This is a genomic window from Aerosakkonema sp. BLCC-F183, assembly GCF_041929145.1.
Taxonomy (GTDB): domain Bacteria; phylum Cyanobacteriota; class Cyanobacteriia; order Cyanobacteriales; family Aerosakkonemataceae; genus Aerosakkonema.
This window is the reverse complement of record NZ_JBHFNU010000107.1, coordinates 1-50820: the sequence shown is the minus strand read 5'-3', so window position 1 is coordinate 50820 and position 50820 is coordinate 1. Positions and strand designations below refer to the sequence as shown.

General features: G+C 43.2%; 47 protein-coding genes. 10 read left to right on the top strand and 37 right to left on the bottom strand.

Features of this window, described 5'->3' with window-relative positions; all coding sequences use genetic code 11:
* Positions 1–345 precede the first annotated feature (345 nt).
* From ACE1CD_RS31580 to ACE1CD_RS31570, 3 genes are all read right to left on the bottom strand, one after another.
* Positions 346–870 carry a hypothetical protein gene (locus tag ACE1CD_RS31580; protein WP_374791505.1) on the bottom strand — a complete coding sequence of 175 codons (525 nt, stop codon included), beginning with the start codon at positions 868–870 and terminating at the stop codon, positions 346–348.
* Between the two features lie 43 nt (positions 871–913).
* Positions 914–1345 carry a hypothetical protein gene (locus tag ACE1CD_RS31575; RefSeq protein WP_374827307.1) on the bottom strand — a complete coding sequence of 144 codons (432 nt, stop codon included), beginning with the start codon at positions 1343–1345 and terminating at the stop codon, positions 914–916.
* Positions 1346–1471: 126 nt separating this feature from the next.
* Positions 1472–1660, bottom strand: a complete 189-nt coding sequence (locus ACE1CD_RS31570) for a CsbD family protein (protein ID WP_190464141.1) — start codon at positions 1658–1660, stop codon at positions 1472–1474.
* 345 nt (positions 1661–2005) lie between these two features.
* On the opposite strand from ACE1CD_RS31570, the gene uvrB reads away from it, so the two are divergent.
* Positions 2006–4003 (top strand): excinuclease ABC subunit UvrB, encoded by a 1998-nt coding sequence (gene uvrB / locus ACE1CD_RS31565; protein WP_374827306.1) that lies wholly within the window; start codon positions 2006–2008, stop codon positions 4001–4003.
* A 210-nt stretch (positions 4004–4213) separates the two neighbouring features.
* On the opposite strand, the gene ACE1CD_RS31560 is transcribed toward uvrB, so the two are convergent.
* The 4 genes from ACE1CD_RS31560 to ACE1CD_RS31545 form a co-directional block, all read right to left on the bottom strand.
* Entirely contained in the window at positions 4214–6238 is a 2025-nt protein-coding gene (locus ACE1CD_RS31560) for a DUF1036 domain-containing protein (RefSeq protein ID WP_374827305.1), read from the bottom strand.
* A 9-nt stretch (positions 6239–6247) separates the two neighbouring features.
* A complete protein-coding gene (locus ACE1CD_RS31555; RefSeq protein WP_374827304.1) occupies positions 6248–7411 on the bottom strand; it encodes a hypothetical protein in 1164 nt (387 codons plus the stop codon).
* Positions 7332–8147: a VWA domain-containing protein gene (locus ACE1CD_RS31550; RefSeq protein WP_374827303.1), complete on the bottom strand. Its 816-nt coding sequence runs from the start codon at positions 8145–8147 to the stop codon at positions 7332–7334. Before ACE1CD_RS31550 ends, ACE1CD_RS31555 begins: the two co-directional genes overlap by 80 nt.
* An 88-nt stretch (positions 8148–8235) precedes the next feature.
* Positions 8236–8904, bottom strand: coding sequence for a CFI-box-CTERM domain-containing protein (locus ACE1CD_RS31545; RefSeq protein ID WP_374791518.1), 669 nt, complete (start codon positions 8902–8904; stop codon positions 8236–8238).
* 231 nt (positions 8905–9135) lie between these two features.
* On the opposite strand from ACE1CD_RS31545, the gene ACE1CD_RS31540 reads away from it, so the two are divergent.
* Positions 9136–9621 carry a helix-turn-helix transcriptional regulator gene (locus ACE1CD_RS31540; protein WP_374791520.1) on the top strand — a complete coding sequence of 162 codons (486 nt, stop codon included), beginning with the start codon at positions 9136–9138 and terminating at the stop codon, positions 9619–9621.
* Between the two features lie 310 nt (positions 9622–9931).
* On the opposite strand, the gene ACE1CD_RS31535 is transcribed toward ACE1CD_RS31540, so the two are convergent.
* Both ACE1CD_RS31535 and ACE1CD_RS31530 read right to left on the bottom strand, forming a co-directional pair.
* The gene (locus tag ACE1CD_RS31535; RefSeq protein WP_374827302.1) at positions 9932–10711 is read right to left on the bottom strand and encodes an RDD family protein; all 780 of its coding nucleotides are present in this window, start codon (positions 10709–10711) and stop codon (positions 9932–9934) included.
* Positions 10712–10804: 93 nt separating this feature from the next.
* Positions 10805–11686 carry a hypothetical protein gene (locus ACE1CD_RS31530; protein WP_374827300.1) on the bottom strand — a complete coding sequence of 294 codons (882 nt, stop codon included), beginning with the start codon at positions 11684–11686 and terminating at the stop codon, positions 10805–10807.
* A gap of 75 nt (positions 11687–11761) precedes the next feature.
* Here ACE1CD_RS31530 and ACE1CD_RS31525 point away from each other — a divergent pair, with 75 nt between their 5' ends.
* Positions 11762–12718 (top strand): stage II sporulation protein M, encoded by a 957-nt coding sequence (locus tag ACE1CD_RS31525; RefSeq protein WP_374827299.1) that lies wholly within the window; start codon positions 11762–11764, stop codon positions 12716–12718.
* Here ACE1CD_RS31525 and ACE1CD_RS31520 read toward each other — a convergent pair.
* The 5 genes from ACE1CD_RS31520 to ACE1CD_RS31500 form a co-directional block, all read right to left on the bottom strand.
* Positions 12715–13587, bottom strand: coding sequence for a hypothetical protein (locus ACE1CD_RS31520; RefSeq protein ID WP_374827298.1), 873 nt, complete (start codon positions 13585–13587; stop codon positions 12715–12717). The two genes, ACE1CD_RS31525 and ACE1CD_RS31520, sit on opposite strands and share 4 nt — an antisense overlap.
* A 16-nt stretch (positions 13588–13603) precedes the next feature.
* Positions 13604–14929 carry a DUF58 domain-containing protein gene (locus ACE1CD_RS31515; RefSeq protein ID WP_374791529.1) on the bottom strand — a complete coding sequence of 442 codons (1326 nt, stop codon included), beginning with the start codon at positions 14927–14929 and terminating at the stop codon, positions 13604–13606.
* A gap of 40 nt (positions 14930–14969) precedes the next feature.
* Positions 14970–15980, bottom strand: coding sequence for an ABC transporter permease (locus tag ACE1CD_RS31510; protein ID WP_374827297.1), 1011 nt, complete (start codon positions 15978–15980; stop codon positions 14970–14972).
* A gap of 593 nt (positions 15981–16573) precedes the next feature.
* The gene (locus ACE1CD_RS31505; protein ID WP_374791533.1) at positions 16574–18223 is read right to left on the bottom strand and encodes an ABC transporter substrate-binding protein; all 1650 of its coding nucleotides are present in this window, start codon (positions 18221–18223) and stop codon (positions 16574–16576) included.
* Between the two features lie 24 nt (positions 18224–18247).
* Positions 18248–19168 carry a hypothetical protein gene (locus ACE1CD_RS31500; RefSeq protein ID WP_374827296.1) on the bottom strand — a complete coding sequence of 307 codons (921 nt, stop codon included), beginning with the start codon at positions 19166–19168 and terminating at the stop codon, positions 18248–18250.
* 269 nt (positions 19169–19437) lie between these two features.
* On the opposite strand from ACE1CD_RS31500, the gene ACE1CD_RS31495 reads away from it, so the two are divergent.
* From ACE1CD_RS31495 to ACE1CD_RS31485, 3 genes are read left to right on the top strand one after another with little or no spacing between them, the layout of a single operon-like run.
* Complete coding sequence (locus ACE1CD_RS31495; protein WP_374827295.1) at positions 19438–19827, top strand: response regulator; 390 nt, start codon at positions 19438–19440, stop codon at positions 19825–19827.
* Positions 19811–20461, top strand: coding sequence for a chemotaxis protein CheC (locus ACE1CD_RS31490; protein WP_374827294.1), 651 nt, complete (start codon positions 19811–19813; stop codon positions 20459–20461). Before ACE1CD_RS31495 ends, ACE1CD_RS31490 begins: the two co-directional genes overlap by 17 nt.
* The gene (locus ACE1CD_RS31485; RefSeq protein WP_374827293.1) at positions 20418–22634 is read left to right on the top strand and encodes a diguanylate cyclase domain-containing protein; all 2217 of its coding nucleotides are present in this window, start codon (positions 20418–20420) and stop codon (positions 22632–22634) included. The genes ACE1CD_RS31490 and ACE1CD_RS31485 overlap by 44 nt, the downstream gene beginning before the upstream one ends.
* A 114-nt stretch (positions 22635–22748) precedes the next feature.
* Here the strand turns inward: ACE1CD_RS31485 and ACE1CD_RS31480 are convergent, their stop codons facing one another.
* The 16 genes from ACE1CD_RS31480 to ACE1CD_RS31405 form a co-directional block, all read right to left on the bottom strand.
* On the bottom strand, positions 22749–25484 hold the full coding sequence (locus tag ACE1CD_RS31480; RefSeq protein ID WP_374827292.1) for an HAD-IC family P-type ATPase: 2736 nt from the start codon (positions 25482–25484) through the stop codon (positions 22749–22751).
* 264 nt (positions 25485–25748) lie between these two features.
* Positions 25749–26408 (bottom strand): Na(+)/H(+) antiporter subunit B, encoded by a 660-nt coding sequence (locus tag ACE1CD_RS31475; protein WP_374791545.1) that lies wholly within the window; start codon positions 26406–26408, stop codon positions 25749–25751.
* The gene (locus ACE1CD_RS31470; protein ID WP_374791547.1) at positions 26408–26977 is read right to left on the bottom strand and encodes a DUF4040 domain-containing protein; all 570 of its coding nucleotides are present in this window, start codon (positions 26975–26977) and stop codon (positions 26408–26410) included. Before ACE1CD_RS31470 ends, ACE1CD_RS31475 begins: the two co-directional genes overlap by 1 nt.
* Positions 26970–27248 (bottom strand): monovalent cation/H(+) antiporter subunit G, encoded by a 279-nt coding sequence (locus ACE1CD_RS31465; protein WP_374791549.1) that lies wholly within the window; start codon positions 27246–27248, stop codon positions 26970–26972. Before ACE1CD_RS31465 ends, ACE1CD_RS31470 begins: the two co-directional genes overlap by 8 nt.
* Positions 27245–27496, bottom strand: coding sequence for a hypothetical protein (locus ACE1CD_RS31460; RefSeq protein ID WP_374791595.1), 252 nt, complete (start codon positions 27494–27496; stop codon positions 27245–27247). Before ACE1CD_RS31460 ends, ACE1CD_RS31465 begins: the two co-directional genes overlap by 4 nt.
* Positions 27496–27879: a cation:proton antiporter gene (locus ACE1CD_RS31455; protein ID WP_374827291.1), complete on the bottom strand. Its 384-nt coding sequence runs from the start codon at positions 27877–27879 to the stop codon at positions 27496–27498. The genes ACE1CD_RS31460 and ACE1CD_RS31455 overlap by 1 nt, the downstream gene beginning before the upstream one ends.
* Positions 27864–29312 (bottom strand): cation:proton antiporter, encoded by a 1449-nt coding sequence (locus tag ACE1CD_RS31450; protein WP_374827289.1) that lies wholly within the window; start codon positions 29310–29312, stop codon positions 27864–27866. The genes ACE1CD_RS31455 and ACE1CD_RS31450 overlap by 16 nt, the downstream gene beginning before the upstream one ends.
* Positions 29309–29644, bottom strand: a complete 336-nt coding sequence (locus tag ACE1CD_RS31445) for an NADH-quinone oxidoreductase subunit K (protein WP_374791555.1) — start codon at positions 29642–29644, stop codon at positions 29309–29311. Before ACE1CD_RS31445 ends, ACE1CD_RS31450 begins: the two co-directional genes overlap by 4 nt.
* Entirely contained in the window at positions 29638–29820 is a 183-nt protein-coding gene (locus tag ACE1CD_RS31440) for a hypothetical protein (RefSeq protein ID WP_374827288.1), read from the bottom strand. Before ACE1CD_RS31440 ends, ACE1CD_RS31445 begins: the two co-directional genes overlap by 7 nt.
* Before the next feature lie 232 nt (positions 29821–30052).
* On the bottom strand, positions 30053–30292 hold the full coding sequence (locus tag ACE1CD_RS31435; protein WP_374827287.1) for a hypothetical protein: 240 nt from the start codon (positions 30290–30292) through the stop codon (positions 30053–30055).
* A 97-nt stretch (positions 30293–30389) separates the two neighbouring features.
* On the bottom strand, positions 30390–31061 hold the full coding sequence (locus ACE1CD_RS31430; protein ID WP_374827286.1) for a response regulator transcription factor: 672 nt from the start codon (positions 31059–31061) through the stop codon (positions 30390–30392).
* A gap of 253 nt (positions 31062–31314) precedes the next feature.
* A complete protein-coding gene (gene rnc / locus ACE1CD_RS31425) occupies positions 31315–32517 on the bottom strand; it encodes a ribonuclease III (protein ID WP_374791563.1) in 1203 nt (400 codons plus the stop codon).
* Between the two features lie 159 nt (positions 32518–32676).
* Complete coding sequence (locus ACE1CD_RS31420) at positions 32677–33270, bottom strand: Uma2 family endonuclease (RefSeq protein ID WP_374791565.1); 594 nt, start codon at positions 33268–33270, stop codon at positions 32677–32679.
* A 50-nt stretch (positions 33271–33320) separates the two neighbouring features.
* A complete protein-coding gene (locus ACE1CD_RS31415; RefSeq protein ID WP_374791567.1) occupies positions 33321–34733 on the bottom strand; it encodes a sensor histidine kinase in 1413 nt (470 codons plus the stop codon).
* A gap of 42 nt (positions 34734–34775) precedes the next feature.
* Entirely contained in the window at positions 34776–35228 is a 453-nt protein-coding gene (locus ACE1CD_RS31410) for an ABA4-like family protein (RefSeq protein ID WP_374791569.1), read from the bottom strand.
* Positions 35229–35368: 140 nt separating this feature from the next.
* The gene (locus ACE1CD_RS31405) at positions 35369–35527 is read right to left on the bottom strand and encodes a hypothetical protein (protein ID WP_374791571.1); all 159 of its coding nucleotides are present in this window, start codon (positions 35525–35527) and stop codon (positions 35369–35371) included.
* 26 nt (positions 35528–35553) lie between these two features.
* Here ACE1CD_RS31405 and ACE1CD_RS31400 point away from each other — a divergent pair, with 26 nt between their 5' ends.
* A complete protein-coding gene (locus ACE1CD_RS31400) occupies positions 35554–35766 on the top strand; it encodes a hypothetical protein (RefSeq protein WP_374791573.1) in 213 nt (70 codons plus the stop codon).
* Positions 35767–35858: 92 nt separating this feature from the next.
* Here the strand turns inward: ACE1CD_RS31400 and ACE1CD_RS31395 are convergent, their stop codons facing one another.
* The 4 genes from ACE1CD_RS31395 to ACE1CD_RS31380 all read right to left on the bottom strand — a co-directional run bounded on the left by ACE1CD_RS31395 (position 35859) and on the right by ACE1CD_RS31380 (position 37956).
* Entirely contained in the window at positions 35859–36296 is a 438-nt protein-coding gene (locus ACE1CD_RS31395) for a DUF4112 domain-containing protein (protein WP_374791575.1), read from the bottom strand.
* Between the two features lie 57 nt (positions 36297–36353).
* Complete coding sequence (locus ACE1CD_RS31390; protein WP_374791577.1) at positions 36354–36575, bottom strand: hypothetical protein; 222 nt, start codon at positions 36573–36575, stop codon at positions 36354–36356.
* An 82-nt stretch (positions 36576–36657) separates the two neighbouring features.
* Positions 36658–37110 (bottom strand): acyl-CoA thioesterase, encoded by a 453-nt coding sequence (locus ACE1CD_RS31385; protein WP_374791579.1) that lies wholly within the window; start codon positions 37108–37110, stop codon positions 36658–36660.
* A gap of 51 nt (positions 37111–37161) precedes the next feature.
* Positions 37162–37956, bottom strand: a complete 795-nt coding sequence (locus ACE1CD_RS31380) for an inositol monophosphatase family protein (RefSeq protein ID WP_374827285.1) — start codon at positions 37954–37956, stop codon at positions 37162–37164.
* A 185-nt stretch (positions 37957–38141) separates the two neighbouring features.
* Here ACE1CD_RS31380 and ACE1CD_RS31375 point away from each other — a divergent pair, with 185 nt between their 5' ends.
* From ACE1CD_RS31375 to ACE1CD_RS31365, 3 genes are all read left to right on the top strand, one after another.
* Positions 38142–38957: an SDR family oxidoreductase gene (locus tag ACE1CD_RS31375; RefSeq protein WP_374827284.1), complete on the top strand. Its 816-nt coding sequence runs from the start codon at positions 38142–38144 to the stop codon at positions 38955–38957.
* Between the two features lie 542 nt (positions 38958–39499).
* Positions 39500–41347, top strand: a complete 1848-nt coding sequence (locus ACE1CD_RS31370; RefSeq protein WP_374791585.1) for an ABC transporter ATP-binding protein — start codon at positions 39500–39502, stop codon at positions 41345–41347.
* 18 nt (positions 41348–41365) lie between these two features.
* Positions 41366–41992: a hypothetical protein gene (locus ACE1CD_RS31365; protein ID WP_374827283.1), complete on the top strand. Its 627-nt coding sequence runs from the start codon at positions 41366–41368 to the stop codon at positions 41990–41992.
* Here the strand turns inward: ACE1CD_RS31365 and ACE1CD_RS31360 are convergent.
* From ACE1CD_RS31360 to ACE1CD_RS31350, 3 genes are all read right to left on the bottom strand, one after another.
* Complete coding sequence (locus tag ACE1CD_RS31360; protein WP_374827282.1) at positions 41940–44747, bottom strand: filamentous hemagglutinin N-terminal domain-containing protein; 2808 nt, start codon at positions 44745–44747, stop codon at positions 41940–41942. The genes ACE1CD_RS31365 and ACE1CD_RS31360 overlap by 53 nt on opposite strands.
* Before the next feature lie 149 nt (positions 44748–44896).
* Positions 44897–47719 carry a filamentous hemagglutinin N-terminal domain-containing protein gene (locus tag ACE1CD_RS31355; protein ID WP_374827281.1) on the bottom strand — a complete coding sequence of 941 codons (2823 nt, stop codon included), beginning with the start codon at positions 47717–47719 and terminating at the stop codon, positions 44897–44899.
* 145 nt (positions 47720–47864) lie between these two features.
* Positions 47865–50657 carry a filamentous hemagglutinin N-terminal domain-containing protein gene (locus tag ACE1CD_RS31350; protein WP_374827280.1) on the bottom strand — a complete coding sequence of 931 codons (2793 nt, stop codon included), beginning with the start codon at positions 50655–50657 and terminating at the stop codon, positions 47865–47867.
* Between the last annotated feature and the right edge of the window lie 163 nt (positions 50658–50820).

The following is a 50820-nucleotide window of genomic DNA, read 5'->3' as shown; positions in this document are numbered from 1 at the left end:
TTTGCAGTAATTTGTCAACAATTTGACCACTCCTCAAGCACCCCACTCCCCCATCAACCTAATGGTTGATTTTGGTCGGAGATGCTTTCTTCGTCGTCCGGCTTATATCCCCACTTAACATTCGTATCGGTGGGGACTTACACCGATTTTGTTAAAAAATATTATATAGGTATAGATATCTTTAACATCCAAATATAACCAAAAATATATATATTAATTTATATTAACTTATATTGCATTATATGACGGAATGGGATGTGTTTGCGGGCGCAAAAAAGAAAAAAACGATCTGGGCAGTACCAGATCGATCCCTTTGTCACAAACTTGCAATGGGAATAATAATTTTTACGATCGACGACCGCTGAGCCACTTGGCAGCCATGATACCGACAACAGCTGCAACGAGCGGATTGCTGAGAAACTTCATGATGGCGGGTTTTTCAGCCAGAACGTCTTGGAAAATGTCTGGGTGAGAGTGATAGGTATAGGAAGCCAATTTGCTTACATCGTCGGCGCTCATACGGCTGGCGTGGTGGGTAGAGAGTCCCAACTGCTGCTCTAGCTGGCGATCGTTCGATCCGCGTTCCTTCAAGCGCTTCAAGAATTCACGCGCAACGTCATCGCGTTCGTTTGGCTGAATCTTGGCGATCGCGCTTTTGAGTTCCGGTTCCATTTCGCTGGGAGGAATGCGATCGGGATGCAGGTTGCGACCGAACATTTGACGACGTTCGTCTACGGTAGAACGCTGTGCAAAATCATCAAAGTTATCGTATTCTCTGGAGGGGTCAACTTGCACGTCATTCATGGATTCAACCTTACCACTAGCCAAATCGTTCATGATTTGCCGTCTGTATTCTTCGCTGCTAGGCATTTCCTTATCTCCTGTTTCCTAAAAATTGTACTTGCTGTCAAAGTTATTGATACTGAATCTGTTTCGATTGGTCATCGTATCGAGCCGTCAAAATCAGTTTTTTATCAGGCGCGTACATCAGAACAGACACATCTTGATTGGGGAAGTTTTTATGAAAACCTTGCAGGAGCGATCGCGCTAAATTTTGTACTTCATTCGGCTTTACTTGCTGCGAAATCACAACACCCAATTTGTTGTTATCGCGCACGTAAGCGTCCTGGATTATTCCCTTAGCTGTTTGAACTACCCAATCGCCAAACTTCTGACCTGCCGAGGTACTACCGCGTTCTAGTTGAGTATAAGTTTGGCTACTGGCGACAGGCAGTTGCGGTCTTTGAGTAGCTTGAGAAACTCCACCACAAGCAGTAGTTACTGTCAAGACTAAAACTAGAACTAAGGCTGTCAAAATTTTGCGACTTTGCTGTATAAAACTCACCTCAATTTCCTCCAACACGACAGATGGTTGGTTAACCGATTATCTCTTTATCAGTACAATGGGTTAAATCTTTTCCAAAGGTCTAGATAACTGTTGAGCTACCTAGACCTTGGCCCTGACAAAGGTTTAGGCGCGATCGACTATTTCCTTAGCTTTGTCTTTGATATCTTCTTTGGTGTGCCGCGCTTCTGATTCCGCTTGTTTCATTTTTCCTTCAGCCCGATCTTCTGGATCGCCAGTGACGTTTCCCAATGCTTCTTGAGCTTTGCCTTCAATGTTTTTAGCGGTTGCTTTGGCTCTTTCTTCTAAGTTCATTTTCTTTCTCCTTTTTATGCGGTTTTCAACAGTCAACTGTAAAGGTAAACTGTTCTGTTCAATACATATTCACTTTATTAACAATTTTTGCCTTTAAGCTTCTCCCACAAGGTACATTGTTGGGCTTGTGGCTTGAGCCCAGCGGCCTATGCTCCAAGACAGATTGGATGGTAAAATAGGGGAATAAATGTTATTATATAAAAGTAGGTTCTATTTTCAAAAGCAATGTAAAACTTGATTGGAACGAGTTGATTTTAGAATCACAAAAAATATTTGTGAAGTTGGCAATCAAACCGCTAATTCTAGATGTCGTTATCATAATTAAGGTATCGTTGAAGAATGGTTATGGGGCAATTTAGTCTGCAAGCGCCGTTTAAGCCGACGGGCGACCAACCGCAAGCGATCGATCGTCTGGTCGAACATATCCAAGCAGGTCATCGCTGCCAAACTCTGCTAGGTGCAACGGGAACGGGAAAAACATTTACCGTTGGTGCTGTAATTGAAAAAGTGGGCAAACCTACATTAGTTTTGGCACACAACAAAACTTTAGCCGCGCAGTTATGTAACGAGTTGCGGGAGTTTTTTCCCAATAATGCCGTTGAATACTTTGTCAGTTATTACGATTACTATCAACCGGAAGCATATCTGCCAGTCACCGATACTTACATCGAAAAAACAGCAGCAATTAACGATGAAATTGATATGCTGCGACACTCGGCGACTCGATCGCTATTTGAACGGCGTGATGTAATTGTAGTCGCTTCGATTAGCTGCATTTACGGATTGGGTATTCCCTCGGAATATCTGAAAGCGGCGATTCCTTTGCAAGTGGGAAAAGAAGTCAATCAGCGACAGATATTGCGCGATTTAGCAACTGTTCAGTACAACCGCAACAATACAGAAATTGGTCGAGGAAAGTTTCGCTTGCGCGGCGATGTGTTGGAAATTGGCCCCGCTTACGAAGATAGAATTGTCCGCGTAGAATTCTTTGGAGATGAAATTGATGCCATTCGCTACGTTGACCCGGTAACGGGAGAAATTATTCAGAGTTTGGATGCGATCAATATTTATCCAGCGCGTCACTTTGTCACGCCAGACGAAAAATTGGAAGCTGCTTGCAATGATATTCAGCAGGAACTCAAAGAGCGCTTGGCAGAATTACAAAAAGATGGTAAACTGCTGGAAGCGCAAAGGTTAGATCAGCGCACGCGGTACGATTTGGAAATGTTGCGGGAAGTCGGTTACTGCAATGGTGTAGAAAATTATTCTCGTCATTTAGCAGGTCGTCGTGCGGGAGAACCGCCAGAATGTTTGATTGATTATTTCCCGAAAGATTGGCTTTTGGTGATTGATGAATCTCACGTTACTGTTCCGCAAATCCGAGGGATGTATAATGGCGACCAAGCTCGCAAAAAAGTGCTGATCGAGCATGGATTTCGTCTTCCCAGCGCCGCAGATAATCGTCCTTTGAAATCAGAGGAATTCTGGACAAAGGTGAATCAGTGCATATTCGTTTCGGCTACACCGGGAAATTGGGAAATAGAAATATCAGAAGATCGAGTTGTAGAACAAGTGATTCGACCGACTGGTGTGGTAGATCCAGAAATTTTTGTGCGTCCGACAGAGGGACAAGTTGATGATTTGTTGGGCGAAATTAAAGATAGGGTAAAGCGACAAGAACGGGTGCTGATTACAACTTTAACGAAGCGGATGGCGGAGGATTTGACGGAGTATTTGCAAGACCGAGGTATTCGGGTAAGATATTTGCATTCGGAAATTCAATCGATCGAGCGGATTGAGATTTTGCAAGATTTGCGATCGGGCAGTTTTGATGTGCTGATTGGGGTGAATTTGTTGCGAGAAGGTTTGGATTTACCAGAGGTTTCTTTGGTGGCAATTTTGGATGCAGATAAAGAAGGATTTTTGCGTGCGGAACGTTCTTTAATTCAAACGATCGGTCGTGCGGCGCGTCACGTTCAAGGACAAGCTATTTTGTATGCGGATAATCTGACAGATAGTATGATTAAAGCGATTGATGAAACGGAACGTCGGCGCAACATCCAAATAGCATACAACCGAATGCACGGGATTACACCTCAGCCAATTGTGAAAAAGTCCAGAAATTCGATTTTGGATTTTCTGGAAGTTTCGCGACGCCTGAATTCGCAGGAGTTGGAGAAAGCTTACGAACAGGCGGATGAACTGACTTTAGATGAAGTTCCGGAGTTGATTTCTCAGTTGGAAGCGCAGATGAAGGAAGCAGCGAAAAAGTTGGAGTTTGAGGAGGCGGCGAAATTGCGCGATCGCATCAAGCATTTGCGCGATAAACTGTTGGGACATTAAAAAAGGTATGTTGTTGCGCTTTAGCGCTAGATTCGATAGACCTCTCCAAAAAAGAATCTCAAAAGGCAGGCAGGATGCCTACCCCACAAGAATTTTTGGAGATGTCTAATATAGCATCACAACAACATACCTAGAAAATCGTTTATGTATTGTGACATAAGGCTGGGAAGTTGTGATGAGTTTTGTGAAAAAGGTGATAGTTGGTATGTGCTAATCATTAAAACTCCAAGTATTTGTTCCTGGAGAAACAGAAAACTTACTCATCGTTACACTTCTTTGGCTATTTCCACTACAACTATATTTGTCGCTATTCGGAATATCAAAAGCATTAATAATGTCTACACAAAATGGTGAATATCCTGCTCCCCAACTGCGCTCTCCTCTATTGTATGTCCCATGAATATATACATTGCCACGATAGCTTGTCCCAACAATAACTTCCGTACATTTATCAGGTTCAACTATCCACCAGCCTTTGGAACGTAATCCTTCACCATCCCAGAATACAAAGGCAGCAGCTATTGTTTTTTTTGCCGTTTTATTGCAAAAGTTTACATAAGTAGATTTCGTAAATTCATTAATTCTGGTTTGCAACTTATCATTTTGATTACTCAAAGAGATATTTTTAGTTTCAAGTTCTTTAATTCTACCTTGTAGTTGAGCAATATTTGTCTTAATCGAGTTTTCATTATCTTTTAGTCGATCGATTACCTTCTCCACATCGAGGTATAGCAATGAATCCTCTCCTTTGATGACATTAAGCAAATCTTGTATATAAATAGACAAAGATGGCTTATCTCTCCTTGGAACTAGCAAATTTTTCTCAATTATAATTCGTTCAATTTTCTTCCTAACTTGGTTTATTTGCTGATACTGGTAGTAAGAGAATCCGCCAAGACCAGTTGCAACAACTGTAGAAACTACAGCAATCGCTTTTACCCAAAAAGGAGAACTAGCTTTCTGAGTTTTTTTAGTCAGTGAAGTTGGTGAACCACTCATAAGTTGACTTGTACTTGAGGTAGAACCTCCAGGTTTCCATATTTGAGGTGGAGGATTTTGAGGTTGATTGGTGCTTGTAGTTCCACCTGTAGGATTCCAAGTCTGAGGTGAAGGATTTTGGGGTTGACTGGTAGTTGTAGTTCCACCTGTAGGATTCCATGTTTGAGGTGGAGGATTTTGAGGTTGACTGGTAGTTGTGTTTGTACCTCCGGGATTCCATGTTTGAGGTGAAGGATTTTGGGGTTGGCTGGTAGTTGTGGTTGTACCTCCGGGATTCCAAATTGTGACTGGGGGTGTTAATACAGCATCCAGAGAAGGTATTTTGCTGAAGTCTGTTAGCTTACAAAGTTTTTTAAGCTCATCAGCAATACGTGAAATGTTTGAAGATAGCTGAGAAAAGGTATTAAAAACTTGCGCTGTGTCGGGATTCTTAAAATCGACAGCAGAAAATAACAATCGTTCTGTATTGTCTAGGTTGTAAGCATTCCATAGCTGGGGTTTTTCAGCAATTGCTAGCATCGAGAGATAAATAACCAGTTGAGGAAAAAAGTCTATTTCAATACATTGCTTTGCTAGTGCAGATCTCAAGGGATGCTGATAATCAGGTATACCTTTAATTTCGTCATCAACACTGTTACCATCTACGGAAAAGTAAATGCTATCGTAGTCAATCAATTTTAAATTAACACCGCTACTGTCATTAACTAATATGTTGCCATGTTGTAAATCGCCATGAGCTATACCAGCCTGAACCAAATCTTTGGATAAATTAACCCAGGCTTGAGCTAATAAATCTAGTTTACTCTTATTATTAAGATTATCTCGAATAAAAGTTCTTAAATCCTTCCCCTCAGCCCATTCCATTTTGACAATTGGGTACAGGTTACCATCAACTCTAATTCCTTGGGCTTGAAAGTCACATTCAACAAAGTAAGAGGAACAAGAAACATTTTTGAGACGGTTTGAAACTTTGCTATAATGACTGGCAACGCTGGATGTGCTTTGCAGAAAACATCTGACAGCCCACAGCTTATTGGGATTAAAAGTTTGATATTTAAAAACACAGGCAAAACCACCTGCGGCAGTCCATAAATTTTTGATACCTTGAGTGTTTTGTATTTCTACAGGTTTACCAGAAGCTAATAAAGGGTCGATGTTTTTGAATGCAATTTGAGGATGGCGAATAGAACTGTAGTATTTACTTATGGTGGGATAGAGAGTGTGAGTTGCGTTCAAAGTATTACCTCATTTTGCTAACTTAACCTGAATTTTTACCCATTGACCATCCTTGAATGTACTTGACTCTTTAGTCTCTAAGGCTAAGTAGTTTCCGGGTAGCAAGTAACCCAAAAAATCTTGTGGCAAAAGTTCTTGTAGTTGAGGTTTATACATGAAGATTGGAACTGGTTGTTTTGCAGAAATATTTAATTTTTTATCTTGAGTATTAATGTACGATCGCGGTGTGAGAACCAACAATTGCAAACTTTCTGAACCTGATGGTTTTTTCAGCAAATAACCTATAGGCTGATTGCTGTCAGCGGAGTAAATAGGTACTGCTGGGGTAGTAGCTGTGTTACTCTTATTAGAAGTTGGTAGTTTGCTAATAGAAACATCAGAAGCTTGAGATGTAGGTCTGCTAGTATCTGAATTTTTATAATAAGGTTCGATAACCAGATAAAAAATATTAACCAGTAAATTTATTATTCCAAGTAATACTGTAATCTGAATACCAGTCCATATACGTTTACTTATATTTAAATTCTCTTTCAGCGTAACTTTATGACGACTTGGAGATGATTGAGAATTAGATTGCATAGTTTCTACATTAACATCTGTGCTTGCAGATTCTGAAGAACCTACTTTGTTTTGTGGAATTTCAGCAATTTTGATTCGGCAAATTGTTGTGTCATCATTTTTAATTAGTCTGTCTCCTCTTAGCTGTTCAATAAAATTTTTAAATTCCTCTAGCGTTGAAATAGAAATCAGCTTTGTCCATCTGTCGCTTTTACTTTCCAAGTCTTTGAGAACCCATTCTGCTAACGCATCAGTAGCTAGTAAAAATACGTCACCTTCTTCGTAAGAACCATGCTGGTACTTTGGCGGGGAAGACTTTTGTTCAGGTACACTATGAAAGCAGTCTGTTACTGTTTTAAAATTTTCGGATTTATTAATAGGAAACGCTATAAACTTATTCACTCTGGTTTTGATATGAAATAAGCAACTATCCCCAACTGCTATGGCTTCCCAGATTTTTTCCCCAGTTTCACTTAGCGGTCGAAATTTTATACCTACAAAAGTAGCCGAGCCATAATTTTCTTTTCTGATTGCTTTAACGTTCCAGGGAGCGTTTTTCTTTTGTATTTCTGCAAGCCAAAACTTTCTCCATTCTTCTTGTGCAGGTCGCTGCACGTTCCAGCATCACAGGCGGTAACTCGCTAGAGATGTCAAACAAGAACTTAGCATTACCTTCTCCCTGTGGTAGTTCACTATGCGAAGACGGTAGTTCTACTCTGGCGGCTCTGCCTTCCGAAATGTGAATATTTATAATTAAAGTAGTGCCATCACTCGTTCCTAATTTAGACAGTTTTGAAGCAGCATTTTGGGCATCTGGTTGACTATCAGGCGCACCATCAGTGATGTTAATTACAATCGGTGGAAAACTTTCCTGATGGTTTTTTGTCCAGTTATCAACTAAATTATAAGCCATCTCAAAAGCCGCTGCCATTGGTGTTCCACCACTGGCAATTGGCTCGATCCAAATAGGAAATTGATCGTCAACTTCCACCAATCCACCAGCACCATCAGATATTTTCCTCTTTACGGTATCGACTCGGAGGCAGTTTTGTGCTAACTCTTGCATCGTCACAATTTGTTTAGAAGCCAAGTTACCGGAAAAAGCGTTTGTTGCTGCATTTCCAGACGCACCGTAACTCAAAACTGAAATATCGCATCTGTTCTTGATAACAGAACCTGCGGTGCAAGTTAGACCTATTTCCCGCAACACATTATTGACAGCTTTGGCGCATTCTTGTGCTTTAGTTCCTCCTGACGAACCGCCAAAGGCAGATGACATAGAACCGGATTGGTCGAGCAAAAGTAGAATGTAACCTGGATTTTCGCTACTGAGCGATTGAGTGTATGGCATAGCAGTACCAATCTTTCCTAAACTAAAACGAACAGATAGTTTCGTGGCATTATTGGATATACTCACGATGGACAATACCAATCATTAATCAGCTTCGCATCCGCCTAGCTAGATGCTCCAAATAATGACGGATAAATACTTTGAGCGCTGGCTTGTTGCTAATATATGTAGCTATCGTAGGGCTAACTTTGTAATAGAATATCACCAGTTGTTTACCAAAACGATTGCTTAACAATTTGCGGTCTCGAAATTCTCTGAATGTGTCTAAGTCAGGATGTGTGGAAGTTGAGTAAGCTGCTGTGGCAATAAAACAAGAAGAACTACTACTTTCAGTATCTTGAGCTAAGCTATCAATCACTTCGTCAAAAGTAATTGCTAATCTGACAGCTAAGTATTGTGCGAACTCTCTAGCTTTTCTAATTTCGCGTTTTGCTTTGAAAGCTGCATACAGTTCTTCTAATGAATCATAGGAATCACTATGTTTTCTATCTCCACCCTTCCAACCATAGCCTTCGTCAATCCAGTACTCCTTACGCCACTTTCCTTGCCTATCTTGAGTAATATAGGCTATTCCAATTGCATTGTCTGTTTTGCTATCAAAATATAGATGATGATGTAATTTCCTCTTTTGCGGGTCTGAATCGTTATAAAAGGGAATCAGTAGCTGACTTCCATCTTTTAAGTTTTCTACTCTTATATCCCTGATGCGACCGTGAGGCCCATCAAAGTAGGATAAATATTTATCTCCTTTTGCCATAGTCTTTTTGAAAGGCTCCTAGCTATTGAAGAATTGCCGGTAAGCATTGCCAGTCATTATCAGCTTGAACGTTTGCCCTCACTACCTGTTGAACTGCACATCGCTGCGTTGTAACTTTCATAACCTTGCTTTTCTTTGATAATAAGCTAGCTCAAGCTCAGCCTTTACTAAGCCAAGACTGCTATTTAAGCTAGGATCTGGCTAGGAAAAATTTTATGAAGAACCCTTGCTATGCCATCTACCAACGAACAATTTACCGAAGCGGCTAACCACTGGGACTTGGAAACGCTGTATACAGACTTAGCTTCGGCTAAGGGAAAGCGTCTGACACCCGTTGAGAAGCTACATTTGCGGGGCTTGCTTTGCGGTTACAGTCCCGCTGAAATAGCTCAAATACTTCATAAAAGTATTAAGGGTGTTGAAAGCGAAGTATGTACTACTTTGTATCCTTATGTTAAAAATCTTTTAGGTAAATGTAATGAAAAAGTGGAGAACTGGCGAAATATTTGCGAATGGCTTGAGGAAGCTGGTTATAAATGTAATTTGTATCCTCAACAATTGAATAATTCCATACCTGTTGATATTTTAGGAAAAATTGCTAATATAAAAATCGAGAAAGATAAAATAACAATTGAAATCGATCTGAGGCAAACAAACGAGCAATCCTCAGAACTTCCGAAACAGAATTTAAACTTCGATGATAATAATACTAATTAGGTTGCGCGATCGCATCAAGCATTTGCGCGATAAACTGTTGGGTCATTAACAGTAGGGTGGTCATTGCCCACCTTACTTAAAAGCCTCAATTAATCATTTTAATGTCGGCTCTTTCGGATTTATGGGTAAAAATGTGCGTTAATGTTACAGTTGATTGTGATGGTGGGTGACGGCACGGGAACTAAATTATCGATCGAAAGTGTTGAAATTATCGCCCGTGCCTAACCCACCCTACGATTAGATAAGTTTTTGTTAAAATCACAAAAACTGGAATATTTAGGATAGAAACTTTCATGGGTAAGGTATAAATTTAATAAGAAGATGATTGCTGCTGGTAAGCGAGATACACCGCTTCTAAAAATACATCTGCTGTCAATCCTTCCGGCAAGTTTTCTAACTCAATTACGTTTCTCACTTGACGAGCCATTTGTAAGCTCAAATCTGCTCTTGCATTGGCTGTCATTGCGCTACGCCGCTGCAAATACTCGCGAATGGTGGCAAAGTCATCGGGTAATAACTGGGAGATATTTGCCATTCGCGGTAGTTGTTTGGATAGCTGTTGAGCTTGTTCGGAAATGGGAAAGTTTATTGTGGCGACCAGATATTCTTCTTGAATGACCAGCGTTCCGGCTACCATGTCTCCCAGTCGCTTTTCTCGTTTTCCCAAAATGATTAAAAAGGCTCCTATAAATAAGGTATCATCTATCGATCGCAATAACGCTCTCAATGTAGCTTGTTGGATACCGACTCGACGACCGTCGTCCCGAATTACGCGAATTTTGGCGTAGCGTTTTCCGGGTGTTTGTCCCTGCCAAAATACCTCGAAAAATACGAAGTAACCTACGTAAATAATGAAGTTGAGCAGGAATGCGATCGCAAGCAGCCAGATTCCCAGTTTCTGTATATTTCTGAACGCTTCTACTACCTGTATGGCAAATGCAATCCAGGTAATCCAGAACAAAAACAAGGTTAAGAATAAGACAATATAGTCAAGCAAGAGGGCAAAAGCACGATTGCCAATTCCGGCTAAAGTGAATTCCAGTTCTACACTTTCTGGTGTTTGCAGTGTGATTCGATTAAAAAAGCGCATGACCGATAGGAAGTTTTGAGTTTTGAGTTTTGAGTTTTAAGTTATTAGGCAAGTTTAAATTGTTTCCAATCACTTAAAACTCGCTCAATAAATTTACATTTCAACATTGCGATCGCGTATTTGTAAATCCATCCCCTCGCGACGACTCCGCAGGTCGTAGTAGATTACGGCTTTGATGGTTTGCCAGAAGGGGATTGTTAATACTCCAGCAACTATCAATAGAACTATAAATGCCAAGATCGAACCGATTAATACTAAGCCTGCTTCAGGAGACGCAGATGCACTGCTGCTTTGGACTCCCAGAAAAATCAAAGAACCGAGGGCAAAAAACAGAGGAATTGCTGCAATAAGTGCGATTGGTGCGGTAATTAGATAGGCCACAAGTAGTATTAATTGAATTCTTACGCCCGAACCTTTGGTTAACTCCCTGCTACGGCTAACTGTTCCCGTTGCATCGACATTACTTTCTACTGCTAGGGGTAATTCGGGAATCAAAAAGCGTGCTTGAAACCAAAGTTGTACCGCCCAACTAACCAAATTTACCACAACTTGTAGCAAAGTAAAAATAGGGCTGCCTGCTGCGCTATCCCTAGAACTAGCAAGAATTAGTGTGGCGGGGATAAAAATTATAATGGTTGCCACTAAGGATATCCCCATATTGACACCAAAAATTATCAGCCCGACTAAAATCCCTGCCAGTAAAAAGCTCCACATCTTGGGAGTGACACGATCTTCCGCACTGGATGCGCTTTCTGGTTTATCGATTAATTCGCAAAATGCCAGACGTGAAATCTGAGCGTTGATCGTCGCAGCTTTCGCCCAACCATAGATAGGAATAATCGACCACAATATAGATTTGAAAGCCAGACCCAGAAATAACTTAAGATGAGAGCGGTACAGCACAAGTGCGCTACTGACCACATTCCCAACACTCAGAGGGCGGATGGGATTTGGAGGGTTAAAGTTTGATGACATAGATTTTCCTCTGCTTTGAGAGTATAGTTTTGAGGCTATCTTAAGTTACGCTGGGCATAGTCTTGGGGAAATTTTATGAATATTCAACGATGGATCGCACGACGGGAACCTGACTGGAAGCGTCTCGATGCCTTGTTGAAAAAAGTGGAGAAAAAAGGACTAAAGTCGTTACAGGCGGTGCAAATCAAGGAATTAGCGAGTTTATATCGCTCTGTGTCGGCGGATTTGGCGCGATCGCGTACCCACCAAGTCGGCAATACCCTAGTACAAGATTTGCAAATTCTCACATCCAGGGCATACAACCTAATTTACCAGGGTTCGCGACGGCAGGAATGGCAGGCATTGGTGGAATTCTATCGATGGGGTTTCCCCGCTACAGTGCAGCAAACATCCGGTTACATCGCCGCTGCTACCGCTGTTTTCCTGCTGGGTGGGTTAATTGCCTGGTGGTTTACCTGGCAAGATCCAGTTTTTCTATCTATTATGATACCCCAATATTTGATTGAAAAGGTACGAGATAAACATGAATTATGGATGGGGTCAATAGTGGGAATTGAACCCTTAGCTTCTAGCAGTATCACGATCAATAATATTAAAGTATCTTTTGCTGCTGTTGCTGGCGGAATTACAGCGGGTGCATTCACTGTTTATCTTTTATTCATGAATGGACTGCATATCGGTGCTGTTGCTACTCTAGTTGGACAAAATAATTTAGCTTATCCTTTTTGGGCGTTTGTATTTCCCCACGGTTCTTTAGAATTACCTGCTATATTTTTGGCTGGGGGTGCAGGTTTACTGATTGGCAGAGCTATTTTATTTCCGGGTAAATATAAGCGGGGCGATGCGCTCAAATTTTATGGCGGACAAGCAGCGCAGCTAGTATTCGGTATTATACCGATGTTGATTGTTGCTGGTACAATTGAGGGTTTTTTCTCTCCTAGCCCTATTGTTCCAGAACCGTTTAAGTACGTTGTCGGTATCGGTCTTTTTGCGCTGTTGATAATTTATTTTAACCGCAAGCGATCGAATTAATCTGAATCGTTTAATCCCAAACCCAAACCTTCTCGGCGATTGCGAATATCGTAGTACAAAACTGCTTTAATTGCTTGCCAAAATGGCATAATTATGGCATTGTTTAGGAACAACAATCCAATCGTAATACTCGTTTCTAAAAAGGAGTTATTGTATTTAAAATAAGCGAATGACCAATCAAAAATTTCGATAACAATTTGGTCAATTATTTGGATTGGCAAAGTGATTAAGAATGCGATCGCCAGTATCCATTGCACGCTAAATTCAAACCCATTTGTGAGATTCCAAGTGCGATTTAGCGCTTTACAGGGACTCATATTATCTTCGATTGCCAAGGGCAAGTCAACAATAAAAAAACGCGCATATACCAGGCTAATAAGCAATAAAAAAATCAACAAAATCGCAAATGTAACCAATAATACACTTATAATTGCCACAAAAGTTAAGCTTTTATTAAACCTATCCATAACTGATGGTTCTAATAATCTGCTACTTGCTTGCAGAAAAATTACCAAGATTGTAATAGTTAACAAAAATAAGCAAAAGCTCACAAAAATTATGGTGGCTATAAGCAAAAAGTTAGCAAACAAAAATTTTCCCAATCGTTGATTTATTTTTTGTTTACCCAAGAGAGACTTTTCTGTTGTTTCGCCAATCAATTCACCGAACGCCAAGCGCGATATCAGCGCTGAAAGAGCTAAAAATTTAGCCCACCCATAAACAGGAATGATTAACCAAATATGAGCTATTAAAGATAAACTTAAGTAAGACTTTAGTTTGTTGAGATAGATTTGGATAGCAATAGTGATGATATCACCAACGCTAAGCAAACGCAAATAATTTTGATGGCTGAATCGGTTATATTTCATAAGTGCTGAAAGCTAATTAAAGCTGATTTCGCGCTTTCAGTTGCAGATATCGGTCTACTAATAGATCGCTAATTTTATCTGCTGGCGCATCCAGTACCAAAACGCCTTTTTGTTTCAATTGTGCAAAGGCAACCTGACGCTGGGATAATAAATCTAAGGCGACAGCACGGCTGTAAGCACCTTCAATATTGGCGTTGGAAGTGTGCGCCAACTTGTCAACTAGGGGGTCGCGCAAGGTAACGCAAAAAGGTAAATAGCGGGGTGTCAGGCGTCCCAATGCACCCAGCAGTTCCGCTGAGGCGGTGGTATCGACGATATCTGTAATTAGGACAACTAAAGCGCGACGAGTTTGTTGATTCACGAGTTTTGTGACAGCGCCAACGTAGTCGGGTTCTAGGAGTACTGGTTGAATTGGTGTGAGTCGATCGACTAACTTAGATAATTGATGTTGACCGCGTTCTGGGGGTATCCAGGTGGTCACTTCGCGATCGAACACACCTACACCCACTTTATCTCCCCTATTCAAACCAGCTAACGCCAAGCATAGGGTAGCATTCAATCCCCAATCAAACCGCTTTAAACCCTGCACTCGCGCCGTCATCAAACGTCCGCGATCGAGTAAAATAATCAAAGTTTGCTCTTGTTCCGGTTCTAGGACGCGCACTTGCAGGGATGCTGCTGGTGTGGCTCCCAATCTCCGCGCTGTCGCTTTCCAATCCACAAAACGCGGGTCATCTCCCATCCGATATTCTCGCAGCTCCGCAAATTCCGTACCAATTCCCATCCGTCTCGCTTGGCGCATCGTACCTGTGTTTTGTAGAGTCAGGCGAATGGATAATTGTCGCAATCCGATCAAATCCGGATAAACGGCGACTTTGGTACTTTGGGGAATCTTCCAATCATCCCAAGCTAATCCCAAAACACCGAGTTGTCGAACTTGAATATCTCCCCAAGAATACTCGCCTCGGTGTGTCGGATGAACTGTGTAGCTGAGTTCCTGACTGCTGTTTTTGGGTAAGGATATTTGCAGCAATGGGGTGGAAACACCAAACTCCATCGGGTAATAGTCGCGAATTACCAGTTTTGCTGGACTCTTCCCCGTTTTTACTGATAGCGCAATTGGGTTATCGCGTCCGATCGATAATCTTCCCAGTGGATGACGGGTGATTTCCACGCGCCTTGTCCACATCGAAACTCCGTCTGCGATCGTCAATCCCAGTACAATGACATCAAATAGTAGCGTTCCCAGGATACCAGTTGACACGCTGTAAACTGAGGAGAGGAATAGGGCGATCGCTATTCCCAAGATCGATAATAAATAGACTCGTCCTGAAGGAATCATAATCTCTTAAGAATCCCCGTCGATCAGAGAGCGGGGAGTGTCAATTGTACTCGATTCTGGGATCGAAAAAGACATAGGAGAGATCGACTAACAGGTTGATTAGCACAAATGCGATCGAAACGAAGACTACTCCACCTTGGACAACTGGATAGTCTCGCGCTAAAATGCCTTCGTATATCCAGAAGCCGATTCCCGGCCAGGAGAAAATGGTTTCGGTGAGGATTGCGCCGCCGAGAAGGGAACCGAATTGCAATCCAATTGTTGTAGCGATCGGCAAAAAGGCATTTTTGAGTGCGTGTTGCCAAATGACTGAGTGTTGGGGAACGCCTTTTGCTCGCGCTGTGCGAATGTAATCTTGGGATAAAGTTTCCAGCATGGCGCTGCGGGTAATCCTGGCGATGATGGCTAGGGGTATTGTACCTAAAGTTAGTGCCGGTAAAATTAGATGCGATAGTACGTCTTTCAACAAGATTATGTCTAATTTGAGCAAACTATCCAACACGTAAAAACCTGTGATGGGTTGGAAGTTGAAAGTGGCGGCTATGCTAATTCTACCGCTGGGTGGAAGTATTTGTAGGTTGACAGCAAATAGGTAAATTAATAGCAAGCCTAACCAGTATACTGGCAGGGAAATACCAATCAAAGAACCGCTCATTAATAAATTGTCTAACCAGCTATGCTTGCGAACTGCGGCGAAAATTCCGGCGGGAATTCCCAGAATAAGCGCTACCAACATGGCGGCTAGAGATAATTCAAATGTGGCAGGCCAACGATTTCGGATTTCGTCGGCGATGGGAATGCCGCTGATAATACTTGTGCCGAAGTCGCAGCGAATTAGCTTGAGGAGAAAGGCAAAATATTGTATCGGTAAAGGTCGATCTAAACCTAATTGTTCTCTGAGTGCTGCCACCTGTTCCGGTGTGGCCCGTTCTCCCGATAATATTGTGGCTGGATCGCCCGGTATGAGTTGCAGCAAGGCAAATACTAATAGGGTGATTCCTAATAATACTGGTAGCAAGCCCAGGATGCGTTTGGCAATATATTTACCCATGTTTTTTACTGTACACCCAGCGGTAACTTTTGGTCGATATATAAGTATATTAATAATATTCCGTGACTTAATTTGTAATTTTGTATTTGACAAGCTTGTTAAGAAAAATCAATATCGCTAAATATTCTCAATTATTTTACCTATTTACGTTGTTTGAGAGATGTGGTACAGTTTAATAATCGGAGGCATCATATGACCGATTTGGATATTTTTAATTTCTTCCCGCCTCAAACCTTGATTCTCTCGTTGTGATTGCTATCCGATCGAGTGCGATCGCCCGCCTTTTCCTCCCGATCGAATCACGAGTTTTTCTGGCCAAAGTGAAGTAGATTTGGGAGTGATTTGACAAAACTAAAATTTTATGGTAATGAAATCGCTTCCAGTCACTCTTCAGATCGGATCGGGTTGCATCGATTGCTCAAAAAATCTCTTTCTTATCTGTGTTCATCTGTGTTCATCTGTGTTCATCTGTGTTCATCTGCATTCATCTGTGGTAAAAATTTAGCACTTGCTTCCCACAGACAAATTCCCGTATCAATAAAGTACAGATGCGATCGCAAAAGTTTGAGACAATCAAGCATACACCAAATATATCAATTTTTGGTAATCGTCTCAAAAGACTCAGAACCCAAAGGACTGGGAACCCAACCTTGAATATTCTTGCGTCTGGCTAAAAGCGGCTGAGAATGGACGATCGGCAAACGCACAGCTTCCTGATGCAAGATTTCATCGACCTGGGCATAGATTTTGCCTCTAGCGGTGCGATCGACCGTGGCTCTAGCTTTGTTTAAAAGTTGGAGAACGCGATCGTTTTTCCAATTGCCCAAGTCGGTAGTCGCTCCCGGCCCAAAGTGGGGATAGTAGAAACTATCGGGGTCAGCGTAATCAGCAGTCCAGCCGAGCATAAAAGCTTGAAAGCCAGGTGCTTTGCGGCGATCTTCCAAGTAAGCTGCCCAATCTTTAGTATTGAGTTTAACGCGAATGCCGATCGCATTCAAGTCGGCAGCGAAAGCTTCTCCAATCGGTTTGGGAGTCGGGAAATAAGGACGGGAAACGGGCATATACCAAAGTTCTAAATTAAAACCATTGGGATAGCCAGCTTGAGCGAGCAATTGCTTGGCTGTTTGCGGGTTAAATTTGTAGTCGGTAATTTTGGTTGATTGCGCCCACTTTAAAGATGGGGCGGTGAAGTGAGGGTCGCTTGTACCCAGGTTACCCCAAAAAGCTGGCACGATTTGCTCTTTATTGATGGCAGATGCGATCGCCTGTCTGACCCTGACATCCGCCAGCGGCTTGTAACTGGGATTGAGTGCCAAATAACCGACATTAAAAGAAGGACGAGGAACGGCGACTAAGTTGGCATCTTTTGCGATTTCTTTGCTTTGATCTGGCGCTAAATCGACAGTAAAATCGATTTGTCCGGCTCTGAGTTGGGCTAATCTAGCCGCTGGGTCGTTGATAAACCGAATTACTACTTGGTTGACTTTGGGAAAACCTTTTTGCCAGTAGTTGGGATTTTTCTGTAAAATGATGCGATCGCCCGTGCGCCATTCCTTAAAAATAAACGGCCCGGTTCCCACTGCCAACCCACTGGGAGTGCCGTAACTGGCAGCGGCTTTTTTAACGGCGGTGGGACTGGCAATGCCGAAGTAGCCAGAACCGATGGCGGCAGGAAAAACAGCGAAAGGTTGCTTGAGCTTAAACTGAATCGTAGAGTTATCGACAACTACGATATCTTGTAGCAGCGAGTTAGGTTCTCCCTTAAAACCGCCAAAAAGTTGTTGCCAAATTTCATAAGATTTACCGACATTGCGATAACCGTTGGGGTGTTTGGCATCCCACCATCTTTCCACATTAAATTTCACGGCTGCGGCATTAAAATCGGTGCCGTCGTGAAACTTAACTCCCGAACGCAGCTTAAAAGTCCAAACTTTGCCATCTCCAGAAACAGACCAAGAAGTAGCTAGGTCGGGTTGCAGTTCGCTAGATCCCGGTTTAGCTTCCAGCAAGCGATCGTAAATTTGGTAATGGACGACGATCGAATTGCCGTCGGTAATATTCCCTGGTTCCAAATTGACCGGTTGTCCGCCGGAACCGTAAACCAAGACTCCCGGTTGAGTTGCTGTTGGGGTGCTGGTGTTTTGCGTGCGGTTGTCAGTTGCAGGTTTACCACAACTCGAAAGGATGGCGGTCAAAGCACAAACTGCTGCCAAAAAGGGGATGCGCCATTTGCTGTCGTTCATCTTTTTCCTCAACTCAACTGGCGACTATTCAACGTTTACCCAAAAATCAGCCGTGACAATTTTGCCATTGCGCTGAAACTGACCCCAAAGTTTATATTTTCCCGCTTGCGGAAATGCGGTCATAAAATGAACTTCTCCGGGGGAGTTATGTTTCATAGCGTGCGCGTGAATGTAGTCTGATTTGGTCAATTTAGATGATTGTTTTACTATAACTAAATGCCCTCTTTCTCCCAAATAAGGTTGCAAATCAGCGATTGGTTGGTTGGAGTTATTCCTGAGATTGAATATTACGTGTATTGTTTGACCTGCTTTTAGTTTTGGTTCGGAAAAAGTGATATTCACCTTAGTATCGCCAAAACTCTTGGCGGTATTCAAGTCAATTTTCGGTACGGGTTTGCTGACTCCGGGTACAGTTTCTTTGAGGAGGGAAACTTGTTCTTTTTGCCCGGATGGTTTGTAATCCGCAAACAAAGTATAATTTCCCGGTTGCGGAAATTTAGCTTCTACTTCAAAGCGTCCATTTTGCTTATAAGTGGGATGGAGGTGAGCGAAATGCTGAAGGTCGTCGCTGACCACAATCAGGTGTATGAGTTTTTCCTGAAATGTATCAAACTTAGTAACTGCCTTACCCTTTACATCTTGAATGTTTATGCCTAAAATAACAGGTTTATTAGGTTGAATATTTTTGCGATCGCTCAACTGTGCTTTAGTTTGCGCTGTATTTCCCTTATCGGTATCTGTATGATGATGTGCCTGATCTTCCATCATATGTCCTGCATGAGGATCTGATGCAGCGACTGGTGTTTTCTCGCTACTCATCATGTGGCCATCATGCGGCTTTGCTGCACCTGGGTTAGATATTTCTCCAGACTTAACTGATGACGAACAACCTTGTACGAGCAGCAGTGTAGAAAATATAGCAAAGCTTGTGAGTAATGGTTTCATAGCTGATTTTACATTTGCAAATACTTGCCAACGATAACAGGTAAAGCGATCGTTAACCTTGTCATCGCCAATATCACAGAGTATAACAACTCAGGTGTAATATTTCAGACCGAATAAGTAGGAATCCCCTCAACAAATACCCTTTGGATGACGTAAAATGAATATTCAGTATCAACCAGTATGGCAAGATGCTATGGTTACTACTGTTCACCTCTGTTCTATTATTACAGAAATTTACTTAAATTAAAAAAAATTGAGGAACAAAAATAGTGGCATTGGTTTTAATCATAGAAGATGCAGCTTTGCTCCGCAAGATGCTCCAAAAGATCTTGAAACCAGAGGGCTACTCCATTTTGGAGGCGGCGAATGGATTGGAAGGTCTGGAGATGGTTCGCGCCCATAAGCCAGATTGTGTTGTGCTAGACCTTTTAATGCCCGAAATGGGGGGGCTGCAAGTTCTCAAAGCGATGCGCGAAGAAGGTTTGCAAGTGCCGACAATTGTAGTCACAGCAGACGTTCAGGAAAGCACTCGTCAGGAATGCTCGCAACTGGGAGCCTTGACAGTTCTCCACAAACTACCGAAATCAGACGATCTGAGGCATTGGGTCAAAAAGGCTCTAGGGGCGACCCAGGAAGGAATGTATGAACCTAACTGTTGACCAAATAGATATTTTGCAGGAATTAGTCAATATTGGCGTGGGTCGAGCTGCTGGCGTACTCAATGAGATGATCGGTTCTCCGATCTGCCTGCGAATCCCTTACATCAAGCTGCTTTCTCCTCCTGAGTTGTGTCCGGAGCTGAAAAAGAGATTCAATGGAGATCTACTTTCCACGGTACGCTTGAACTTCAGCGGCGCATTTAGTGGCACTGCCGAGCTAATTTTTCCGACTGAAAGTGCATCTACCCTTGTAGAGGTTCTCACAGATGAGGTTGTGGGTACTCCCGATCTCGATTCTGTCAAAATAGGAACCTTGCTGGAAGTGGGCAATATAGTTCTCAACGGTGTCATGGGTTCCCTAAGTAACGTGTTAGCGCAACATCTAGAATACTCGCTACCCACTTACCTAGAAGGTATGGTTGACAGGTTGCTTATGTCTAAGGAACTTGATGCCAATGCCAGCGTTTTTTTGGCGCATACCCGTTTTACGATCGAGCAACTACAAATTGCTGGAGATATTATTTTAATTTTTAAAGTGGGTTCCTTTGACGCCATGCTTAAAGCCATTGAGCTAGCTTTTGAGAGTGATGATGAACGAGATTCAGGCTGCCCAGAAAGATTTCGGTATTCTTGATCGGGTTCCCGAAGGGGTTTGCGTTCTCCGAGAAGATTTTAGCGTTCTTTTTTGGAACCGATGTTTGGAAGACTGGACGGGAATTTCTAGAAGCGAAATCCTCTTAAAGGATATCGGCATTTATTTTCCGCATCTGCATCAGCCTAAGTACACCCATAGACTGAAGCAAATTTTTGAAGGAGGGCCACCAACTATCTTTTCCGCACAACTACATCAGTCGATTATTCCCGCTCAGCTGCCGGATGGAAGGTGGCGTATCCAACATACGACTGTAACGGCTGTACCGGCTGGGAATTTTAGATTTCGCTCTTGCTGGGATAGCGCTTCGGGATATGGTTTTCGATCGCACGATACTGGTGTGCAGTTAGATATTGTCAAAATTCGCCAAAAACCCAGTAGTTCCCATCTCGAAGGTGTTGGCGAGGCTGGCAAAAATAAGAAGCGCGTTACCAAGTATAAACGGATCGGATTTGTGAAGCGTAATTCTCCCTTGTTTGGCGACAGCCTTAAACAGAACGAAGGAAAGATCGCCAAAGTTGAAAATCGCAATTCGTTTTATGCCCTTTTAGTAATAGAGGATGTGACGGATTTGACACACCGTATCCAAGATTACCGCGTTATGCGCGATCGAGCTTTGGAAGAAGTTAAAGAACGCAAAAAAATTGAAGATGCACTAATCCAAAGCCAGCATTTTATTCAAAAAATTGCTGATGCTACTCCATATCTTATCTACATTTATGACTTAGTGGAAAAGCGGTATATATATTTCAATCGCCAAGTAGATTTATTGTTGGGTTATACAGATGAAGAGATTATACAGGGGGGCGGTCAGTTATTTGCTAATTCGATCCATCCTGAAGATTTATCGCAAGTCACCGCACAGATGGAAAAGTTTGCCATTGCACAAGACGGTGACATTCTTGAAAGAGAGTATCGCATCAAACATCGATCGGGTGAATGGTTTTGGTTTCACAGCCGGGAATTGGTTTTCACGAGAACGCCTGAAGGTATGCCCAAACAAATTCTAGGTACAGCTGAAGATATCAGCAAGCGGAAATGGGCAGAAGAGGCTATGCGGTTGCAAACCGAACGAGAGCGGCTGATGGGGGTAATTACTCAGCATATCCGGCAGTCTCTGAACCTGGATGAAGTCCTCAACACTGCTGTGACGGAAGTGCGGCAATTTCTTCAGACCGATCGCGCTCTGATTTTCCGCTTTCAGTGTAGCACCCATAAAAGCAGCCGTATTCTAAAAGTGGGCAATGTGACGGTAGAATCTCTAGCTCCCGATTGCACATCTATAGTAGGAAATATTATGCCTGACTGTTGTTTGAATAGCAATAGTTTTGCTTACTATCAGCAGGGTAAAATCCGCGCCATAGAAGACATTTATACTGCCGCTAATTTCCCCAGATGCCATATTGAACTATTAAAAAATTGGGGTGTAAAAGCCAATTTAGAGGTTCCGATTATGCAAGGAGAAAATTTATGGGGACTGTTGATGGTGCAGCAGTGTAAAGCATCTAGAGAATGGCAGCCTTTGGAGATAGAGTTGATCGAGCAACTGGCAAATCAATTAGCGATCGCTATTCAACAAGCAGAACTTTATCAACAATTGCAAGCAGCCAACGAACAGTTACAGCGCTTAGCAAGTTCAGATGGTTTAACGCATCTAGCTAATCGGCGGAAGTTTGATGAATATTTAATGCAGCAGTTGTTGATTTTAGCACGCGAAAAACAGCCTTTATCTTTAATTTTGTGCGATATCGACTCTTTTAAAACCTATAACGATACCTACGGACATCAAGCAGGAGATGAATGTTTGCGTTTGGTTGCTAAAGCTATTCAGCGGGCAGTGAAGCGCCCAGCAGATTTAGTTGCCCGCTATGGAGGAGAAGAATTTGCTGTGATTTTGCCTAACACCGATCTCAAAGGGGGATTGCGAGTGGCAAAAGAAATCCAAATTAGAGTCAAAGATTTGCAAATTCCCCATACTGCTTCATCGGTGAGCGATACGATTACTTTAAGTGCTGGACTGGCTTGTGTCATTCCCACTCCAGATGTGTCTCCAAATGAGTTGGTTGCTACTGCCGATCGCGCACTTTATCAAGCCAAAAAATGGGGACGCGATCGCATCGTGATGAACAGCGAATCTTGTCTGAGTCAAGTCTAAGAGGGGAAAGGGGTTAGGGGCTAGGGCAAGAGAGAAAGGGAAGAGGAAACAGGGAAAAGCGAAAATATTAATTCTTCCACTCCCCCCCTCCCCCACTCCCCCACTCCCCCCTCATCAATTGGGAGGATCGAAGCGGTTAACGGAAGCAGCGATCGCAATCATCGGTAAGCTAGCACCAAAACAAATCAACCATTGATCCAGCGTCATCGGCGCAGTTTGAAATATGCCATTAATAAACGTAGAATTAGCAAAGATAATTTGCAGGATTACCGCTACCACAATTCCCACTGCCAAAGCAGGCGCACCGCTCACTTTTTCCTGAGAACCATTAAACTTAGCCATCAGAGAAGGTAACAATTGGCTGATGCTCAATAGATAAAAAATCCTCCCCATCACTAAAGCTTGAATTGCCATTGTACGGGCTAATTCTATACTACCCCAATCTGCTTGTCGCACCCATTCAAACATCCCGAAAATCAAAGTCCAGTTATAAAGAGAAACCGCCAAAATTCGCTTAATGCGATTCTGAGTTAGGAAAGGTTCGTTCGCCGGACGGGGTGGGTTTTTCATTACCCCAGCAGTCTTCGGTTCAAACGATAGCGGCACCGTCATAGTGATAGAGTTAAGCATATTCAGCCAGAGAATTTGTAGCGATAAAATCGGCATTTCTCTGCCCAATAACGTGCTAATTAAAATTGTCATCGATTCTCCACCATTAACAGGCAGAATAAAGCAAATTGCCTTCAAAAGGTTTTTGTAAACCGATCGCCCTTCTTCCACCGCCGCCGCAATGGAAGCAAAATTATTATTAGTTAGTAACATATCGGATGCTTCCTTAGAAACTTCCGTACCGCTACCCATCGCAATACCGATATCCGCTTGTTTGAGGGCGGGTGCATCATTTACACCGTCCCCCGTCATCGCCACGATTTCGCCTTTCGCTTGCAAAGCTTCCACAATTCGCAGCTTTTGTTCTGGGGCGACGCGGGCAAAAACTACGCCTTCCTCTACCGCTTCTGCGAGTTCGTTTTTCTTCATTTGGGCGAGTTCCGCACCCGTGTAGGCGACGATTTTCTTGTTGCGGTTGCGGAAACCCATTCTGCGAGCGATCGCTTGAGCGGTAGTTACGTGATCGCCAGTAATCATTTTTACCTGGATACCCGCAGCTTGGCAGGCGTGAACAGCTGCGATCGCTTCTTTTCTCGGCGGATCGATCATCCCCTGCAAACCTAAGAAAATCAGCCCTGCTTCCAGATCGGTATGATTTACCGTCTTTTGCTCGTTCGGTACATTTTTCTTCGCAAAAGTTAGCACCCGCAAACCTTGTTTCGCCAAAGTTTCCACAGCTTTTTCAATCGGTGCTAAATTTAACTCGATAACATTGCCTTTCCCATCCAACATTGTCTGGCAACGTTTGAGAATTGCCTCTGCCGAACCTTTGACATAAATAGTTTTACTTCCGCGAGTTTCATGCAGAGTTGCCATATATTGAAAATCAGATTCAAACGGAATGGAATCTAATCGGGGATTCAATCTTTCTACAGCTTGTTGAAGTAATCCGGCTTTACTACCAGCAGTAATTAACGCGCCTTCCGTCGGATCGCCAATTACTACCCAATTTCCATTCTTCTGCTCTAAATGAGAATCATTACACAACAATCCCGCTAACAAGCATTCTTGTAATGTATGATAATTTTTAACATCAATTGGTTGTTGATTTTGCAGGATTTCCCCTTTGGGATTGTAGCCAGTACCGCTAACCGTATAGCCCGCACTTCCAGCATAAATTGCTTGTACTGTCATCTGATTTTCGGTCAAAGTTCCCGTTTTATCGGAACAGATAACAGTGGCACTTCCGAGGGTTTCTACTGCTGGCAATTTGCGGATAATCGCGTGGCGGCGTGCCATTCTCGCCACACCCACAGCTAAAGTTACTGTAATAACTGCTGGCAAACCTTCCGGAATTGCACCCACAATTAAAGCAACTGCTGGTTCTACCGCATCTTTAAAATTTCTTTGTCCTAAACCTACCGCAAAAGTAAGGGTAGCCATGAATAGGACAAAGTACAACCAATTTTGACTGAATTGATTGAATTTGCGAGTTAACGGAGTGGTGAGATCTACTCTTTGTTCGATTAATTTGGAAATTTTACCTGTTTCGGTATTATTTCCCGTAGCAACAACAATACCGCTACCTTGTCCGAAGGTAACGAAACCTCCCGCATAAGCCATATTGCTGCGTTCTGCGAGTGGAGTTTCTGGCGGTAAAACTACTGTTCCTTCTACTTCTTCGTATTTTTCTACTGCTACTGATTCGCCAGTAAGTGCTGATTCATCTATTTGCAAATCGCGGACTTTAATTAATCGCAAATCGGCGGGTACTTTATCGCCAGAGGTGAGTAAAACTAAGTCACCGGGAACCAATTCTTCCGAGGAAATTTTTAATTTTTTGCCGTCGCGAATCACGGTAGCTTCTGTGCGGACGGCGGAAGCTAAAGCTGCGATCGCATTTTCCGCTTGCGCTTCCTGAGTAAAACTAATAATCGCGTTCGTAGTAGTGACGCCCCAAATTACCCCAGCGTTGATCCATTCACCCAGTATTGCTTTAATTGCGCCCGCACATACCAAGATAATCAGTAGTGGCTGATTAAATTGAAGTATAAACTTTAACCAAGCTGGTTTTCCTTCCTTCGCAGTGAGTTGATTTAAGCCAAACTCTCGCTGTCTTTCCCCTATTTCGCTGGCTGATAAACCGTTCTCTAAGTCAGTTTCCAGAATAATTGCTACTTTATCTTCTGGTAGATTATGCCATTGGTGTTCTTGGAATTCATTAGTAGCTGTTAAAGTCATATTGCCACCTCAAAACATTACTCTTATTTTTGAAAATAGGTTTAAAAATTTGATGAAAGCTTGATGAGAAAATTCTCACCCAGTCATACCAAGCCAGCTTGGATTACGCTGTTTTATTGTCTTCTTCTTCTCTCGGTGACTTCTGCACCTGGAACAGTTCCTTAAAAAGGGGTATAACTTGGATGTTGGGATTCGCTCTGCTCATCCCAACCTACAAATTGATGAAAAAAATTTATGCCCCTAAGTATCGAATAACTTCATCTTTCACAACAATCCTCGATAGCGAATAAAAATCAAAACCACCGCCCAAGACCCCAAAGCCACTTTTATTGCTACCAAGATATTGAGTATAGGAATTACTCCCCCGCTGACAAGTAAACCCATCTGTCCGTGCGGTAATTCATATCCAGCCAAAGTCAGCACTGACAAGATGATAAAAATAAGCACCGAAAGCTTCTCGGAAGTAGCGGCGAAACAGCGCTTGTAAATCGCCTGCATCCTTTCCGGTGATGAGGTAATGGCGATTAGACCGATCGCAGTTCCACCCGCCACACCCGCCGCAAATCCACCGCCTGGGCTGAGATGTCCCCGAATCGCCAGTTCGATACTCACCAAGGCGGAAATAGTTGCTCCCAAACGCGCTAGTACAATGGAGGGTCGATCGGTAAATTGATAGATTTTGCTGGTGGGTTTTTCATTAGCTAGTAGAAAATTAGCCCCCATAATGGCGATCGTAAATACTACGACTTCAAAGATGGTGTCATACAGCCGATTCCGTAAAATAATCCCAGCGACCGCACTAGGTACACCACTATCTTTGACGATCGCTTCTACAATAGAGAGATCGAAGCCCAGCGATGCGTTTGGTAATACCAGCATTTTGATGTAAAATGCGATTCCTGCTGCAATGTAAACCCATTTCATTAATGTTTCTGCTCCCCTGATTCTGATGCACTAACATAAGTCAAGCTCGTAGCAGGTGTGGAAAGTTCGCTTTGCATAATGTCATAAAGACGTTGCAGCCTAGTTACAGTTTGATAGGGTTGCTTTTCTTTGTCCTCATCCACTGCTTGTGTAGCGCAAATAGTGTGAACTTCTTTTTCCATTAGCGCCCGATGCAACTCTTCCCTATCCATGTACGGGACTAACTCCAGACGCATATAATGTTTGCGAAAAATCGTGCGTAACTCATTCATTATTTGCCCAAAATGTCTTTCAACTTCGGCTTGAGCTAACTCATCTTTCAGCACACCCAGACGCATCACCAGGGAAGAACGCACCGCCACCGCATAGAGAGTAATTGCTAACAGCGTCCCCACCAAAGCTTCTGTCAGCGCTACATCCGGCGCTCCTAAAATTGCATATAACATTGCCGATATTGCGCCCAGTATTCCCCGAATGACCAAAGCATCGTAGGGATTAACCTGAAGCACTACCATCAAAGCAGCTAAAGGCAGTAGGGCAGTGATGATATAAACATAGCTATCATTCATATTTCCCCCGGCTACTTGCACAGTATGCCAACACATATCCCAACATCGTATTCCACAGTGCCAAACAGATAATGGCGAGGAGCAACAAAGGCCATTCTCTGGGTCTTTTCAGCAAAAGTCCAAACATAATACTCATCGATCCAAGCGTATCTGCAACTGAAAGACTGTGCAGTTTGAATAAGACCGATCGCTGAGTGAGGAGGTGAGAAGTTCCCCAAAATGAGAAGAAAATTCCTATACCTATGCAGGTATAACTCAATAGGTCAATCATGCTTCGCCGATCCTCTTGATGATTTGTGCGAGTAACATTAAGGCGGCATTACCTACAGTTAGGATCATCACGCCGACAATCCCGATCATCCAATCATCGCGCAATACAGAGACAAACAAAATTGTAATTGCTGCCTTGGTCGAGATACTGCCAAAGGCCAACATTCTTCGCCAGATATCCTCATTTTTCCAAGCATCGTAGATGGGAATTAGCAACGCTAGAATCATGGCAATTAAGAAGAAGTTCATCATGGGCTTTTCCTCCGGCAAACCCGGTGTACTTCGTAGCAACCATCTTCGCGATATCTCAACACAATGGTTTTGGGTGTAAAGGTGATTAAGAATATATCGAGAAAGATCAAGCCCGGTGTACGTCGTTCTTCGACTCGTTCGAGGACGACATCTTCGTAGTGATGGGGACGCAAGATGATATCGAATGCCTCAATATACGCCTGGGGAATCGCGACGATGATTTTTCCCAGCACACTCAGCCAATCGTCTAACGCTCCAGGGGATTTGTAGCCCAAGGGCAATAAGATGGCTATGTGAATACCCAGGAAGATATTTATCCAACTAAAATCAGCAGTGAGCAAAAACCAAATCAGTAATCGCAATATTAAATCCCCAGCCATGCAAACCCCATCCAAAATAGTAGAATCAAAACCAGACTCATAAAACCGACCAAATCGTCAAATTTCTCTCCGAAACGCGGCAACTTAATTTTTGCGTGTTTAAAAATCAGCAAGTATGCCAGCCATCCTAGAGCGATCGTTGCCAGTGGTTTGATGATATTTTCAAGATTGTAGGCGTCATAATAGACAACATTTGCTCCTATCAGTCCGCCGATTAGCACTATCATCGCTGCCCAAAACCCAGGATGATTATTCTGTTTTTTTTCTGTTTTTTGATGAGGTAAAAAGATGAATTTAGCAAAGGATATTGCGGTTCCAAGTGCGGCAATATTCATAGCGATAACTTGCCAAGGAACTAGATTCTTCGTTGTCAAAACCTTCGCGCCAAAGCCGGACAACAAAGGAAAACCCGATATCGAGAAACTCGCCATCACTAGGGCGATCCAAATTGAGGTATCGATCGGCTGATGTTGCAGTTCTTTAAAATTTCGACTCGGTAAAACCCCCGCAATTAAAAAAAGTGCGGATTTGACCAAGCCGTGGGTCAGCGCATAAAATCCGCCGACTTTAGGTGCCGCAAGGACAAAGCCTAATTGGGAAACCGTGTGAAAAGCCAGCATTCGCTTGCTATCCTTTTCAAATACGGCATAGAAAACGCCTAGCAGGGCTGTAGCGACGCCGAAGAACCTGACAATGGGGTCGATCTCATCCAAAACTAACGCGCAACGCACGAGGGGAAAAATGCCGCTTTTAACGACAATTCCCGACAGCAAAGCCGATACTGGGCTTTCCGATTCGGAGTGGGTCAAGGGTAGCCACAATCCGGATACAAAAATACCGCCTTTTACTAATAGTCCTAGAAAAATTAGGGCAAGTGCTTCTGGAGGCGACCCCCGCAAACCTGCAAAAGCAAAGGAATGATGAGCTTGATAGACTAGAACTGCGCCAATTAGATAAAACAACATGGCGATGTTGCTAACAAAGAGATAGCGCAAGCCTACCCAAATCGATCGATCTGTGCGGGGATAAGCTATTAAAAGAAAGGCGGCGATACCGCTTACCTCTAACGCTACGTATAAACTGACAAAATCGGCACAAACAAAGGCGGCGTTGACGCTACCGTGCAAAATGATTGCTTGGGCGTAAAAAAAAGCGCTCTTCCCAGTATCCCAGCAGTAGAGAATAACGGCAAGGGTGACGAGGGCGTTGGTTAAGATAAAGAAGCCGCTTAATTGGTCAGCTTCTAATGTGACACCAAAATTATCGAGTAATATCAGTTTTAGCGGTGAGGGTTGGGCAAATAGCCAAAAGGCATATGCAGCCGAAACAATAGCTGTACCCAGACTGAGATATCGATCGAGTTTGGGGAGTAGATAAATGACGAACCCCACAAAAAACGGGAATGCGATCCATGCGATCGTTATGTTATTCATGGTGTATTGTTTTTCTCGATCTCGTTACTTTCTAAGGTGGGATTATCTCGTGACAGCTTCATTACTCCGACTAGCATTAAAGCTTGAATCGAAAGACCGATAACGATCGCGGTTAAAATCACCGCTTGGGGTACTGGATCGGCATAAGAGCCATTTTTGACAGTGGATAAAATGGGTGTTAAGAAACCGTCTCGCGATGCAACTACTACGTAATAGGCGACCACCCCTGCACTCATGACATCCATCGAGACAATCTTCATCACCAGGTTCTTTTTGAGGATGGTGCCGAAAAATCCGCACAATATTGTGGCGAATACGAATGCTTCTAACACGGTAATTGCCTGTTGGGTAATGGTCGATCGTAATTAGGTTGGAGAGAGTTTACGATTTCCGATATCCAGTTTGATTGCTCTGAGGCTAAGTCAGTTTTGAGAATATATGCAAGTTTATCTGCTGGCAGATTATGCCATTGGTAGTTTTGTAATTCCTTGGTAGATGCTAAGATCATCTCGCTCCCACACCAAAAACGTTATTGTTATTATTTTTATAGATAAGTTTAAAAGTTTCATGAAAGTCAGATGAGAATTTTCTCATCTAATCCAATGCAACCAACCCGGTTTTTCCAATAAACCGGATTTTTGATTCGATTTGGTTGTAGTAATTTAGAAGAATATATTGTTTCAGGGAGCGGTTTAAATCTAGAAAAGCACTTTTTTCGCGACAGTGGGTACGTACCAGACTTATTTCTTAAAAACGGCAGTAATAATAGTTGTGATGGTTGCCGTTGCTAATAGACCGAATGCTAAGTTGACGACCCTCTGGGATGCTTGTTGATAAACGCTAAAACGGATATTCAACTCTTTGGCATTTTCTGTTAGTTTTTCGATCGCTTCTGTATTTTTTTCGATCGCTTCCGCATTTTTTTCGACCTTTTCAGCTAATTTATCGAGCATTTCATCAGTCCAGCGTTCGGTTGCCATTGGTTTTACCTCTAATTTTTTGGATGATATAATTATATCACAAGATAACTTTTCCTTGCTCGATCGATGACGATTTCCTCACTTTAAATCTTCCAATCTACGTACAAAATCGATATCCCATTCCTCTGACAGTTTCTATTTTATCGCTACCTAATTTTTTGCGGAGATAACCGACGTAAACATCGACAATATTAGAACCGGGATCGTAATCGTAACCCCAAACGCGATCGAGCAGTTGTTCTCGACTAAAAACTTGTCCGGGATGTCTGACGAAAGTTTCGGCTAAAATGAATTCACGAGTGGATAATTCGACAGTGCGATCGCCTACTGTAACGCGGCGCGATCGCAAGTCCAACACGATATCTCCTGTGCGAACGATCGTATCATCTTTGCTAGTAGCAGAAGAAGTGCGATCGCGCAACCTTACCCTCACACGCGCCAACAATTCTTCAAAGCGAAAAGGTTTCGTAACATAATCATCCGCACCGCCTTCCAATCCCGCCACTTTATCAGTGACATCATCGCGTGCTGTGAGAATAATTACAGGAATTTTTTCTCCTCTACCTCGCAATTCCTCTAATACTTGGAAACCATCTTTTCCAGGTAAACCAATATCTAGAATTAACAAATCAAAATCTTTGCTATCAGCGATACGAACTGCTGCATTTCCGTCTTCTACTACCACGGTAGTAAAGCCATTAGCTTTCAATCCTTTTTCTAGAAAGGAGGCAATACGCGGTTCGTCTTCAGCAATTAGGATGCGATTCATTTTATATCTATCCTCAACGCGATCTTTTGTTAGATAATAAATAATTTTGTTGCAGAACAAATGGAATTCAACTATATATAAAGCTACTCACTTCGCTGTCGTCCCGCCAGGGATTCAAATCCCTGGCTAATAGCTTAAGTCCACTCAAGTGGACTCAATACTCATCTTCCAGTCCATTAAAATGGACTTTCGCTATTAGCTGGGGAATTGATTCCCCAGCGGGTGAGGATATTAGCGCAATATCCCATCAATTCTACATCATCCCTCGTTTTCTCAGCTTGGCAAGTGCATCTTCTGCCGCACTTTTTTCGGCATCTTTTTTGCTACGTCCTTTTCCTTCTCCATATTTTTTATCAGCTACGCGAACTTCCACCATAAACTCTTTAGCATGAGGTGGGCCTATCTCCTTGATTGTCAAATATTTAGGCGGAGTTTGGCCAATGTTGGCGAATACCCATTGCTGAAACAAATTTTTAGAATCTACCAAAACAGTAGGGTCTACATCAGATTGGTAAGAAACAGAATCTTCAGCTACCGAAATAAATAATTCTTGGACAAACTCACGGACTTCCTCTATCCCAGAATCTAGAAAATAAGCACCGATAATAGCTTCAAAAGTATTACTAAGCAACAAAGAGTTGTTGCGTCCTCCATCTGCTATAGTACCCTTGCCTAATCGCATCCATTTCCCTATATCCATAACTTTAGCAAACTTGGCTAACTGCTTTTCATCAACTAATTCGGAACGAAGACGGGTTAGTTGAGATTCATTCATTTCTGGGTAACGACTATAAAGAAATTCGCTGCATAGAAAACCTAGTACTGCATCTCCCAAAAACTCTAGTCGCTCATTATCATCCCTTACTTGTTTCGGATTTTCATAAAAGTATGAACGGTGAGTAAGTGCGTGTTCTAAGAGAGAAGCATCCTGGAAAGGAATTTTTTTTAGTAATTCAGCTAATCGTTCTCTAATGCGGTATTCTTCAGCTGAAACACGACGATTTTCTTGACGAACTTGTTCTTGAGATAGAATTTGTAAAACTTGTTGCTTCTGCTTTTCTACATCAATCGCTTCTGATGCAGAAATAGCTTTGAGGAGTCGAGCAATACTATCGAGAGCGCGATAGGTATCATCTGTAGAAAAGGTAGATTTGTGCGCCCATTTGTTGCGAACTTCGATTAGTTCACTTACCAAAGCGCGTTCAGCATAACCCATGTTTTTTCTAAAGACATCTTCCCACTGCTTTAAGATAACTGTCAATAAGCCAGAAACATCCTCTTGCAGAATGTCTGCTGGCTTTCGCCTCAAATTTTGATCTTTGGCTAGATAAGATGTGGCGACTGTTAACCAGCGCTCTCGGTGAATGGCCTGCATTTCCTGCTCTATATAAGTGTATAATGCCTTACATAGAAGGTTTAAAGCCCTGCCAACTTGTTCGTGATTGCTGATAGCCATTTTAAGACTTTAGATTCAACTGGACGCTATTGTGTCATTTTGAAGGTCAGGGCGTCATCGGTAGAATCAACATGAAAGTGGAAATTTATTTTTTCGCTGGCTGCCCCCAGAAACCCGGTTTCTCGAAGAAACCGGGTTTCTTTCCACCTTTGAGTTAATTTAATCATTCAATTTTTGCGGAAATACTCTACTTAAATCCAAAGATAAATCGGGAAAACAAGGTAACGCAATTATCTGATTTGGTAAAACAATTCGCCTATTTTGATAACCAAAATTTCCTTTACTGTTCTGAAAAGGTTCGCTGTGAGCTTCCAACTGATTATCCAATAAATTAAATATCCAATAATCAGATATACCCGCCTCAGCATAGAGGGACAACTTAACATTTCTGTCAAAATTCAAAGTAGAATCTGCTACTTCCATGACTAGCAATACATCACCTGGTCTGGGGTGAGCAGATAAATAATTATCATCTCGGTTTTGGAGAATCGCAAAATCTGGTTCTGGTTCACTATCATCGGGTAAAATAATCGGAGCCTGACATTGTAAAGTTCCTCTATTCCCTACCAGTCTTGGTAGTTCTCGCAATAAGTTTCTCAAACAAGTTTCGTGAGCCGTACCTTTTGCTGCCATCTCAATAATTTCTCCCTTAATTAGCTCAATCCTGTCATCTTCATGGAAAAATCCTATTTCTGTCAGCTTATGATATTCATCCAGCGTAAAACGCTTAGGTTTAGCCTGAGTTCTACTCATTTTATTTTCCTTTCAAGCACGCATTAAAGTTATTTAACATCTTAGCATAACTAGGGTTTTATTGGTATAATTAATGTAAAAATAGAACCTTTCCCTAATTGACTTTCTAACTCCACTTTTCCGCCGTGTGCGTCTGCGATCGCTTTCACAATTGCTAATCCCAAACCATAGCCTTCGGAACGTCTGCGACTGTTAGCAGCACGCGCAAAACGTTCAAAAATACGATCGCGATCGTTCGCGGCAATTCCTTCGCCAGTATCGCGAACCCAGAAACAAACATCGCCATTGTTGAGAGATGAACCGAGAGCGATCGCATCATTTTCTTTGGTATGTTGCACTGCATTTTGAGCTAAATTCATAATTGCTTGCGTCAAACGCTGACGATCGGCTACAATTTCACAAGATGCTTTAGATTCCAACTGCCAATTTCGATCGCCTAAAGCTAATGACTTCGTAAATAATTCCTCACTTAACGCCGCAACTTCCAACGTCTCTAATCTCAAAAAATCAGAACGTTCCGCTTTTGCTAACAACAACAAATCGTTAACCAAACGGTTCATTCGATCCAACTCATCCATCACCAGATCGATCGTTTCCCATTGTTCTTCCGGGTCATCACCCAACAATTCCAAATGACCGCGTATAATAGTAATTGGCGTTCGCAATTCATGCCCCGCATCATTAATAAAATTGCGCTGACTGGTAAAAGCAGCCTCCAGGCGCTCTAACATTTCATTAAAGGTAACAGTCAGTTCCGCAATTTCATCCGCACCCTGTATGGGAATGCGTCCAGTCAAATCCGACTCGCTAATCGATCGAGCAGTCGCTGTAACTAAGCGCAAAGGAACTAACACTCTTCCTGCCACAGTCCAAGTCAAAGCCGAAGTAACAGCTAATAAAATTAATGTCACGGAAAATATGACAGCCGTTACTTCATTTACCTTTTCCAAATCCTCATACATTGAATGAATGACAACAAATACTCCCTGAATTTTCCCCCCGATGATAACGGGTTCGGCTAAATAACGTATAGTATCATTTGCCGTGATTAGCTCACCTTTTTCGCGGCGGTTGAGTTGTGCCCAACGTTTTAATAAACTCTGATTATGTCGAAGTGATTCAGGCAAAGCCGCCGGACTGGATTTGTAAATTTTCCCGTTCGTTAAACCGATAATAAATTCTCCGTCAGATGGAATCTGACGAGATAAAAAAGTGTCAAATAGAGTAAAAAAGTTGCAATTATTTCCCTGACATTCTTGGATTAATTGCTGAAATTGCTTTACCTCCCGAACGAGAACTTTTTTACCTCGTTCTTCTAAGCGTACCGAAAGAACTTGACGGACAGCTAGTATAGAGATAGCACCCGATCCAGCCATCAGTATCAGATACCAAACTAGAACGCGGGTACGGATTCCGAAGAATAATTGCCGCCATCCTGAGAATTTTTTTGTTTTTATGACCACGACTTTGAGAAGTTTTTTGGTGGGCGATGCCCACCCTATATATTAAACAGCAGTTGCAGACTCAGATTCTTTGGGCGAGAAAAATTTCTGGGTTATCCAACTGGTGAAAATGTGAGAGAGCAATCCTAATGGGCCAGCGAATAAGCTCAGCGCGATCGAATGAGTCGTAAAAACTCCCGTTTTTTGCCCTTCCCAGTAAATCCAGCGCCCCACAAACAAATCCATCACCAAAAAGTGAACCCACCCAACTGCCGCCGCATTCTCATCTGCAAAGAAGCGAGCGATATCAGCCAACTGAGGATTAGCTAAAGCTTGCGCGGATTCTGGTGTAATCGAACCGAAGAGCAAATACAAATACAGTCCAGCCAGTACCACAAAAGGTATATAATATTCCATCACCTTGCGAGTGACGCCCCAGTTTGGTAGCAGAATCATCAAGGCCCAAAAGGGCAAAACGAAGAGATTAGCCGCACTAAATAGTTGATTTACCATCATCACAGATAACAGAGAGATCCTTTATATGTTACTCAGATCGAACGACAGTCCTTAGCGCTGGGCCAACATAGGAATTTTACTGCTGCTGAGGATTGCGTTTACTCAGGATAAAGACTAAAATTTCATCCTATTGGGTGAACCTAGAGTAGGAGGTGGAAGCCATCCCACAGCACACAATATAGTTTGATGCGTAAATCAAGATTTTCCGGTGAATCATATCGCAGGCGATCGCTGGAAGAGAGGCTATAAGCCATAATATACCTACCGACAGCTAAGCTGACTACCTGTTCTATACCCATAGATACTTACAAAGGAGATAACCGCAATGGTTCTAGCTAACCTATTTATTCCTCCCTTGCTGGCAATAACCACCTTTTGGACTTTTATGCACACAACAGTAGAGCGACCGACAGGAGAAATTCTGGGCGTATTCGCGCTGGTAATTATTGGTATAAGTATCGTTTGGTTTTTGGTTTGTGCGCCTTGGTTTTTAAACCTTGGCATTGCGATCGTACTCTTCCTCAATAATAGGTATTAGGTAGTAGGTATGAAAGACAATTTTTGTCAATACCTACTACCTACGGCGATTAATATAATTAAACTACTTGAGATCGGGGGGTAACCTTCCAGCTAAGAATGAACTTCTTGATAGATGCTGCGATCGCTATCTGACGAAACCCGATCGGTAATAGTAGGAGGGTTTTTTTCAAAAATTTCTGGCTCGACTATAATCAGATGTTTCTCTAAAAGCTCTAAGTTGCGGATATTGGATTTAAAATAGGCATCGAACAAATCGCCTACGAGGGGAACCGCACCCACTACAGCTTCCAAACCGATATTTAATATCATTTTGTACATAATTTGAGGCGGTAAGCCGAAACGCGCAGCCAAATAAATAATATAAGCAGAAAAGGCTGTACTGACCAGATCTCCAAGACCGGGAATTAAACCAATAATCGGGTCTAATCCAAAGCGAAAGCCTATCACTGGGATGCGGAAAGCGCTATCCATCAGGCGGCTGAATTTACGGATGCGATTTAAAGTTACAAGACGTTCGATATTGTTCATAGTTTCAATTTTTGCAACACAGACTTTCGTTAGTCTTGTACCTAAAGTAGGAATTATTTAAAATTTTTGGCGTGAAATAAAAAATGCTATTCCCAAAATGGGAATTAACCATAACAAGCTCCAGAGAAACGTACCAAATCCTCCTCCTCCAGGATTATTCATCCCGTTTGCCTCCCAGATATTTTTTGGTTTCCTGTCTTGTAGTTGGAATAGCTGAAATGATTTTTGCTCCTCAAGCAAGTCAAACGATTTTATTTGGATAGGTAAATTTGTATTCACGATATTCACCTTAACTTCTTATCAAGAGTAAAGTAGTAAATTTGGAAACACAGGTATTGCAAATAAGCAATAAGCTAACAATTTATTGCCCATTATCTATTGCTGTTACCGATTCGCCAAGTGAAGCCGGCTTAGTAGCTAGAAAGGCTTCTAACATAACAGGAGGAATAGCTTTCGGACGCATCGTTGCCAAGTTTACCCAGACCCAGGTTGCTTCTGCTTTTACCACTAAATCTTCTTTTTCTAAAATGCGAAGCTCATAACGCCGGATAGCGCGGGAACCGCGTATTTCTTGCAACCAAGTAGTAATTTCCAGGGTATCGCCAGCTACCGCAGGACGCAGATAGTCAATTTCCAGACGCCGCATTACGAATACTCCACCTAACTCGCGGTAGCGATCGACTGTAAAACCCATGTGTTCGGTATGTTCTATCCCCGCCTGTTCCAAGTAATGCTGGTAAACGGCATTGTTAACGTGACCGAGAGCATCCATTTCGTAGTGTCGCACCCGTAATTGCGTGGTGAATTTCTGCATAATTTACCTTTCAGTTTCTCCTTCTCAGAATGTTTCCTAAACACAGTGGAATTAAAGCGCGATCGCTTGCAACAAAGCATTCATCAGTTCGGGATGAGACGCACCAATCATAGTTGTAGCAGTTACATCAAAAGGCTCACCTGTAAGTTGAGCAAATACTGCCCCTGCTTCCTTCGCAATTAAATACCCCGGTATCACATCCCATAGATCGTAGGAATAAACCAAATAGGCATCTGTTCTACCCACAGCCAAAGAAGCCAAATCGTAACAAGCAGCACCCCACATTTTTAATTGAGCTATACGATTAGCAATTGCTGCTATCCCCAACAATCTAATCCGATTTTTTTCAACTCTATCTCCAGTTTTACTGAAATCGCCCATTGAAATCACAGCTTGATTTAATTCGACAGATGAATTGACAGCTATTTTCCTGCCGTTCAAATAGCTGCCGCTATTGATATGGGCAGTATACATTTCCTCAAGTTCGGGTAAATAGATAGCAGCGACAACAGGTTGTTTTTTAATTATTAGAGCTATTTGGATACCGTAAGTGGGTATTTTCCTGGCATAGTTATTAGTTCCATCTAAAGGGTCGATTACCCACGTTCTCTCATCCGTTAATGACTCCGTGTAAGATTCTTCCGATATAATTCGATCGCCTGGGAAATTTTTAGACAATTTATCAATTATGAATGACTCGATCGCATAATCGGTAGAAGTCACTAGATCGTATTCACCTTTCATATATATGTCAGCAGGTGCTTGTGCCTGTTTTATATATAAGTGGGCAGCTTCTTTGATGATTTGCGAAGCATAATCTAACTCTTCTGAATATGTATCTTTCATAAAAATATGTTATATTTTGCAGTGACAGAGACAATTTTAGATTTTAATCCAAAATCCAAAATCTAAAATCTAAAATTGTCTCGGTCATCCTCAGTAGCCGAGCGTTTTTGGGTCAGGCTATGCCAAAATATCCTTATTTGTATTACGCTGAGAGAGAAAACCTCATAACGTGGAAAAATACAGCTGTGTCCTTTCGAGTATTGGTTGCGGGAGCAACAGGCGGCGTTGGTCAAATGACGGTGGGAAAATTGCTGGAAAAAGGAGCAACAGTGCGCGTCCTCACCCGCAGTTCCCAGAAAGCTCAAAAAATGTTTGAAAACCGTGTGGAAATTGCACTCGGAGACACCCGCTATCCGGATACCCTATCACAAGCAATGCTGGATATCACCCACATTATTTGTTGTACCGGAACAACAGCTTTTCCTTCCCAAAGATGGGATTTCGATATTTCCTCTTCAGGAAATCCCATCGAACAATTGCTGGAATGGAGTCAAATTTATTTCAATACTGAATATCGCCTTAGTAAAGCGAAGAACAGTCCTGAAAAAGTTGATAGCGAAGGTGTTAGCAATCTCGTCGCTGCTGCACCATCCCATCTGCAACGCTTTGTTTTTGTCTCCTCCTGCGGTATCGAACGCAAAGAAAAATTCCCGTTCAGTTTGCTTAATGCTTTTGGCGTTCTGGATGCCAAACTTAAAGGAGAGCAAGCCATAATTCGATCGCAATTACCCTACACCATTATTCGACCGGGACGGCTGATTGATGGCCCATATACCTCTTACGACTTGAACACATTGCTAAAAGCCAGCACGGGTGGGAAGTTAGGGATTGCGATCGCTACTGGCGATACTCTATCTGGTGACAGCAGCCGTATTGATGTAGCGGCTGCTTGCGTAGAATCTCTCTACCACCCGCAAACAGAAGGAAAGGTATTTGAGTTGATTAATCAAGGCCCAAGACCCGCCGTCATGGACTGGGGTTCTCTTTTCGCACAATTATGAAGGTGTCCGGCGTCGGGGTACAAAAAAATTCATTTTTTAGGTATATATCTTCATGAAGAATACTTTTGGGTTTACTATTCTTAAAGATAGAGTTAGTCACCTTTATTAAAGTATGTCAACTATTCCCGATCGCATTAGTACTATTGAGCTATCAAAGCTGTGGATTTACAAGGCTCTACAAGAGCTGGAAGCGCAAAGAAACCTCAAGAAGCCGACTCAAGAGGATGACAACTCGAACAAGCCTAGTAATCTTGACCAGTAAGCAGGTCTTCTGCACTTAAGAAGCAAAATTAGCTAAAAAAATATTCAAAGCCTTGCTGAGTAAGGCTTTGAATATTTTTTTAGGTAAAGAAAACCAGTGAGTATGCTTGCGATCGCCTTAAAATCACATCCAGCTAGATTGCAGACAATTAAACTGATACAGGACTTATGCACGCCCAGGCTATAAAGCAGGTTTCTTCGTACATATCTATTTTAGAGAAACCCGGCTTCTTTGCCTAAGTCTATGCTAACTTAGCATAGCAAGTATGGAATAGCCAATTATGGGTTCGTGGGCTAATAACTTAATCACCAGACTCAAAAAAACAGTTTACCTGATATGCAACTACGCTAAAATTTTCTGCCGTTCCATACCCCTGTTATGGAAAGCAGCGCCAAGAGAAACTATATTTCTGGCGATCGCTCTTTTGTTGCAAAGTTTCATACCCGCTATAGCTGTTTGGATTAACAAACAAGTTGTAGATACAGTAACAGATATCTTGAGTTCGGTAAAAGAATATAATTTTTTGGCTCTAGGGAGCCTTGTTTCGCTTTGGGTGGGCACAATTTTTCTAGAAAGTCTCCTTCCACCTTGGGTAGAACTAGCTCATCGTAATATCAGCGAAAAGCTGATTGCAGACCTCAACTTGAAAATTATGTTGAAAGCTAATAGCTTTGTCGATATAAGTCGTTTTGAAGATTCCCACTTTTACGATGAATTGCAAATACTTCAAGAACAGTCGGCTTATCAACCGCGCTATTTATTGAGTGTTCTGACTGAAGGCATTCCCGAACTATTTACCATTATCAGTATGTTACTTTTAGTATCTCCGCTGGGTTGGTGGATGCCTTTATTAATTTTAGCAACATCTTTGCCGCAAACTTACGTGTCTTTCAAAATCCAATGGGATGCTTGGCAAGCACTTTCTCAAAAAAGTCCCCAAGCTCGTCGGATGCAGTATTACTCCTCATTACTGCTGACAGATATCTACGCTAAAGAAGTCCGTCTTTTTGGCATCGGTTCTTTATTTACCCAACGTTATTTAGAAGCTTTTCAAGATAAATATCAAACCATGCGTCGTCTGCGGGGTAAACAAGCTTTTGCTTTTAGCGGTTTTGCGGCTTTAAGCGCAGCGGGAAATGCCTTTGCTTTTTATTCAGTAGTGCAACAAGCTTTTACTGGCAGACTTACGCCAGGAAGCGTAATGCTTTTTATTCAATCTTTAGCTTATATCCAACAAAACCTCACTTACTTATTACATAATTGTTTCATTCTGCAAGAAACGCTCCTTTTTATGGAACGTTTTTTCAAATTTCTGATCGGCAAGAATACCATGTCCGTGACTATTCCTGCTAAACCTGTACCCAACCCGATCGAGTCAGGAATTGTTTTTGAAAATGTGAAGTTTGCTTACCCAGATGGCAGGCTTGCTTTAGCGGGAATTTCTTTTACCCTGCACCCAGGAGAAATAGTCGCTTTGGTTGGTGAAAACGGCGCGGGTAAAACTACATTAGTTAAACTGTTAGCGAGGTTATACGATCCTACTGGTGGAAATATTTGGGTAGATGGGGAAAGTCTCAAAAATTTCGATATTGCCGTATGGCGGCAGCAAATTGGTGTGCTGTTTCAAGACTTTTGTCGCTATTCACTCACAATAGGAGAAAATATTGCATTAGGCGATATTGAAGCTATGGAGGATTTAGAGCGATTAAAAAAAGCTGCTGAAAAATCGGGAATTGCAGATAAAGTTGAAAGTTTGCCAGAGCGATATTTTACTTTGTTAGGCAAGCAGTTTGGCGGCACAGAGCTTTCTGGGGGTGAGTGGCAAAAGTTGGGTTTGGCGCGAGCTTTTGTACGAGAGGAAGGTTCGCAAATTCTGATTTTAGATGAGCCGACAGCAGCGTTAGATCCCCGCAGCGAGTATGAAATTTACAGTCATTTTTTTGACTTAGTTCGCGGTAAGACGGCGATTTTAGTTACCCATCGTTTGGCTTCGGTTAAAATGGCCGATCGCATTCTCGTATTAAAAGCTGGTAAACTAATTGAAGAAGGAACTCACGCACAACTTTTGCAACAGGGGGGTGAGTACGCAACGCTTTGGAATATGCAAGTGGAACAATACAAATTTTAGTTTGAATAGCGAGAAGTGATGGCAGAAATAAAACTCGGAAAATACTTAACTTTAGAGAAGTTTTGTACCTGTAGCAATACTTATAATAAGTATGCCTCTCAAATCAATCCTTACCCGCAAAATTTGGAAGAAACGCTGACCGCTTTGCAAGATTTAAATCGATTTATTATAGAGCCAATTATTGATTTTTTCGGTATCGATAAGTTTCGGCTGACTTATGGGTTTTGTTCCAAAGATTTGAAGAAATATTTAGATAAGAAAGACCCGGAGACGGGCAAAAAGAACGGTCGAGTTGCGCCCGATATCGATCAGCACATGGCTTATGAAATCAATAAAAACGGTAAATATTATTGCCAAAGATTAGGCGCAGCTTGCGATTTTTTTATTCTTGGGGAGGGGAGCGATCGCATCATCGATTGGATCGTATCACAAAAGTTGCCCTTTGATTCTTTATATTATTACGGTGTCGATCGACCGATGCACATAAGTTATGGCCCGCAACACAAAAGAGAGATTTGGACATTCACTGCAACGGGACAACCAACACGAAAAGGAATTGACCATTGGGTAGAATTAGCCAAACAATTAAAAATTAAAGATGGCATCCAGGTGGAGTATACCAAGAACTTTGGGGAACAGTATTAGGTGCCTGCGCCACCAATTTAACTCTACCGCGATCGTCGATCGTCCATCCCGTCGCCTCCACAATCTGGGTACTGGCAATTCTCGATTCTCTCCCACTTCCCCACTCTGCCACTCCCCCTCTCCCTCCGAGTTGTACCGAACGCAGATCGCGCCAAACTGACCTCCCTCTGAGAGTTTGAGAAGGGTCGTCCGGTAAGCCGCCGTTGCCAGTAACCGTAAAGCTATTTCCCTCAGAAGCCGCACAACTGGAGACTATACTCCTACTGACATCCTCGAAATTTGCCGACAACTCTACTAAACCAGCACTGGGGTCAATATTCGGAGTATTAATTTCTACCACACCGCTAAACTGGGGCCCAAGGTCAGAAGTTGCCGTAATATCGCTCTGTGCAGTCAAACTATCCCGGAACTGAATCCCAAAAATACCTCGTGCAGTGATACTTACCCTTCCACCACCACCTTGTACTGCATTGGCAGTAATATCGCTATTTCTCAGTGCTGCCAGAGTATCGGTATTAATTGTAATATTGCCCCCAGTAGAACTACCCGCATCGGTTCTCATCCGACTTTCTTGGCGCAACTGAATATTTTGGGCGGTTAAGTTAATATTTGCTCCCGCACCCGATGTGGTTGCACCGTCAATTTTACCTCGATCGTCAAGAGCTAAAGTATTTGCCGTTACGTTGATGTTGCCAGCATTTGCGCTTCCCAACGCTTGTACGTTCACTGCTGCATCATCCCGAACAATTAATTGTCCGACATTTAAATTTATCGAACCCGCATTACCTGTAGTTAGGGGATCGATCAAAATGGTGGCAATACCAGCCGAAGCTTCTATTTTGCTGATAAACTGACCGTTACTTCTACTGCCAGCAATTTCCACTCGATCGGCATCGATCTTGATGTCTCCTGCTGTTCCTGCATTTAAAGAAGCTGTCGAAATAAGTCCCCCATCTCGCACGCTCAGCGCGGATGTAGCGATGCTCATGTTACCACCTGGGGTAGAATTTAAGGTCTGAGCGGCAAGGTAACTGGGAGTTTGTCCCCCATTTGCCAGCACGCCAGAAATACCTGATACTTCTACTGAATCCGTAGCCGTAACGAATAAATCTCCTCCCGGCCCACCAGTAGAATACACACTGTTACCAACAATCCCGCCATTAGATGAACTAATCCCCCCTCCTTGAGTGACGGTCAACCGCTTCGTGTCAATGATAATATCCCCTGCTTTACCCGTACCTGCAAGGGAATTTGTCGCGATCGCCGTTTGGAGAGTACTTCCATTAGGAGTGTTCAAAACATCCACGGATTCAGATGCTTTAATGATGATATTTCCACCATCTCCCTGACTGAAGACTACACTGGCGATCGACGCACTATCCCGAATTGTAAATCGTTCTCCCTCAAAGGTGATGTTGCCTCCCTTACCTGTACTTCCCAGAATCGTGCCGTTATCGATCGCAGAACCAACCATCTCGAAATCTCTGGCCCGGATGGTCATATTTCCTCCATTTCCCGCTCCCAAAGTAGCGCTACCCGATACAGCCCCATTTTCTATCAGCAGTCTGGGGGTATCAATTGTGATATTTCCTGATGCTCCTGCACCAGTAGTGCCAGTAATGAGAATATTTTGCCGATCGAAAGGATTTACCGTTCCCGATGCCAGAAAATTGGCTAAATACTTTTGATAGCTTTCAAATCCAATCCCTTGCACTTGCACTGAATCGCTAGCGCGGATATTCAGATCTCCTCCCGCTCCCGCTCCCAGTACGGTAGTGAAAATTTGCGATCCATCACTCACCCGCAATTTTTGCGCCGCGATATCGATGTTTCTACCATCAAGATTTCCCAAGGACAGCGCATAGATTCGCCCACCGCTAAAGGTGACATTTCCACCTCGAATATCTACTTTTCCTCCACCGATGCCACTGGTATTAACGATCGATCCATTCGATATTTGAATATTGCCGAAGTTGGCAATATTGTCATAGTTTAAACTGAGTCCGAATGGCGTGGGAGTGAAACTGACTAAACCTGGACTCGCCACGCTACCTAAAAGTATTTGTCCGGTAGAAGCAGTTAAATTGCCGCCATCGACTTGGATATCCCCACCCACCAAGGCTAATGTTTGACCGGGGGCTACGGCTAATCCTACTTTGTTATCAAAGGGAAGTGGGGTGGTCAGCGTTGGTAGATTTACTGGTGCGGTTGTTTGCGATCGATTGACGATGCTGCCTGGATTAGCTCCAAATAGCAAACCTACGGGTACGTTAATTGTCAGCAATGATGGTGCGGTAGGATTGGTTGCGCTAAATTCTCTCCCATCTGCAAATTTAATACTATTAGCGGTTGAACCGATAAAAGACCCACCAATATTTAGTTGGGCATTCTGTCCGAAAATAATTCCATTTGGATTAATTAAAAATAAATTCGCCGTGCCGTTAGCGCGAATTAATCCGTTAATATTCGAGATGTTGCTACCCGTGACTCGACTGAAGATATTTTGAATATCTAATGAGTTATTAAAAACAGCTTCCGTACCTGTGGGGACAGAAAATTCTTGAAAGCTGTGAAATAAATTGCCCCCAGCCGTTGTCCCGCCTTCAATGCGGATGCTGTTGCCATTGGGAATGGCAATGCTGTTGAGAGGTAAGGTGGTATCGGGAACTATCTGTGCGGTGGTGGAGTTGGGGTAAAACAGGCACAAGCAGGAAAGGGTAGTTGCCAAATATAGAGATCGCAAAACCAGTTTCATCTTTATTTACGGGATAATCGGTCGCCAACAGCACCCAGATCGAGTGTGAATGAGCGTTGTTTTGCTATCGACACCCGCAGCACTCATTTTACCCTTTTTGAAAAGTCAATATTTCCAAAGGATGAAATTGGCGAGCCTAGACTTAACCATCATCTTCCACCGCACCCAGGCGCATTGTACCAACTACTACCGACAATCATGGCGGAAGCATTTGCAACTAATTCCATTTCCCCTTGACCGTTCACCCGCCATCCCGTCGCCTCTACAATTGGGGTATTGCCAATTACCGATATTCTCCCCCTCTCCCGTTCTCCCCCTCTGCCACTCTCCCCAACTCCCACCAAACGCACATCCCGCCAAATCGCCCTACTTCTGAGGGCTTGCGTCGGGTCATCGGGTAAACCGCCATTGCCGGTAATTGTAAAGCTATTACCCACAGAAGTCGCACAACTAGCGACAATGCTCCTGTCTACATCGTCAAAATATGTCGATAACTCAATTAAACCAGCACTGGGGTCAATATCGGGAGTATTAATTTCCACCACACCGCTAAACTGGGGGCCAAGGTCAGAGGTGGCGGTGATGTCACTTTGCGGGGTTAGTTCATTGCGGAACTGAGTCCCAAAAATACCTTGTGCAGTGATGCTCACGCGACCGCCAGCACCTCTTTGTGCGTTAGCAGTAATATCGCTATTTTCTAAAGCTACTAAGGTGTTGGTGTCGATATTGATATTCCCACCAGTAGCATTCCCCGCATCTGTGTTAATGCGGCTGCCTTGACGTAACTGGAGAGCAAGAGATTGCAGATTTATATTTGCGCCCAGACCAGATGTAGTTCTCCCGTCAATACTGCTTTGATTGTCAAGAGCGATCGAGTCTGCTACCACATTAATATTACCAGCACTCCCCGTACCCAATGCTCGGACATTAAATATTGCCCCATCTTTAACAATCAATTCTCTTGCATTCACATTCAGCGAACCCGCATTTGCGGTAGCGTTGGGATTGTTAAAATTCGACACTGTGCCAGCCGAAGCTTCAATTCTACTACTCAACCCACTGTTTCTGCCAGTGCCTTGCACTACGATGCGATCGGCATTTAAGGTAATACTTCCTGCATCTGCTATACCCGAAGAAGCTACCGAAATCAGCGCCCCATCTCGCAAGATAAATAAAGGTGTGGAGAGGCGAATATCTCCACCTCTACCAGAACTTGCAGTGGCAGTATTCAGAGAACTCGGTGCGAAGCCGACAAACCCCAAAACACCTGACTCGCCGCTGACTTCTACAGACTCGGAAGCTGTCACAGTTAAATTTCCTCCCGGTCCCCCATTTGTAGACAAGACAGTTTGCCCGAGAATTGCACCCGTCGATAAACTAATTGCGGCTCCATCGGAAACACTCAGTCGCTTAGTATCGATCGTAATATCCCCGGCTTTCCCGTTGCCATCAAAAGAGTTTGTACCGATTGCAGTTTGTGCGGTACTTCCAGGCAAACTCCCCGACAATTCTACAGATTCAGAAGTTTTAATCGCGATATTCCCCGATGCACCATCACTGCGGCTGATGCTGACGAGATTGCTGCCATCGCGCATAATTAAACGTTGTGCCTCAATATTTATGCTTCCGCCTTGACCAGCACTGGCGCGATTTGTACCGATGCTGAGTGCTGAACTGATGAGTTCGACGGTGTTAGCGCGGATATTCATATTTCCGGCATTTCCAGTAGTAAAGGTATTGGTACCGCCCGTTGCCCCATCGCGTAGCAGCAGCCGTCCGGTGTCAATGTTAATTTCTCCAGCGGCTCCGCTACCAACAGTACCAGCACTCAGAGCAATTTGCGGGACAAATGGGTTGAACGTTCCAGAGAGCAGGTATTGGTTATAAACCTGCTGATAGGCTTCAATTCCCAGCCCGCTGATTTCTACTGAGTCAGTAGCATAGATGTTCAAATCGCTCCCCTTACCATCTCCGAGTGTCGCCGGGATAATTTGCGACCCTCGATTTATTCGCAAGTTTTCGGCATTAATATTAATATCTCTGCCATCAATATTTCCTATTGTCAATCCTAAAATTCTCGTACCGCTAATGGTGACATTTCTACCTCTAATATCTACTTTACCGCCACCGATTCCGCTGGTGTTGAGGGTCGTTCCATTTGATAAATCAATATTGCCCAAGTTGGCAACATTGTCATAATTTAAATTCAAACCGAATGGTGTCGGTACGAAGCTGACTAAACCTGGACTCGCCACGCTACCTAAAATAATTTGTCCGGTAAAGGCAGTTAAATTTCCTCCATCGACTTGGATATCGCCCCCAACTAAGGCTAATGTTTGTCCGGGTGCTACGGCTAATCCTACTTTGTTGTCAAAGGGAATTTCAAAGGGAAATGGGGTGGTTAGAGGTGGCAGAGTTACTGGTGCGGTTGTTTGCGATCGATTCTCAATTCTGCCTGGATTTTCGCCAAATTGCAACCCAATGGGCACGTTAACTGTTAGCAAAGATGGCGCGGCGGGATTCGGTGAGCTAAACTCGCTCCCGTCTGCAAATTTAATACTGTTGGCAGTTGAACTCAAGAAAGAACCACCGATATTTAATTGGGCGTTTTGTCCGAAAATTATGCCGTTGGGATTGATGATAAATAAGTTCGCCACACCGTTAGCTCTAATTAATCCATCGATATTCGAGATGTTGCTACCCGTGACTCGACTGAAGATATTTTGAATATCTAATGAGTTATTAAAAAAAGCTTCCGTACCTGTGGGGACAGAAAACTCTTGAAAACTGTGAAATAAGTTTCCCCCAGCCGTTGTACCGCCTTCAATGCGGATGCTGTTGCCATTGGGAATGGCAATGCTGTTGATAGGTAAGGTGGTATCGGGAACTATCTGTGCGGCGGCGTTGGTTGAAAGCAGCCACAAACAGGATAGGGTAGTTGCTACATAGAGCGATCGCAAAAGCAGCTTCATATGTTTTTGGGTTAAGGTCGCCAACAGCGCCTAGATCGAATGTGAATGAGCTTTCTTTTGCTATCGACACCCGCAGCACTCATTTTACCCTTTTTGAAAAGTCAATATTCCCAAAGGATGAAATTTGCCAAAAGAGTCTTAACCATCATCTCCCACCACACCCAGCTGCATTGTACCAACTACTACCGAGAATAATTTTGGAAGCATTTGCAACTAATTCCATTTCCCCCTGACCGTTCACCCGCCATCCCGTCGCCTCTACAATTGGGGTACTGGCAATTGCCGATATTCTCCGACTCGACCGCTCTCTCGCGCTCCCACTCTCCCCCACTCCCACCCAACGCACATCCCGCCAAATCGCCCTACCTCTGAGGGCTTGCGTCGGGTCGTTCGGTAAACCGCCATTGCCGGTAATTGTAAAGCTATTGCCCACAGAAGTCGCACAACTAGCGACAATGCTCCTGTCTACATCCTCAAAATATGTCGATAACTCGACTAAACCAGCACTGGGGTCAACATCGGGAGTATTAATTTCTACCACACCCCTAAACTGGGGGCCAAGGTCAGAGGTGGCTGTAATATCGCTTTGTAGGGTTAGTTCATCGCGGAACTGAGTACCAAAAATGCCTTGTGCATTGATAATGACTCGACCGCCAGCGCCTCTTTGTGCGTTAGCAGTAATATCGCTATTTTCCAGAGCTACTAAGGTATTGGTGTTGATATCGATGTTACCGCCAGTAGAATTACCTGCATCAGTTCCGATTCGACTGTTGTGGCGTAATTGGATGTTTTGTGCCTGGAGGTTAATATTTCCCCCGCCGCCTGTCTCAGTTGTACCATTAATGCTGGCTTTGTTATCAACGAGAATTGAGTCGCCTACAACGTTGAGAGTGCCAGCATTTGGCGTACCCTGCGCCCGGACATTGATCGCTGCCCCATCTCGAACAATCAATCGACCTACATTTAGATTCATTGAACCCGCATTTCCCGTAGCATTGGGAATGGGAGTACCGAGGAAATTCCCCGCCGAAACGTCAATTTGACTGATCAATTGACCGTTAAGAGCAGTGCCACTCACTTCTACGCTAGAGGCATCAATCGTGAGGTTGCCTGCATTTCCCTTACCAAAAGCAGACATAAAAATTACTCCCCCATCCCGCACAATCAGTTCAGGCGTGGCAACGTAAATATTACCTCCCTGACTGGAGCCACTGGTTTCACTGGCGAGGAAACTAATATTGTATTCTCCATTTGCCAAAACTCCAGAGATACCTGCTAACTCTACCGACTCAGAAGCCCTAATTGTCAAATTGCCTCCCGGCCCCCCAGTAGAAAAGAGACTATTGCCAAGAGTTGCACCGCTCGATACAGATATTCCGGCTCCTTCGGCAATAATCAACCGCTTGGTGTCGATGCTAATATCGCCGGCGCTGCCTTTCTCAGAGGGATCTAAAGAGGCGGCGGCGATCAAAGTTTGCAGGATACTCCCAGCAGGAGTTCTTAACACTTCTACTGATTCTGCTGCTTTAATGTTGATATCCCCTGATGCTCCCTCACTGGTGGTGGTAGTGGTGAGAATGGCACCATCACGGACGATTAATTTTTGGGCAGTAACGGTGATGTTTCCTCCTGTACCGCTACTACCCAATAATGACCCACTGCTAAGCGTAGAACCAACCTGATCGAAAACGTTGGCACGGATGTTGATATTTCCCCCATTTCCTGTACCGAAAGAGACAGTGCCTGCTACTACTCCATCGCGCATCAGCAAGCGTTGTGTATCAATCCCGATGTCTCCAGCATATCCAGCGCCAGAAGTGCCGGTGTTCAGAATAATTTGCGGATCGAAAGGGTCGATTGTTCTCAATGCTCGATAATTAACTAAAAATTGTTGATAGCTCTCAAATCCAATCCCGATCATTTCTACGGAGTCAGTAGCGCGGATGTTGATATCGCTTCCTTTGCCGGAAGCCAATGTTAGAGTGTAAATTTGCGACCCTCCCTCTAATCGCAAGTTTTGGGCATTGATATCGATACCTCTACCATCTATATTTCCCAATGTCAGTCCATAAATTCCCGAACCGCTGACTGTGACATTTCCACCTCTGATATCGACTCTGCCACCACCGATTCCGCTGGTGTTGATAAAGGAACCACCAGATATTTCAATGTTGCCAAAGTTTTGAATGTTGTCGTAGTTTAAATTCAAACCCAGTGGCGTTGGTACGAAATTCACGAAACCGGGACTTGCAACACTACTCACAATAATTTGTCCGGTAGATGCGGTTAAATTTCCTCCATCAAGTTGGATGTCGCCACCAATTAATGCTAGTGTTTGTCCTGGTTGTACTGCTAATCCTATTCGGTTGGCGTTGGGAATTGGTAGGGGAACGATCGGGATGTTTGGTGGGGCTGTAACTTGCGATACGCCTAACGGCACGCTGCGCGAACGATTCTCAATTCTGCCTGGATTTGCGCCAAATTGCAACCCAATGGGCACGTTAACTGTCAGCAATGATGGTGCGGTGGGGTGAGTAGCGCTAAATTCGCTGCCATCGACAAATCTAATACTATTTGCTGTGGAACCGATGAACGAACCACCGATATTTAATTGGGCATTCTGTCCGAAAATTATGCCGTTGGGATTGATTAAAAATAAGCTAGTTGTCCCGTTAGCGCGAATTAATCCGTTAATATTCGAGATGTTGCTACCCGTGACTCGACTGAAGATATTTTGAATATCTAATGAGTTATTAAAAACAGCTTCCGTACCTGTGGGTACAGAAAACTCTTGAAAACTGTGAAATAAGTTTCCCCCAGCCGTTGTCCCGCCTTCAATGCGGATGCTGTTGCCATTGGGAATGGCAATGCTGTTGAGAGGTAGTGTGGTATCGGGAACTATCTGTGCAGTGGTGGCTTTGGTGGAAAGCAGCCACAAACAGGATAGCGTAGTTGCTACATACTGGAGTTTAGACTAACCGCGCCCTAAAGCGCGGTTAGTCTAAACTCCTATAAATAAAAGTAAAAAGATAAAAAACAGTCGTACAAGTGTACTAATGACACAGGTACGACTGTTTGGTAGAAGCTTAAAGTTGTACCAC

What these genes read in the sequence shown, in the direction of transcription:
- ACE1CD_RS31580 (WP_374791505.1), bottom strand. Translation starts at nt 870, where the DNA reads ATGCCTAGCAGCGAAGAATACAGACGGCAAATCATGAACGATTTGGCT.
- ACE1CD_RS31570 (WP_190464141.1), bottom strand. Translation starts at nt 1,660, where the DNA reads ATGAACTTAGAAGAAAGAGCCAAAGCAACCGCTAAAAACATTGAAGGC.
- uvrB (WP_374827306.1), top strand. Translation starts at nt 2,006, where the DNA reads ATGGGGCAATTTAGTCTGCAAGCGCCGTTTAAGCCGACGGGCGACCAA.
- ACE1CD_RS31550 (WP_374827303.1), bottom strand. Translation starts at nt 8,147, where the DNA reads ATGCCATACACTCAATCGCTCAGTAGCGAAAATCCAGGTTACATTCTA.
- ACE1CD_RS31545 (WP_374791518.1), bottom strand. Translation starts at nt 8,904, where the DNA reads ATGGCAAAAGGAGATAAATATTTATCCTACTTTGATGGGCCTCACGGT.
- ACE1CD_RS31540 (WP_374791520.1), top strand. Translation starts at nt 9,136, where the DNA reads ATGCCATCTACCAACGAACAATTTACCGAAGCGGCTAACCACTGGGAC.
- ACE1CD_RS31535 (WP_374827302.1), bottom strand. Translation starts at nt 10,711, where the DNA reads ATGCGCTTTTTTAATCGAATCACACTGCAAACACCAGAAAGTGTAGAA.
- ACE1CD_RS31530 (WP_374827300.1), bottom strand. Translation starts at nt 11,686, where the DNA reads ATGTCATCAAACTTTAACCCTCCAAATCCCATCCGCCCTCTGAGTGTT.
- ACE1CD_RS31525 (WP_374827299.1), top strand. Translation starts at nt 11,762, where the DNA reads ATGAATATTCAACGATGGATCGCACGACGGGAACCTGACTGGAAGCGT.
- ACE1CD_RS31520 (WP_374827298.1), bottom strand. Translation starts at nt 13,587, where the DNA reads ATGAAATATAACCGATTCAGCCATCAAAATTATTTGCGTTTGCTTAGC.
- ACE1CD_RS31515 (WP_374791529.1), bottom strand. Translation starts at nt 14,929, where the DNA reads ATGATTCCTTCAGGACGAGTCTATTTATTATCGATCTTGGGAATAGCG.
- ACE1CD_RS31510 (WP_374827297.1), bottom strand. Translation starts at nt 15,980, where the DNA reads ATGGGTAAATATATTGCCAAACGCATCCTGGGCTTGCTACCAGTATTA.
- ACE1CD_RS31505 (WP_374791533.1), bottom strand. Translation starts at nt 18,223, where the DNA reads ATGAACGACAGCAAATGGCGCATCCCCTTTTTGGCAGCAGTTTGTGCT.
- ACE1CD_RS31500 (WP_374827296.1), bottom strand. Translation starts at nt 19,168, where the DNA reads ATGAAACCATTACTCACAAGCTTTGCTATATTTTCTACACTGCTGCTC.
- ACE1CD_RS31490 (WP_374827294.1), top strand. Translation starts at nt 19,811, where the DNA reads ATGAACCTAACTGTTGACCAAATAGATATTTTGCAGGAATTAGTCAAT.
- ACE1CD_RS31485 (WP_374827293.1), top strand. Translation starts at nt 20,418, where the DNA reads ATGAACGAGATTCAGGCTGCCCAGAAAGATTTCGGTATTCTTGATCGG.
- ACE1CD_RS31480 (WP_374827292.1), bottom strand. Translation starts at nt 25,484, where the DNA reads ATGACTTTAACAGCTACTAATGAATTCCAAGAACACCAATGGCATAAT.
- ACE1CD_RS31475 (WP_374791545.1), bottom strand. Translation starts at nt 26,408, where the DNA reads ATGAAATGGGTTTACATTGCAGCAGGAATCGCATTTTACATCAAAATG.
- ACE1CD_RS31470 (WP_374791547.1), bottom strand. Translation starts at nt 26,977, where the DNA reads ATGAATGATAGCTATGTTTATATCATCACTGCCCTACTGCCTTTAGCT.
- ACE1CD_RS31465 (WP_374791549.1), bottom strand. Translation starts at nt 27,248, where the DNA reads ATGATTGACCTATTGAGTTATACCTGCATAGGTATAGGAATTTTCTTC.
- ACE1CD_RS31460 (WP_374791595.1), bottom strand. Translation starts at nt 27,496, where the DNA reads ATGAACTTCTTCTTAATTGCCATGATTCTAGCGTTGCTAATTCCCATC.
- ACE1CD_RS31455 (WP_374827291.1), bottom strand. Translation starts at nt 27,879, where the DNA reads ATGGCTGGGGATTTAATATTGCGATTACTGATTTGGTTTTTGCTCACT.
- ACE1CD_RS31450 (WP_374827289.1), bottom strand. Translation starts at nt 29,312, where the DNA reads ATGAATAACATAACGATCGCATGGATCGCATTCCCGTTTTTTGTGGGG.
- ACE1CD_RS31440 (WP_374827288.1), bottom strand. Translation starts at nt 29,820, where the DNA reads ATGATCTTAGCATCTACCAAGGAATTACAAAACTACCAATGGCATAAT.
- ACE1CD_RS31435 (WP_374827287.1), bottom strand. Translation starts at nt 30,292, where the DNA reads ATGGCAACCGAACGCTGGACTGATGAAATGCTCGATAAATTAGCTGAA.
- ACE1CD_RS31430 (WP_374827286.1), bottom strand. Translation starts at nt 31,061, where the DNA reads ATGAATCGCATCCTAATTGCTGAAGACGAACCGCGTATTGCCTCCTTT.
- rnc (WP_374791563.1), bottom strand. Translation starts at nt 32,517, where the DNA reads ATGGCTATCAGCAATCACGAACAAGTTGGCAGGGCTTTAAACCTTCTA.
- ACE1CD_RS31420 (WP_374791565.1), bottom strand. Translation starts at nt 33,270, where the DNA reads ATGAGTAGAACTCAGGCTAAACCTAAGCGTTTTACGCTGGATGAATAT.
- ACE1CD_RS31410 (WP_374791569.1), bottom strand. Translation starts at nt 35,228, where the DNA reads ATGATGGTAAATCAACTATTTAGTGCGGCTAATCTCTTCGTTTTGCCC.
- ACE1CD_RS31405 (WP_374791571.1), bottom strand. Translation starts at nt 35,527, where the DNA reads ATGGGTATAGAACAGGTAGTCAGCTTAGCTGTCGGTAGGTATATTATG.
- ACE1CD_RS31400 (WP_374791573.1), top strand. Translation starts at nt 35,554, where the DNA reads ATGGTTCTAGCTAACCTATTTATTCCTCCCTTGCTGGCAATAACCACC.
- ACE1CD_RS31395 (WP_374791575.1), bottom strand. Translation starts at nt 36,296, where the DNA reads ATGAACAATATCGAACGTCTTGTAACTTTAAATCGCATCCGTAAATTC.
- ACE1CD_RS31385 (WP_374791579.1), bottom strand. Translation starts at nt 37,110, where the DNA reads ATGCAGAAATTCACCACGCAATTACGGGTGCGACACTACGAAATGGAT.
- ACE1CD_RS31380 (WP_374827285.1), bottom strand. Translation starts at nt 37,956, where the DNA reads ATGAAAGATACATATTCAGAAGAGTTAGATTATGCTTCGCAAATCATC.
- ACE1CD_RS31370 (WP_374791585.1), top strand. Translation starts at nt 39,500, where the DNA reads ATGGGTTCGTGGGCTAATAACTTAATCACCAGACTCAAAAAAACAGTT.
- ACE1CD_RS31365 (WP_374827283.1), top strand. Translation starts at nt 41,366, where the DNA reads ATGGCAGAAATAAAACTCGGAAAATACTTAACTTTAGAGAAGTTTTGT.
- ACE1CD_RS31360 (WP_374827282.1), bottom strand. Translation starts at nt 44,747, where the DNA reads ATGAAACTGGTTTTGCGATCTCTATATTTGGCAACTACCCTTTCCTGC.
- ACE1CD_RS31355 (WP_374827281.1), bottom strand. Translation starts at nt 47,719, where the DNA reads ATGAAGCTGCTTTTGCGATCGCTCTATGTAGCAACTACCCTATCCTGT.